General features: G+C 47.2%; 45 protein-coding genes, 1 tRNA gene and 2 pseudogenes (2 of these 48 cut by a window edge). 26 read left to right on the top strand and 22 right to left on the bottom strand.

What is annotated here, in order from left to right; genetic code table 11:
* A protein-coding gene (locus tag ACO0LE_RS06415; RefSeq protein WP_422959587.1) for a pectate lyase family protein crosses the window boundary here: on the top strand, positions 1-447 show its end. It extends 912 nt beyond the left edge of the window; 447 of the gene's 1,359 nt are visible here — the last part of the coding sequence; its start codon lies off the left edge, out of view; the stop codon is at positions 445-447.
* A gap of 142 nt (positions 448-589) precedes the next feature.
* Here the strand turns inward: ACO0LE_RS06415 and ACO0LE_RS06410 are convergent, their stop codons facing one another.
* From ACO0LE_RS06410 to ACO0LE_RS06375, 8 genes are all read right to left on the bottom strand, one after another.
* Positions 590-1,105 carry a hypothetical protein gene (locus tag ACO0LE_RS06410; protein ID WP_422959586.1) on the bottom strand — a complete coding sequence of 172 codons (516 nt, stop codon included), beginning with the start codon at positions 1,103-1,105 and terminating at the stop codon, positions 590-592.
* A 244-nt stretch (positions 1,106-1,349) separates the two neighbouring features.
* The gene (locus ACO0LE_RS06405; protein ID WP_422959585.1) at positions 1,350-2,774 is read right to left on the bottom strand and encodes a M64 family metallopeptidase; all 1,425 of its coding nucleotides are present in this window, start codon (positions 2,772-2,774) and stop codon (positions 1,350-1,352) included.
* A 206-nt stretch (positions 2,775-2,980) separates the two neighbouring features.
* Positions 2,981-3,514, bottom strand: a complete 534-nt coding sequence (locus ACO0LE_RS06400; RefSeq protein WP_422959584.1) for a PRC-barrel domain-containing protein — start codon at positions 3,512-3,514, stop codon at positions 2,981-2,983.
* 215 nt (positions 3,515-3,729) lie between these two features.
* Entirely contained in the window at positions 3,730-4,281 is a 552-nt protein-coding gene (locus ACO0LE_RS06395; RefSeq protein ID WP_422959583.1) for an NADPH-dependent FMN reductase, read from the bottom strand.
* 101 nt (positions 4,282-4,382) lie between these two features.
* A complete protein-coding gene (locus ACO0LE_RS06390; protein ID WP_422959582.1) occupies positions 4,383-5,420 on the bottom strand; it encodes a zinc-dependent alcohol dehydrogenase family protein in 1,038 nt (345 codons plus the stop codon).
* 343 nt (positions 5,421-5,763) lie between these two features.
* Positions 5,764-6,090, bottom strand: a complete 327-nt coding sequence (locus tag ACO0LE_RS06385; protein WP_422959581.1) for a chaperone modulator CbpM — start codon at positions 6,088-6,090, stop codon at positions 5,764-5,766.
* A complete protein-coding gene (locus ACO0LE_RS06380) occupies positions 6,087-7,055 on the bottom strand; it encodes a DnaJ C-terminal domain-containing protein (protein WP_422959580.1) in 969 nt (322 codons plus the stop codon). Before ACO0LE_RS06380 ends, ACO0LE_RS06385 begins: the two co-directional genes overlap by 4 nt.
* Positions 7,056-7,124: 69 nt before the next feature.
* Entirely contained in the window at positions 7,125-7,820 is a 696-nt protein-coding gene (locus ACO0LE_RS06375) for a VIT1/CCC1 transporter family protein (protein ID WP_422959579.1), read from the bottom strand.
* Positions 7,821-8,198: 378 nt separating this feature from the next.
* Between ACO0LE_RS06375 and ACO0LE_RS06370 the strand changes: the two genes are divergently transcribed.
* The 5 genes from ACO0LE_RS06370 to ACO0LE_RS06350 are packed head-to-tail and all read left to right on the top strand — an operon-like array spanning position 8,199 to position 13,382.
* Complete coding sequence (locus ACO0LE_RS06370) at positions 8,199-9,683, top strand: efflux transporter outer membrane subunit (protein ID WP_422959578.1); 1,485 nt, start codon at positions 8,199-8,201, stop codon at positions 9,681-9,683.
* On the top strand, positions 9,680-11,053 hold the full coding sequence (locus tag ACO0LE_RS06365) for an efflux RND transporter periplasmic adaptor subunit (RefSeq protein ID WP_422959577.1): 1,374 nt from the start codon (positions 9,680-9,682) through the stop codon (positions 11,051-11,053). The genes ACO0LE_RS06370 and ACO0LE_RS06365 overlap by 4 nt, the downstream gene beginning before the upstream one ends.
* Positions 11,050-11,862: an ABC transporter ATP-binding protein gene (locus tag ACO0LE_RS06360; protein ID WP_422959576.1), complete on the top strand. Its 813-nt coding sequence runs from the start codon at positions 11,050-11,052 to the stop codon at positions 11,860-11,862. The genes ACO0LE_RS06365 and ACO0LE_RS06360 overlap by 4 nt, the downstream gene beginning before the upstream one ends.
* The gene (locus ACO0LE_RS06355) at positions 11,862-13,073 is read left to right on the top strand and encodes an ABC transporter permease (RefSeq protein ID WP_422959575.1); all 1,212 of its coding nucleotides are present in this window, start codon (positions 11,862-11,864) and stop codon (positions 13,071-13,073) included. Before ACO0LE_RS06360 ends, ACO0LE_RS06355 begins: the two co-directional genes overlap by 1 nt.
* A 15-nt stretch (positions 13,074-13,088) precedes the next feature.
* Entirely contained in the window at positions 13,089-13,382 is a 294-nt protein-coding gene (locus ACO0LE_RS06350) for a hypothetical protein (RefSeq protein WP_422959574.1), read from the top strand.
* A gap of 62 nt (positions 13,383-13,444) precedes the next feature.
* On the opposite strand, the gene ACO0LE_RS06345 is transcribed toward ACO0LE_RS06350, so the two are convergent.
* Together ACO0LE_RS06345 and dnaK are read right to left on the bottom strand one after the other, a co-directional pair.
* Positions 13,445-14,407, bottom strand: a complete 963-nt coding sequence (locus ACO0LE_RS06345; RefSeq protein WP_422959573.1) for a cation diffusion facilitator family transporter — start codon at positions 14,405-14,407, stop codon at positions 13,445-13,447.
* Between the two features lie 27 nt (positions 14,408-14,434).
* Complete coding sequence (gene dnaK / locus ACO0LE_RS06340; protein WP_422959572.1) at positions 14,435-16,363, bottom strand: molecular chaperone DnaK; 1,929 nt, start codon at positions 16,361-16,363, stop codon at positions 14,435-14,437.
* Between the two features lie 716 nt (positions 16,364-17,079).
* Here dnaK and ACO0LE_RS06335 point away from each other — a divergent pair.
* The 4 genes from ACO0LE_RS06335 to ACO0LE_RS06320 all read left to right on the top strand — a co-directional run bounded on the left by ACO0LE_RS06335 (position 17,080) and on the right by ACO0LE_RS06320 (position 22,117).
* Positions 17,080-17,430: a DUF6544 family protein gene (locus tag ACO0LE_RS06335; RefSeq protein ID WP_422959752.1), complete on the top strand. Its 351-nt coding sequence runs from the start codon at positions 17,080-17,082 to the stop codon at positions 17,428-17,430.
* Positions 17,431-17,622: 192 nt separating this feature from the next.
* Complete coding sequence (locus ACO0LE_RS06330; RefSeq protein ID WP_422959571.1) at positions 17,623-18,063, top strand: c-type cytochrome; 441 nt, start codon at positions 17,623-17,625, stop codon at positions 18,061-18,063.
* 140 nt (positions 18,064-18,203) lie between these two features.
* Positions 18,204-19,853 (top strand): VRR-NUC domain-containing protein, encoded by a 1,650-nt coding sequence (locus ACO0LE_RS06325; RefSeq protein WP_422959570.1) that lies wholly within the window; start codon positions 18,204-18,206, stop codon positions 19,851-19,853.
* Positions 19,850-22,117, top strand: coding sequence for an ATP-dependent DNA helicase (locus tag ACO0LE_RS06320; protein ID WP_422959569.1), 2,268 nt, complete (start codon positions 19,850-19,852; stop codon positions 22,115-22,117). Before ACO0LE_RS06325 ends, ACO0LE_RS06320 begins: the two co-directional genes overlap by 4 nt.
* A gap of 105 nt (positions 22,118-22,222) precedes the next feature.
* Here the strand turns inward: ACO0LE_RS06320 and ACO0LE_RS06315 are convergent, their stop codons facing one another.
* Together ACO0LE_RS06315 and ACO0LE_RS06310 are read right to left on the bottom strand one after the other, a co-directional pair.
* Positions 22,223-23,254, bottom strand: a complete 1,032-nt coding sequence (locus tag ACO0LE_RS06315; RefSeq protein WP_422959568.1) for a Stealth CR1 domain-containing protein — start codon at positions 23,252-23,254, stop codon at positions 22,223-22,225.
* A gap of 474 nt (positions 23,255-23,728) precedes the next feature.
* Positions 23,729-24,001: a DUF6538 domain-containing protein gene (locus ACO0LE_RS06310; RefSeq protein WP_422959567.1), complete on the bottom strand. Its 273-nt coding sequence runs from the start codon at positions 23,999-24,001 to the stop codon at positions 23,729-23,731.
* Positions 24,002-24,790: 789 nt separating this feature from the next.
* Between ACO0LE_RS06310 and ACO0LE_RS06305 the strand changes: the two are divergent.
* Positions 24,791-25,465 (top strand): annotated as a pseudogene (locus ACO0LE_RS06305) (cupin domain-containing protein); the annotation flags it as partial.
* A 94-nt stretch (positions 25,466-25,559) separates the two neighbouring features.
* On the opposite strand, the gene ACO0LE_RS06300 reads toward ACO0LE_RS06305, so the two are convergent.
* Entirely contained in the window at positions 25,560-26,216 is a 657-nt protein-coding gene (locus ACO0LE_RS06300) for a PEP-CTERM sorting domain-containing protein (protein ID WP_422959566.1), read from the bottom strand.
* A 240-nt stretch (positions 26,217-26,456) separates the two neighbouring features.
* On the opposite strand from ACO0LE_RS06300, the gene ACO0LE_RS06295 reads away from it, so the two are divergent.
* The gene (locus ACO0LE_RS06295; RefSeq protein ID WP_422959565.1) at positions 26,457-27,689 is read left to right on the top strand and encodes a cyanophycinase; all 1,233 of its coding nucleotides are present in this window, start codon (positions 26,457-26,459) and stop codon (positions 27,687-27,689) included.
* A 126-nt stretch (positions 27,690-27,815) separates the two neighbouring features.
* On the opposite strand, the gene ACO0LE_RS06290 is transcribed toward ACO0LE_RS06295, so the two are convergent.
* The 5 genes and pseudogenes from ACO0LE_RS06290 to ACO0LE_RS06270 all read right to left on the bottom strand — a co-directional run bounded on the left by ACO0LE_RS06290 (position 27,816) and on the right by ACO0LE_RS06270 (position 32,108).
* The gene (locus ACO0LE_RS06290) at positions 27,816-28,094 is read right to left on the bottom strand and encodes a DUF6538 domain-containing protein (protein ID WP_422959564.1); all 279 of its coding nucleotides are present in this window, start codon (positions 28,092-28,094) and stop codon (positions 27,816-27,818) included.
* 93 nt (positions 28,095-28,187) lie between these two features.
* A tRNA-Leu gene (locus tag ACO0LE_RS06285) sits at positions 28,188-28,274 on the bottom strand.
* Positions 28,275-28,566: 292 nt separating this feature from the next.
* Positions 28,567-28,887, bottom strand: a pseudogene (locus ACO0LE_RS06280) (EAL domain-containing protein).
* 931 nt (positions 28,888-29,818) lie between these two features.
* Complete coding sequence (locus tag ACO0LE_RS06275) at positions 29,819-31,534, bottom strand: ArnT family glycosyltransferase (RefSeq protein ID WP_422959563.1); 1,716 nt, start codon at positions 31,532-31,534, stop codon at positions 29,819-29,821.
* 307 nt (positions 31,535-31,841) lie between these two features.
* The gene (locus ACO0LE_RS06270; protein WP_262835590.1) at positions 31,842-32,108 is read right to left on the bottom strand and encodes a type B 50S ribosomal protein L31; all 267 of its coding nucleotides are present in this window, start codon (positions 32,106-32,108) and stop codon (positions 31,842-31,844) included.
* A 215-nt stretch (positions 32,109-32,323) separates the two neighbouring features.
* Between ACO0LE_RS06270 and ACO0LE_RS06265 the strand changes: the two genes are divergently transcribed.
* On the top strand, positions 32,324-32,932 hold the full coding sequence (locus ACO0LE_RS06265; RefSeq protein ID WP_422959751.1) for a trimeric intracellular cation channel family protein: 609 nt from the start codon (positions 32,324-32,326) through the stop codon (positions 32,930-32,932).
* Between the two features lie 30 nt (positions 32,933-32,962).
* Here the strand turns inward: ACO0LE_RS06265 and ACO0LE_RS06260 are convergent, their stop codons facing one another.
* Positions 32,963-33,598, bottom strand: a complete 636-nt coding sequence (locus ACO0LE_RS06260) for a TetR family transcriptional regulator (protein WP_422959562.1) — start codon at positions 33,596-33,598, stop codon at positions 32,963-32,965.
* Positions 33,599-33,757: 159 nt separating this feature from the next.
* Here ACO0LE_RS06260 and ACO0LE_RS06255 point away from each other — a divergent pair, with 159 nt between their 5' ends.
* The 10 genes from ACO0LE_RS06255 to ACO0LE_RS06210 all read left to right on the top strand — a co-directional run bounded on the left by ACO0LE_RS06255 (position 33,758) and on the right by ACO0LE_RS06210 (position 48,152).
* A complete protein-coding gene (locus ACO0LE_RS06255; RefSeq protein ID WP_422959561.1) occupies positions 33,758-35,104 on the top strand; it encodes an efflux RND transporter periplasmic adaptor subunit in 1,347 nt (448 codons plus the stop codon).
* A 77-nt stretch (positions 35,105-35,181) separates the two neighbouring features.
* Positions 35,182-38,337, top strand: a complete 3,156-nt coding sequence (locus ACO0LE_RS06250; RefSeq protein ID WP_422959560.1) for an efflux RND transporter permease subunit — start codon at positions 35,182-35,184, stop codon at positions 38,335-38,337.
* A gap of 3 nt (positions 38,338-38,340) precedes the next feature.
* Positions 38,341-39,810, top strand: a complete 1,470-nt coding sequence (locus tag ACO0LE_RS06245; protein ID WP_422959559.1) for an efflux transporter outer membrane subunit — start codon at positions 38,341-38,343, stop codon at positions 39,808-39,810.
* Between the two features lie 349 nt (positions 39,811-40,159).
* Entirely contained in the window at positions 40,160-40,546 is a 387-nt protein-coding gene (locus ACO0LE_RS06240; RefSeq protein ID WP_422959558.1) for an OsmC family protein, read from the top strand.
* Between the two features lie 347 nt (positions 40,547-40,893).
* Positions 40,894-41,184: a hypothetical protein gene (locus ACO0LE_RS06235; protein WP_422959557.1), complete on the top strand. Its 291-nt coding sequence runs from the start codon at positions 40,894-40,896 to the stop codon at positions 41,182-41,184.
* A complete protein-coding gene (locus ACO0LE_RS06230) occupies positions 41,181-41,405 on the top strand; it encodes a hypothetical protein (protein WP_422959556.1) in 225 nt (74 codons plus the stop codon). Before ACO0LE_RS06235 ends, ACO0LE_RS06230 begins: the two co-directional genes overlap by 4 nt.
* 865 nt (positions 41,406-42,270) lie before the next feature.
* Positions 42,271-43,185, top strand: a complete 915-nt coding sequence (locus ACO0LE_RS06225; protein ID WP_422959555.1) for a GGDEF domain-containing response regulator — start codon at positions 42,271-42,273, stop codon at positions 43,183-43,185.
* 25 nt (positions 43,186-43,210) lie between these two features.
* Positions 43,211-43,747, top strand: coding sequence for a transporter substrate-binding domain-containing protein (locus ACO0LE_RS06220; protein WP_422959554.1), 537 nt, complete (start codon positions 43,211-43,213; stop codon positions 43,745-43,747).
* Positions 43,748-43,822: 75 nt separating this feature from the next.
* Positions 43,823-44,146, top strand: coding sequence for a hypothetical protein (locus ACO0LE_RS06215; protein WP_422959553.1), 324 nt, complete (start codon positions 43,823-43,825; stop codon positions 44,144-44,146).
* Positions 44,147-44,198: 52 nt separating this feature from the next.
* Positions 44,199-48,152, top strand: a complete 3,954-nt coding sequence (locus ACO0LE_RS06210; RefSeq protein WP_422959552.1) for a response regulator — start codon at positions 44,199-44,201, stop codon at positions 48,150-48,152.
* A gap of 50 nt (positions 48,153-48,202) precedes the next feature.
* Here ACO0LE_RS06210 and ACO0LE_RS06205 read toward each other — a convergent pair whose 3' ends face one another.
* Positions 48,203-48,907 carry a pirin family protein gene (locus ACO0LE_RS06205; protein ID WP_422959551.1) on the bottom strand — a complete coding sequence of 235 codons (705 nt, stop codon included), beginning with the start codon at positions 48,905-48,907 and terminating at the stop codon, positions 48,203-48,205.
* A 205-nt stretch (positions 48,908-49,112) separates the two neighbouring features.
* Here ACO0LE_RS06205 and ACO0LE_RS06200 point away from each other — a divergent pair, with 205 nt between their 5' ends.
* The gene (locus ACO0LE_RS06200; protein WP_422959550.1) at positions 49,113-50,033 is read left to right on the top strand and encodes a LysR family transcriptional regulator; all 921 of its coding nucleotides are present in this window, start codon (positions 49,113-49,115) and stop codon (positions 50,031-50,033) included.
* 170 nt (positions 50,034-50,203) lie between these two features.
* On the opposite strand, the gene rho is transcribed toward ACO0LE_RS06200, so the two are convergent.
* Together rho and trxA are read right to left on the bottom strand one after the other, a co-directional pair.
* Complete coding sequence (gene rho / locus ACO0LE_RS06195) at positions 50,204-51,466, bottom strand: transcription termination factor Rho (protein ID WP_422957053.1); 1,263 nt, start codon at positions 51,464-51,466, stop codon at positions 50,204-50,206.
* A gap of 219 nt (positions 51,467-51,685) precedes the next feature.
* A complete protein-coding gene (trxA, locus tag ACO0LE_RS06190; protein WP_422959549.1) occupies positions 51,686-52,012 on the bottom strand; it encodes a thioredoxin TrxA in 327 nt (108 codons plus the stop codon).
* 379 nt (positions 52,013-52,391) lie between these two features.
* On the opposite strand from trxA, the gene ACO0LE_RS06185 reads away from it, so the two are divergent.
* Both ACO0LE_RS06185 and ACO0LE_RS06180 read left to right on the top strand, forming a co-directional pair.
* On the top strand, positions 52,392-55,109 hold the full coding sequence (locus ACO0LE_RS06185; protein ID WP_422959548.1) for a PD-(D/E)XK nuclease family protein: 2,718 nt from the start codon (positions 52,392-52,394) through the stop codon (positions 55,107-55,109).
* A protein-coding gene (locus ACO0LE_RS06180) for a UvrD-helicase domain-containing protein (protein ID WP_422959547.1) crosses the window boundary here: on the top strand, positions 55,109-57,671 show its 5' portion. The gene runs 833 nt beyond the window's last position; the window shows 2,563 of its 3,396 coding nt (coding positions 1-2,563); the start codon lies at positions 55,109-55,111; the stop codon falls past the right edge of the window. Before ACO0LE_RS06185 ends, ACO0LE_RS06180 begins: the two co-directional genes overlap by 1 nt.

Below are 57,671 nucleotides of genomic sequence, written 5' to 3'. Positions count from 1 at the left end.
TATATCACCTTCCATCACAATTACTACAAAGACGTCGGCTCACGTGTACCTTTGCAGCGCGGTGGCTACACCCACATGTATAACAATCTGTATAGCGGTCTCAAGACCTCTGGTATCAATGTGCGTATGAGCGGTTATGCTTTGATCGAAAACAACTACTTCGAGAATTCACAAAACCCGGTGACTTCCCGCGATAGTTCCGTGATCGGCAATTGGGAGTTGCGCAACAATAACATTAAGACGCCTGCTGATTTCAGTACCTATGGAATCAAGTGGGTTGCCAGCGATTCCAAGCCTACCCGCGATGCGACGGACTGGGTTACTACAGCGCATTTGCCGATTGGTATCTCGTACAGCTACACGCCAGATGAACCCGCCTGTGTGAAACAAAAATTACCAGCAGTTGCCGGGGCAGGTACATCCCTCGCTAAGCTGAGCTGCAAGTAATCCATAGTTGGTAATCCATTCATACTGGCAGTGATTTGTCTGCGATTTACCCGTAATTGTTTGTACACGCAGGCGTAAAAAAAGCCCTCAGAGATGAGGGCTTTTTTACTTACCGACGGTTATTCATACTAGGTTAGTAATTTCAATCAGGCTTGCGAAAATCATTTTCAATCCAAGCGTTGGCATTACTCATCGAGAGTTTATAGTTCGCGGCGACTTTGACTTTGGCTAACTCATTACGGTCTGCATCATGCGCAGACAGGATGGCATAAGGATCATCGTCATCCGGCACGATATCCAGGCTGATTTTGTAGTCTGCAGTTGCGGTGCTGACCATTAAACTCTTATGCAAAATGGCATGCAGTTGTTGTTCGTGACGACGGATGACTTCAGATGCTGTTTTGACCAGCGTGCCAAATGCGTTTGCATCTAACGGTTTCGGATTTTTTTTGTCGCGCCCCATGGTCCACGGACCAACTAGTGCTGGCTCAGGTTCACCATCCTTGATCATGGCAACCGCCCAGCCCTCATCGTCGTCATTTTTGATAACGCGTGCAGTCCAGCCCTTGTCCTTCCACAGACGTGGTTCTTGAATTTTTTCGTCTGAGTCCTGCTCACTATCTTCAGGTAAATCAACGGGGTCGGTAAAATCGTTCATGCGCTACTTTCTGTCAATGCATTTAAATCAATCCTCGCCGGAGGATTGATTGATGGAGTCGGGTCAATCTAAAAATAAAAAACCTCTTGGATTTTCAAGAGGTTAATGTTGAACGCGTCTTATGTTAAAGCCTTAGCACGTCATCAGATTAAGTGCGACGATTGTAATGCATTTCTCACTTGTCCGATCGCATCAGAATAGCCAACCCTAGCTTGATATAGTTGCTTATTGCTTACTTCATCGCTTACTTCATCGCCTTGGCTGGCGTGGTGTAGAGATCAATGATCGCGCTGATAGCATCGCTGCATACATGGCAAAAGCTGTCGCTACGATCAAACATGATGCATTGCATCTCAGGGCGATAATAGCCTTTCGCTTCATAATTAGCGCCTTCAAAGGCACCTACGACATGCTGATGTGGCGCTTTTGAAAACAAGGCGTTGTTATATCGCAGATCCTCTTTAAATAGTGTGCTCATTTCGGATTCTGGTCTGTTCGCTGCACGCAGGGCAGAGCGCTTCTTCTGATACTCGCGGGAATGTTCCTCGTACACCTCTTTTGGCCACGGGCTAGGCAAAGGTGTACCGGCTTTTACTTTATTTTTCCATTTTAATTGTGCCGGATCTGATAGCGCGGTGACATTCGGCTCCCACGGTTCCTGGCGATTCGCACTGGACTGATAGGCGACAGGGGATGTGTAATATTCATCGGCTAAACCAGCGAAGTGATGACCAAATTCATGAACAAACAAATAATTTGCCCAATCGTTGCCGGCTGCAGCCGTACTGAATTGGCCAAAAATACCACCGCCACCGTAAGTGTCGTTATTCACTAAAATCTCGATGAATTCGTAGGGTGCATATTGCGCAATATCACGTAAGGCACGGTTGTCAGTGGTCAGTACATAACGCTCACTGCCAAAGATGTCGTAACGGGTTCCCAGCGATGATGAGTGATATACCCCGGTCGACGGGCGCGACACGCCAGATTCCTGCGTTGGTACGGCCATCGCCCAGACATTAAAATCTTTTGCTCGCTCACGGAAGGGTGATACCTGAAATAAATGATCCGACAACTTACGCGCATCGTTTTCAAACTTTGTCATATCTGCTGCCGTGTAGCCGTCACCTAAAATCAGCAGATCGACCTTTTGTTCAGATGGACCGCTCACTCGAACTGGGATGACCTTTGCCGGAGCCGTGCCTTGACGGCGAATCACATCCTGTGCATCGGTATCGATGTCGATGCTCCAGGCGACGACGAAGTTATTTTTTTCATCGCGCTTGAGGATGCGAACGCGCACTGGTTTTTCTGGTTTAGGAAAACGAACGGACTCTTGAAATGCACGTTGTACTTTATTCGCTTCTTCCGTACTGCTCCACTCACCAAAAATTGTCGAGAAACCTCGTGAGTACAGTAACTCGCCAGTTTTTAAATCCGCTATCTCGACCTTGTTGACGCCACGGTTGCTATCGTCTATCGGTCGTGCTGGATTGCCTGCCCAAGGCAATGGTTCAATCAGAACTCGCTCAATCGCATAGTTCTCGATGCTGGCATTCCCCGTGTGGACATAGTCAACCCGGACCGTTGCTGGTACCCCGGCATTTGCGGTGATTGATGCGGTGAATAACAAATGCAATGCAGAAAAAAATAGAATCACGGCTTTCATATACACGATCGCTCCGTAGAATTGAGATAGCCGATATTGTATGCTGTCGAGGGAGATTGTGATTCCCGATGATGGCAAAAATTCAGATGCATTCCGATGTGCAGAAAAAGATCGGAGCTTTTAAATGAAAAATCTCTGATAATTTTTCTTATCAGAGATTTAATTTATATTAATGAACTTTGGCTTTTTGAAGCATTCAAAGCGATTTAATTTACTAGCGTTTCAAACCATTTTTGTAACCGAGCTGTTGCAGCGTTTACATTCACTTCAAATTCTTTCCATTTTTTTGCGCTGGCCTTTTTCATTGCGGCTAACTTGTCTTCCGCGCTAGCGACATCTAATTTCATGGCAACGATTTGTTGATCGAGTTTTTGTTTTGTTTCGGCATTCGCCGTCGCCGCTTTTTTCTCAAGTTCGGCTATTTTTGTTTTTGCCTTGGCAATATCTTGTTCTGCGAACGCAATAAATTGATCCCGTTTCGCAGTCTCTGTCGCATAGTCAAAGCGTGGCATCGATTTAACCATGTCTTTCGTTGCTCCGGGCATGACTAGGCGACCGTTTTGATCCATAATTTGCGTGATAGGGATCGCTACATCATGGCGACCAATCCCAACAAATCCACCCGCACCAATGATCAGATAGGACACGCTTTTATCTGGTGCAATGATTACATCTTCTACGATACCAATTTTTTCCTTTTGTTCGTTGTAAATTGCTTTGCCCATAATGTTCTTTTTCACGCTCCATCCTAGGGCGAGTCGACTTGATTCTGTCACTGACACACTGACCGTGCTAGAGCCAGCTACTTGCGCACTTGCGCCATTGGCGAGTGATATCAGGACTGTCATGCAGATTGCGGGTAGTAGATAGCTCGTATTCATGTCGTTCTCTTTTTAGTTGGTTCTTCTTGAAATAGTGGAATGAAGTTATTGGGGAAGATAATGAATTGAATGACTTAAGCCTGAGCGATATGCAGTTTCACCCAAGCTTCAAATGCTTGCATCCACGACTGTAAAAATTGTTTACTATGTTCTCCGATATCACCTTCGGTTGTGAACAGTACATCTGTCGCCTGGATAAAGCCTTCCGGTTGGCCTAAGGTCGGTGCGTTGAGATAGCTAAGAACATTTCTTAGATGTTGTTGTGCCATTGCCGTTCCTGTGCTACCAGGCGACACACCAAGAATGCCAGCGGGTTTGCCGGACCATGCACTTTGACCATAAGGCCGGGAAGCGTGATCCAGCGCATTTTTTAGTACACCGGGAATAGATCGGTTGTATTCCGCGGTAACGAAAATTAAACCTTGAGATGCCTTAATATCGCTCTTTAATTGGCGAACGGACTCTGCCTGATTTGCATCATGGTCCTGGTTGTATAGCGGTAGATTCCCAATATGGAGTTGCTTAAACGAAAAATCGTGAGATCCCATTTTTGTCAACGCATTGGCAAGTTTCTGGTTGAATGAATCTTGGCGCAGACTGCCTACAACGATACCGATTTGATACATATTGCCTCCGGGGAGATTAATTGAAAAAGCCATCTTTACAAATTCGAATAGGACATTTTTAATGAAAGGCACGTCGGCACGGAAATACTCCTGTTACCGAATTAAATTTCGATCATGACTTTTAACGCATGCGTATCACTTGCATGAGAAAAGGTCTCATAGGCATCCATAATTTGGTCGAAACTGAAGCGGTGAGTGATAAGCAATTGAGGGTCAATTTTTTTCGATTGAAGTGACTTCAGTAACATGGGCGTAGTTACCGCATCGACCAGACGAGTTGTGATGGTGATGTTTCTGTCCCAGAGATTTTCTAGATGGAGGTCAACTTTCGTGCCATGTACACCAATGTTGGCGATGGTACCTCCGGGAGCGATAATTTTTTCACAAAGCTCAAACGTAGCGGGTATGCCGACAGCTTCTATGGCGGTGTCGACGCCACGACCATTTGTTAATTTCATGACCGTCTCTGCTGCGTTGCCATTACTGCTATCTACGATTGAGGTGGCGCCGAATCGTATTGCTACTTCGAGCCTATTTACGTTTAGATCTATCATCATGATCTCAGCAGGTGAATAGAATTGTGCAGTAAGCAGTGCAGCTAAGCCAATTGGGCCGGCACCAATAATGGCGACGACACTACCCGGTTGTACTTTTCCATTTAAAACCCCGCACTCAAATCCAGTTGGTAAGATATCACTCAGCATAACTAATGCTTCTTCATCTGATCCGGCAGGGATAGGATAGAGACTGGTATCTGCGTAGGGGATGCGCACAAATTCTGCCTGGGTGCCATCAATCTTATTTCCTAATATCCACCCACCGGTTGTGCAATGCGAGTACATAAGTTTGCGGCAGTATTCACATTTTCCGCAGGAACTGATACAGGAAATGAGTACATGGTCGCCTACTTTGAATGCACTGACTGACGGACCTACCGCCTCAACAATCCCTACACCTTCATGACCTAAAATTCTTCCAGGGACACAGCTTGGAACATCGCCTTTCAATATGTGCAGGTCAGTACCGCATATCGTTGTTTTTGTGACTCTGACTATCGCGTCTGTCGCTTCGATTATTCCGGGTTTGGGTCTCATCTCAACGATGCTTTTTCCAGGTCCTTGGTAGATAAAAGCTTTCATATAATGAATCCCTATTTCAATGGTCTTACTAGAATAATGGCTATACGTTCTTGAACAGATTCCGTCGCTAGTGTTTCAGCTGACGTATCCCCCCCCAAAAACACTACTTGGGCATATCTTGAAGTGGTTTGTTACGATGAATTATTCTCTTACTGCAGCTATTTATCCGTACGTTGCACCACAGAGGAGTTAGTTATTTTTAGATTAATTTTGATTTCATCCGCTTAACTCGTTCTTTAAAAAACGAAAAAAATAGCTGAATGACCTTTATTATTTGAAGAGCGTTTAATCGACGGGGAGTCGATTTTTAAGATGTGATCTTTTGAATTAAATAAATTGATCGCTACAGGCAATGCCATCCGGACTTAGCCTGAAGCGATATGATTTCATTTTCAAGTTCAGCTATACGTCGCATCAATGCGACGGCTAGTACCATGCCGTTTTGATCTAGCTCAAAGTCGTCACGAATTCTGCGCGCATTGCTTGCAGTAATTAATGCTTGCATCGGGAAAGTTTTTTCACTCTGTTCGTTAATTAAGAGCTTGATGAGTTCATTTTCAATGAGATCCTGAATCTCATTTTCCGATAAACCGGACACTTCGATCAAATCACTTTCGGAATAGGCTGATGTATCATCAATCCATGTACGTTCAGAAATAGAAGTAATCATGCCGGTCCTTTGTTGAAATTTGTTCTTGGAAGGAAATCTGATGTGTTTGCCAGCTGTTGATATAGATCGTGGTCTGATTGAGAAATAGTTTTAGGCATCACAATCTGAATCACGGCATATAGATTTCCCATTGATCCATCGGATGAAGGTAAACCTCGTTGCGCTAACCGTAATCGTTGCCCCGATGACGTTCCTGCTCGGACATTTAGTTCTACGTTTCCTGTTATGGTAGGTATTTCAACCTTTGCGCCCAATGCAACCTCCCAGGCTGCAACTGGTACATCAAGATACAGGTCGCGTCCATCTACACGGAAAATGGGATGTGCTGCAATTTCGATTGCCACATAGAGGTCACCCGGTTTACCACCCTGTTGACCAGGGCCGCCTTTTCCTTTTAATCGGAGTCGTTGTCCGCTGACAGCACCCTTGGGAACGTTAATGCGAAATGTACGTGGAACCCGATGTAGCAAGCCTTGTTCGTCGTGCTCCGGAAGTGAAACAGTGAGCTCAGTCTCGCCACCAGCGTATATTTTTTCTAGCGATACTGAAATCGACACGGAATAGTCTTCGCCAGAAACAGGGAAGTTTCTATGCTTCCGCTCAGTGCCTTTGTTCCCTTGTGATCGTGAATCAAAACCGTTCGATCTGAAAGCGCTAAAGATATCTGCCAAGTCGACGTCATCGAAGGTAGATGCTCCGGAAGCATAGTGTTGTTGCCAATCTGGCGGAGGCGTAAAGTTTTCACCGTTAGTATGTTTTCCAAGTTGGTCGTACTCAGTACGTTTTTCCGGATTTTTTAGAGTCGCATATGCTTCCGCTGCTTCTTTAAATTTTTCTTCGCCTTGAGGATCTTTCGACACATCTGGATGGTATTGGTGAGCAAGCTTACGATAGGCTTTTTTAATATCACTTGTGCTAGCAGTTCGTGGAACTCCAAGGATCTCGTAATAGTCTTTGTATTTCATTGCAGTCCTTGGTAACGAATGCGGTGACGTTGTCTTTCTAAGTGCACATAGCGTGAAATTTGCCGCTGGTCAGACGGTAGTGCCAATGAAGCTGCCTATTCCCGCAGTAACGCCCATAGCAAGGGCACTCCAAAAGCTGACCCGTAACACACCGTTGAAAATAGATGCACCACCGACGTAGGCGGCTAATCCGCCAAGAATTGCGAGAAATAATAATGAGGCTGAGCTAATCGCGATAATTAAGTAGCCTGGTGCGGTCAGCAAAATAACGATTAGTGGAAGCAACGCGCCTAAGGCAAAACTTGCTGCCGATGCCATTGCTGCATAAAGTGGTTTTGCACTCAGCGTATCGGTAATACCCAATTCGTCTCTCGTATGTGCCCCTAACGCATCATGAGCCATCAGCTGAGCTGCAACCTGAGCCGCTAATGACGGATCGAGACCCCTAGCCATATAAATATTGGCAAGTTCACTTTGTTCGTCGCTGGGATTGTCACGTAGTTCAACTTTTTCTTTTTCTAAAGCCGCTTGTTCAGTATCTGCCTGAGACTGCACAGATACATACTCACCTGTTGCCATTGACATAGCGCCAGCCACCAGACTGGCAATGCCTGTAATTAACATGGTGTGATGAGTGGAATGTGCTGCCGCAACGCCCAGTAATAAACTGGATGTCGATACGATCCCGTCATTGGCACCAAGCACTGCCGCTCTCAACCAATTGACGTTCTCAAGTTTGTGCCGCTCTAAGTGTTGACGACGCATTAACGATTCCTCAAAAAAAAAACAAGTTATTTTTTATCTAAGAATAATTTGTTACTTCAAAATTCACTGTGCGATAGCGCACTGAACAGAGCAGATTCTCTCAATTTTCCAGTATTCATCTCAAACCGATAACGTTTGCTACCGAACAGACTTTTTATAGCGTTGACGCGTATCGTTCACGTCAGCAAAGTGATTTTCGTTGGAATCATTTCTTGGAAAATTATCTGTTTTTCACTGCTAATCCGGTTGTGCATCGTTGGATGATTTGACAGGTTGACTTATTTTTCAGGATTTTCTCTTTTGGGCTATATGAACGTTATCACCATACAATCGTCCTTGAGATTTTTAGAAAATATACGTGTTCATGCCATTTTCAGCATGATCGTATTTCTCAGCGGGTGTGCACCTATGGTCGTGACCAGGACTGGCAATGATGCGTCGCTTATTCCTGCGCAGTGGTCTGTACAAGCACCGAACGGCGCAAATACTGCATTGATCCCAGTATCAACAAACATGAGTCCATATGGCGGTGGCTTATTGAAATGGTGGCAGCGATTCAACGATCCAATATTAAGCAGCCTAGTAGAGCAATCAATGAAGTCAAACCTGACCATCATCGGGGCACAGGCAAGTTTGAGACAAGCACGCGCACTCAGAGATCAAGCGGAGGCCGGACTGCTGCCATTGGTATCAAGCTCCGCGTCAGCGCAACACAATACATTGGGCCGGCATACGAGCACAAATACGTATTCGGCTGGATTTGATGCCAGCTGGGAGCTTGATGTCTTTGGCGGCAATCGGCAGGCACTCAACGCAAGTGAGGCCGTCGTCGCTGCAAGCATTGCAAACTTAGGCGATATACAGATATCTATCACAGCAGAAGTGGCAATCGATTACATTGTTTTACGAAGCACGCAGGCCAGACTACTGATCGCCCGAGAAAATCTAAAGAGTCAGGAGACAACGCAACAGCTCACACAATGGCGTTTGCAGGCTGGCTTGGTCACTGAGCTTGAAGTGGATCAGGCGATCGCTGCAGTGGAACAGACTCGTGCGCAATTACCTGTTTTACAAACCAGTTTGGATCAAACGCGACATGCGATTTCTGTCTTGTCCGGCCAGGCGCCTGCTGCGTTATCGGTATTGTTGAATACAACGGTAATTGTGCCGCAAGCAGGGAACGATCTTATCTTGGATGTTCCGGCTGAAACATTGCGTCAGCGCCCTGACGTGCGTGCTGCTGAATACCAGATAAGTGCTGCCATGTCGCGTGTTGCGCAAGCCGATGCCGCCCGTTTTCCGAATTTTAGGATCGGTGGTTCACTTGGCTTGAACGCAGCGAGGTTAAGTGCACTGGGTGACAGCAGCTCCATAATCTCCTCTTTATTGGCTGGAGTTACCCTGCCAATCTTTAACGGTGGCGCACTCCGTGCGCAAGTTCGGATTGAGCAAGCCTTGTTTGACCAATCCACCGCGACCTACAGAGCGACGGTGTTAGCAGCACTCGCCGGAGTTGAGGATGTCTTGGTTGCCTTGCGTGACGACCGTGACCGGCTGATATCGCTACGGCGTGCGGCGGACGCCGCAGCGAACGCGGCTGGACTGGCGCGTCAGCGCTTTAGTAGCGGCCTGATTGATTTCCAGGTGGTAATGGATACTCAACGAACCCAACTGCTTACTCAGGATGCTGTTGCCATTGCGTACGCCAATATCAGCACGGATCAGGTTCGTCTCTATAAAGCACTTGGTGGAGGTTGGAGTTCCGCATTGTCTGGGCTACCGGGTTTAAGCAGTGCCAAAGAGGCCGCTGAAAATGATCAACAAATGCCGATTGACGTTAACCTACCATTACATCACTTATGAGCCTCACAACGCCACCAGAGCCACCAGTTATTGCGCCCGCAGGGTCACTAGGTACTCAAGGAACTCCAAAGGGCAAAGATATCAGTTTGCTTCTAAATGAGCCATTGGTACGCCCCTGGTATCGTCGACCAGTTGTTTGGATTTTGTTTGTGTCGGTGGTATTAGTCGCTATAGGGATCTGGTATTGGCAGGCAAAAAAAGCAGCGAATGCATTGCCAGCCTATACAACTCAGGCTGTTGCCCGTGGCAATTTGACGCTTACTGTCACCGCAAACGGAACAATACAACCGACACGCTCGATCAATATTGGCAGTGAGCTGTCCGGCTCAGTACTTAAAGTGAATGTCGATGTCAACGACCGCATAAAAAAAGGACAGGTGTTGGTCGAACTCGATCCGGCCAAACTCCGCGATCAAATATTGCGATCAGAGGCCACACTCATGTCGGCGAACGCAAAGGTCGCACAAACAGGTGCGACCGTGAAAGAGGCGAAGACAACCATGGCCAGGCTTCTGGAGGTTTCTCGATTGTCTGGCGGTAAAGTTCCGGCTAAAACTGAGCTGGATACTGGGCAAGCGACAGTTGACAGAGCCGTGGCCGATGATATTAGTGCCCGCGCGGGCGTTGATGATGCAAAGGCTGCGTTATCTACTGATCAGATCAATTTGTCAAAGTTATCAATCCGGGCTCCCGCTGATGGCGTTGTATTGACTCGCAACGTTGACCCCGGGAATGCCGTTGCAGCGTCCTTGCAGGCAGTGACTTTGTTCATCGTGGCAGAGGATTTAGCAAAGTTGAGACTATGGGTTTATGTAGATGAAGCGGATGTAGGGGCGGTGAAGATGGGACAGGATGCAACATTCACAGTAAGTGCTTATCCTGCCAGAAAATTCCCTGCTCGAATCACTCGTGTAGGTTTTGGCTCGACGATTACCGATAACGTGGTCACTTATCTGACGTATCTGGATGTCGGAAATGAGGACCTGAGTTTACGTCCCGGTATGACGGCAACGGCAACGATTACTGCAACACAGCGCACCAATGTCTTACTAGTACCTAATACGGCGCTGCGTTTTGCGCCGATTGTTGCAATAGCTGGCACGCCATCAGGTAAGGGAGTGGCAACTAGTCTTATCCCTCGTATGCCAAGTACTAATACCCGTAAGTCTGCTGCACAGAACGCGAGCACGGCAACTGCAAAACAAGTCTGGGTCCAATCGAAAGATAGTAAAGGCGTCGCTACCGGCCCCGCAGCGGCAGTGGCCGTCATACCTGGTATTAGTGATGGTCATATGACCGAGATTATTGGTGGAGATCTGCAAGCGGGGATGCTGGTAGTGACAGGCCAGAAGTCGGTGATCTCGAAATGACAGAATCTCAGAATCCGGTCCTCGCCCTCCCGACACATCTTCAAAACACCGATGCGGGTAGTGAGCAGCATGGGGATCCAATTATCCGCTTGCGAGGTGTGACTAAAGTCTATGGCAGCGGACAGTCGCGGTTAATTGCTCTTAAGGGAATTGACCTCGATATCAAACAAGGAGAATTTGTCGCGATCATGGGCCCAAGCGGTTCTGGTAAATCGACTGCAATGAATATACTTGGTTGTCTCGATACGCCGACCGCTGGCCAGTACTTGTTTCAAGGTGCGCACGTGGAGGCGCTGTCACGTGATCAGAGGGCGCGTTTACGTCGTCAGTATTTGGGCTTTGTATTCCAGGGATTCAATTTGCTTGCTCGTACTTCCGCGCAGGAGAATGTTGAGCTACCTCTTCTCTATCGTGGCGATAGTCCTAGTGTGCGACGTGATGCCGCATCGAAGGCATTGCAATCAGTTGGCTTAGGCGGCTGGGAGCAGCATACACCTTCAGAATTATCGGGCGGCCAACAGCAGCGCGTTGCGATCGCCCGTGCTATTGTCACCGCGCCAGCGGTAGTGCTCGCCGATGAGCCAACGGGCAATCTAGATACTCAACGTAGCCACGAGATTATGGGACTGCTTCTTGCATTAAACCGTGATCATGGCATTACGGTTTTGATGGTAACCCATGAACCGGATATGGCTGCTTATGCACGTCGCATGGTTCACTTCATTGATGGTGGTATCTCCAAAGATGTCATCAACCCAAACCCGGTTACTGCGGCACCGTCTGACCTCAGCATCGAAGAAAGTACCTGATGCTATTCAGTGTATTCATGCTTGCATTGCATTCTGTTCAGCGCAATATGCTGCGATCATTCTTAACCATATTGGGTATCGTGATTGGAGTAAGTGCAGTGATCACGATGGTGACTCTTGGTAACGGTGCGACCCAGGCAATAAAAACACAAATTTCTAGTCTTGGAACCAACCTGCTGATGGTCCGTCCAGGTCAGCGCGGCTTTGGCGGCGGCGGTGGTGGCGTTCCTCAGTTCACTGAAGCAGATGCCGCTGCCATTGCTGCGCAAATAGGTGGCGTGGCTGCCGTCGCTCCTCAGGGAAATGCGAACGTCACCGTTGTCGCAAATGGCCGAAACTGGGCAAGCGGAGTGACCGGTAGTACGAATGAGTGGTTCAACACAGGCAATTGGCGGTTAGCTAGTGGCCGACTTTTTGGTACAGATGAACAGACCGCTGGAGCAGCTGTTTGTATTATTGGTGAGACGGTCAGGCGCGAGCTATATGGTGGAACGGTCGGCCAAAGCGGCTTGGGAGAACAACTACGGATAAAGCAGTTTTCTTGTGACGTAGTCGGTATTCTGATAGCGAAGGGGCAGGGTGGTATGGGTGATCAGGATGACGTTGTCGTCGTGCCCCTTCATACCCTGCAACGGCGCGTTACCGGGAGTCGTAAGGTGAGCACGTTATTGGTATCAATGGAGGATGGCGCAGACAGTGTGCCACTTAAGGCAAGTCTGAGACAGTTACTACGTGAGCGTCGCAAACTTGCTGAAAATGACGATGATAATTTTAATATTTTTGATACCCAACAATTAGCTGAAACACTGTCGAGCACAACACAGGTGTTAACAACGCTATTAGGCGCGGTAGCGGCTGTGAGTTTATTAGTTGGTGGTATTGGGATCATGAATATCATGCTGGTCAGTGTCACAGAGCGTACGAGGGAAATTGGTTTGCGTCTAGCTGTAGGAGCTCTTGAGAGTGAAGTATTGCTGCAATTCCTGATTGAGGCGGTAGTGCTATCCGCACTCGGAGGTCTGATTGGTATTGTGATTGCGACTGCAGCATCGTATGGGCTCTCCAGTGTAATGGCTGTTCCCTATCGTTTTGATCCATTCATCAACCTTCTTTCGCTCGTTTTTTCCGCTGCCATCGGTATGGTTTTCGGGTACTTTCCTGCGATACGAGCAGCCCAAATGGATCCAATTGAGGCTCTACGTCATGAATAAGAGATTCAAAAAATCATGTTGTCCCACCAAGAAAGTAGGTGTTTTGTGAATATAAAGGCTGACGAAAAAAATCTTCAATTAAAGAATGGGTATGAAGTTTCCCAATCTGGCAGGTCGATTACAAGTGCAAGTGCAAATGCGGACGGAAAAAATAAGGGCGCTACAGAAAAGGTCATCAAGAAAAAAGTAGTGATTAAAAAAAGTACGACACGCTCTCCAATTGATCTCGCATTGGACGAATCATTAACGGAGACTTTTCCTGCCAGTGACCCCATCGCTATTGATGCCGAATATTATGAAAAAGAATGATGACTTTCTGAGGTACTCCTTTAGTTTATTAGTTTTATAGAAAGCTAAACTCACGACAGTTTTTATTTGTCCGCTTTGCCGTAGCGCAGTGCAATCGTCTCCCTGTAAGCGGCTTGGCTTTGTGGTTTGATAAAAAGAATAACCACTGATGGAAAAGTTAATTTCACTAGTCGCTCTAACTCCGTAACTTTCGTCTCGATCTCAGGCGTGTGTAAATGGTCTGCAAATTCCATACTAAGCGCGACCAAAATTTGATTAGGTGCCAGATGAATGGCAAGCGCACCGTTTGCATGGGATATGCCATCGATTGTCCCAGCCGCGTGGAGGATCGCGTCGATGATTTCTTGATCCGCTCTTTCTCCTATTAGGAGACTTTTTGTCTCACGTGCGAGTAATAGGGCCGTTGCCGCCAACACCAGACCTAGCATTATGGAGGCGACCCCATCAAGCACCGGAAGGTCTAATTCAACTGAGAGATAAATGGCGATAAACGCGATGAGAAGCCCAATCAAGGCGGCGCTGTCTTCAAACAAGACAATGAAAGATGGAGGGTCCTTGCTGCGGTGAATTTCGCTAAAGATATTTTGGTACGGCGTCGTACCTTTGAAGGTCTTTAAGGTAATCCACCAGGAACTACCGTCGATCACCGCAGATATTCCCAACACAATATAGTTGGCCGACGCATTTTCAATCGGTGTTGGATTGCTCACGTGACTGATACCCTCGTATAAAGCTATGCCTGCGCCGAGAGCAAAAACTAGTAGTGCGACAGCAAAGCTCCAGAAGTAGACTTCTCTACCGTAACCCAACGGATGGTCTTGATCTGGGCGAGCTGCTGACTGATGCATCCCATATAGCAATAGAAACTCGTTTCCCATATCAGCGAGGGAGTGAATCCCCTCGCTAAACATGGCAGAGCTACCGGTCCAGGCCGCAGCGCCAAACTTTGTCGCTGCAACTAATAAATTAGCACCAAGTGCAATATAGATTATCGCTTTAGAAGAGTAGGGGGCGGACCGGTGCAAAGTAGGTTTTCTTGTGAATAGGTATTTTTACTTTGCTTCTTTGACTTCCTCAAACTCAGCATCGACGAATTGCTCTGTGTTCTGTTTATCCTTCGCTTCTTTGCTGTCATTGGCAGAGGATGGCTGCTGTTGATTGGTTTCGGCATTTACCTTAGCGCTGATTTTTTGAATTGCATCAGATAAAACATCGCGTCTGCTGTCAATATCAAGCTTGTCGTTATTACTAATTGATGTCTCTAGTTCTTTAATTAAAGAATCAATTTTTTCTTTTTCTTTGGAGTCCACTTTACTTCCGTATTCCATCATCGTTCTGTTGGTGGTGTGGATGAGACCATCAGCATGGTTGCGAGACTCTGCCAGGTCTTTTAGTTTCATATCTTCCACAGCATTCAATTCCGCATCTTTGACCATTTTTTGAATTTCCGCCTCCGTTAATCCAGAGTTGGCTTTGATGGTGATTTTGTTTTCTTTTCCGGTTGCCTTGTCCTTCGCGCCCACATGCAGAATGCCATTTGCGTCGATATCAAATGTGACCTCAATCTGTGGTATCCCCCGATTGGATGGCGGAATTCCTTCAAGATTGAATTCGCCCAGTGCTTTATTGCCAGCGGCAATTTCACGCTCGCCTTGAAATACCTTTACGGTAACAGCTGCCTGGTTGTCATCGGCAGTAGAAAATATCTGACTGAATTTTGTCGGAATTGTTGTATTTTTAGGGATCATCTTGGACATTACTCCACCCATCGTTTCTATGCCCAGTGAAAGCGGCGTGACGTCGAGCAGTAGCAAATCTTTTTGGTCTCCAGATAATACGGCTCCTTGTATTGCCGCACCCACCGCTACTGCCTCGTCCGGATTGACATCCTTACGAGCCTCTTTGCCAAAAAATTCTTTTACCTTTTCCTGAACTTTTGGCATTCGGGTCATGCCACCAACTAAAATGATATCGTCTATATCGCCGACGCTGATACCCGCGTCTTTTACAGCGATACGACAGGGCTCAATCGTTGCATTGATCAATTCTTCTACCAAAGACTCTAGCTTTGCCCTGCTTATTTTTTGGTTTAAGTGGATAGGGGCGCCATTCGCCATGGCGATATAGGGCTCGTTAATTTCTGTTTGTTGGGTAGATGACAATTCAATTTTGGCGCGTTCTGCGGATGCTTTAATTCGCTGTAATGCGATTGGATCTTTTTTTAGATCAATGCCACTGAGTTTTTTGAAGTCATCAATGATGTAGTCAATAATCCTTTGATCAAAATCCTCACCACCAAGAAAGGTATCGCCGTTTGTCGACAACACTTCAAACTGACGCTCACCCTCGACCTCGGCGATTTCAATAATTGACACGTCAAATGTGCCCCCACCTAAGTCATACACCGCTATTTTTCTATCACCACTTTCTTTTTTATCCATACCAAAGGCAAGCGCTGCGGCCGTGGGTTCGTTGATAATCCGCTTGACGTTTAGGCCAGCGATACGACCCGCATCTTTGGTTGCCTGACGTTGGGCGTCATTAAAATAAGCTGGTACGGTGATGACTGCTTCAGTAACTTCTTCTCCCAGATAGTCTTCTGCAGTCTTCTTCATTTTGCGGAGAACTTCTGCAGAAATTTGAGGCGGAGCCAACTTTTTATCTCGAACCGAGATCCATGCATCGCCGTTCTCTGCTTTCATAATTTTGAATGGCATTAGGGCTATGTCTTTCTGAACCTCTTTTTCCTCGAATTTTCGACCAATAAGACGTTTCACTGCAAATAAGGTGTTCTGTGGATTCGTCACCGCCTGCCTTTTTGCAGGAGCACCGACCAAAATTTCACCATCCTCTTGATAGGCAATGATCGATGGCGTTGTGCGGACACCCTCAGCATTTTCAATGACTTTCGGTTGCCCATTTTCAATAATGGCGACACATGAATTGGTTGTGCCAAGATCGATTCCGATAATTTTACTCATGATGATTTCCCAGGTTGGTCGCGTTCAACTGCGCTATATGAATGAATTGGCAGGTCAGTGGTAATTAGAAAATTAAGCGTGAACGAGAAAGGTTGGTCGGTCTGTGCGTTACCAATCATAGGGAAAAAATTAGGTTTATTTTGTATGAATCGGATGTGTAACATATTTAATCAGCCACCTTGACCATATTGATACTTAGAATGAATTGTTGTGGGTTGTTGGAGAATTGGTTTTCATGACGTGAAATATGGGGCAGCCAAAACAGATAAATATTTTTTTGGACATTGCAGCCGAACCAATGATGGCTATTGCATTAGCGCTTGCACAATTGAAATAGCGGATATGAAATATTGATGCTACGTAACAAGATGGAATCTGTTTAAGTGACTTTCGCCAGGCAATTCTAGGATCCTCGCAAGATCAAAGACCTATCTCTGCCCGTTAGGCGCTATTTTTAAAATACATTGCAAGAGGGACAGTCCATGATTTCCAACGTTCGCTTTAAACAGCTTGTGGAGTCTCGACAGTATGAAAAGTGCGCTTCTTAGCAGCTGTTCCGTGCGACACAGGGTGTGACAACGAATCCACGGAATTCGGCTGGGATGAACGTATCAGGATGACTCTCTGTAATGTAGTTTGGGTGCAGAGTGCTCATGTCTTTGGTGGAGGTTCCTTGCGTGCAGTGATATTAGGAGGCATCGTCTCGATGCAAACTAATACGTTACCTTACCCAGGCGGCATGGTGTTCAGCCTTGTTACTTCCAATTCAAGGTATAAGGTGGAATGGCATTAACGATAATTCTGCAAGAGTAACCATCAGCGACGGCACAAGATCGATCTCGCTGATTTTTAGTTTTGGTGTGGATGGCTTGATTACTTCAGTACGGACTGAGCCCGCCCATGAATGTCAACTTATTCTGCGTCTTGATCGCGTCGGTATCGTGGTTACGAAAAACGAGCCGTTATACGTGTCCCGATGTTTAGCTAAGTCGAATGGGAGTTGTCAGGAGAGCCGTTCCCGACTTGAATGTATGCATAGAGTATGCGACCGAGGACGTCCTAAATAAAGAACTGAGAGCCAACTCCGTGAACATTGTGGTCAGTGACATGCAAAAACGCCGGAACGTGCCGTTACAGAATAAGTCGGAGAAATAGGCGATGAAATAGAATGAGACGCCGTTGGCTTTTCTCTTATTTGTTGGTACACAGTCGATGATATCTAGGTAGCATAAGGGTCTTCTGTTCAAGGAAAGTGACGTATGAAGACAAGTGAAAAAAAGTCATTTCGCGTACCGGTCGCCATAAGAAAATTTGGTCGATTCTTGGTGGTATTGTCTATTACGTGTCAGATGCAATTGTCCCACGCGGCGGACTCAGTTTCTTCTGGAAAAGCGCTTTATGTGAGTTTGGCATGCGCATCTTGCCACGCGGTTGGTCCAGGCGCGAGAGCTGGATTTGGACCGCAGCTAAATGGCGTTTTCGGAAGGGTAGCAGGCAGTACGATTGATTACAAAGAGCGATATTCGGTTGCAATGAAACAATCTGGTATCGTCTGGTCCGAACAGACTTTAACGAAATTCATTAACTCACCTAGCGATTTGGTTCCCGGTACAAAAATGAGATTTTGGGGTCTCAGCGATAAAAAGAAAGTCGCCGATTTACTGGCTTATTTGCGTAGCTTTCCGGTAGACCCCAAATAAAGTTATTCTGCACATCTAGGACACGCCAACAAGAAGTGGAGATAGGTAGTACGCTTCTGATGTTACTAGAGCCTTGATCTGTGTCGCCTTGACTGGTGGCTAGGGGAGTAAGCGAACTGTTAAACATAAAACCCGTCACAATGAAGCAAACGCTGCCGAACCCACTGTACTACCTGAGTAACTTCCAAACAGTGCTAGATTGGGTCAGCGAGCGATACGATGACATACTGATTCCAGAAGAGCGTTGTTTCATTGCCGACTTTGGTAACTTGCCGCAAGCCTCCCAAGCCTTGTACGTCCGCATGGTCATGCGTAAAGGCGACTATTTCCGTCAAAGCAAACTCAGCTATCCTGAGATAGGTGACATACATCAAGCCATGTTGCCCTTACTAAAAACAGGATGGATTAACCCAGATCCGATATTGACGTTAGACCAGCTTTTTGAGCTTCTGCAAAAGCCAGAAATCGTCGCTGCATTCTCGCTCACCGGGCCACATAAACAACTCCGCAAGGCCGAACAGTTAGACTACCTGCGTAGCATCAGCAACGAACCAAAGTTATTCTCCGCTTGGTATCCACTCTCAACCGAGTCAGTCGTACATATCAAGAATAAAGCCCTCTGTGATCGCTTGCGGCTCATCTTCTTTGGTAACTGGCATCAGGATTGGTCAGAATTCGTCTTATCTGATCTCGGTATTTATCGCTATGAGGCGATCTCATTCTCGATGGAGTCGCGAGGCTTTCAGACGCGCCGCGATGTTGAGGATTACATTGACTTACAGGTTTGCCGTGAGCTGTTTCATGCTGAGGAACCCATTGCGTTAGTGTTAGAAAGACTCGCCAAGGTTCATATTGAAAACGACTGGATTAACCGACGACGCGATAAGCTCCTGTTCCAGCTAGGACAACAAGCAGAAAAACAAAAAGACTGGGACCAGGCACTGGCGGTTTATGTGATGAGTCGTTATCCAGGAGCCAGGCTACGTATCATCCGCGTATTAGAAAAGGCCGGACAGAGCGCCGCTGCATTACAGCGTCTCAACGAGGCCTTGAACGCCCCAGAGAGCGATGCCGAACTTCAGCAGCTACAGCTTAGTGCGCCACGCCTTAACCGTAAGCTAGGGCATCAGAAACCAGTCACGCCACCTATTGCCAAGCTCGACATCATTGAGCTTAGATTGCCCTATCCAGAAGTCCCATTTTATGTAGAAGGTGTCGTCAAAAACCAGCTGACGCAAGAAAATGCGCCCGTTTACTATGTCGAAAACACGCTGATCAATTCGCTATTTGGCTTGCTGTGCTGGTCAGCTATTTTTAAGCCTATCCCTGGTGCATTCTTTCATCCTTTCCACCGTGGACCGGTTGATTTAACCAGTGCCGATTTCCATTCGCGACGACTGAACGACTTTGCGGCATGTCTCGCACAGCTGGATTCAGACGACTACCTCATCACCATACGTCACACCTATCAAGCCAAACTAGGTATCCAGTCTCCATTTGTCTTTTGGGGAGCCTTAGACGAGGACTTGCTCAATCTTGCCTTGACCTGCATTCCTGCGCAGCATCTACGTCATTGGTTTCAACGCATCCTGTCTGACATTAAGGCAAATAGAAATGGCTTTCCTGATTTGATCCAGTTTTGGCCAAACGACCGCCGCTACAACATGATTGAAGTCAAAGGCCCTGGTGATCGGCTACAAGATAATCAACAACGCCTCATCGATTATTGTGCACTACATCAGATGCCAATTTCGGTCTGCTATCTCGACTGGCTTGAGGATAGTCCGTGAAGTTAGACCGCTATACTATTGCTGTCCGTGCCTTATGTAAATTTACTGCAAAACAAGGTGATCTTGATCTCAGATTCACACCATCCCCCTCGTCACAAGAGGGGATTGAAGGACATACGCAAGTCACGTCTCGCAGATCTGCTAGCTATCAACGTGAAGTCCGGATCGAAGGGTGGTATGCAGAGTTGCATGTTAAAGGACGAGCCGACGGTTATGACCCGGACCAGCAACAGTTAGAAGAAATTAAGACCTATCGGGGTGACTTGAGTGCGATGCCTGAAAATCACAGGCAACTGCATTGGGCGCAAGCCAAAGTTTATGGTCATTTACTTTGCCAAAAGTTGGCTCTGTCAAAGCTTGATGTCGCACTGGTCTACTTCAATGTCGATTCGCAACAAGAAACAATGTTGGTCGAAACCTATACTGCACAGACGCTATCGTTCTACTTTGATGATCTTTGTGAGCAATTTCTTATCTGGGCTAAGCAGGAGCTGGCACATCGGGATCAACGTGATGGGGCCATAAAAGAGATGCGTTTCCCCCACCCACATTTCAGAGTTGGGCAACGTGAGCTGGCAGAGGCAATTTATAAAGCCAGCAACCGCGCCTGCTGCTTACTGGCACAAGCGCCGACCGGTATTGGCAAAACGATAGGCAGCTTGTTTCCCATGCTCAAAGCTAGCGCTGAACACCAGCTCGATAAAATCTTCTTCCTTGCTGCAAAAACGTCAGGCCGCCAATTAGCTTTGCATGCAATTCAGACACTGCAAGAACATCTGCCACATACGTCCTTACGAACCCTGGAACTCGTGGCTAAAAGCAATGCCTGTGAGTTCCCTGAAAATGCCTGTCATGGAGACTCCTGTCCTTTGGCAAAAGGATTTTATGACCGTCTGCCTTCAGCACGCACGGCAGCTTTACAAGTGTCGATACTGGATCAACACAACTTACGTACGATAGCGTTAGCACATCAGGTCTGTCCCTATTACCTCAGCACAGAAATGGCGAAGTGGTGCGATGTGATTGTCGGTGACTATAACTATTACTTTGATTTGAATAGAATGTTATATGGACTGACGATAAGTCATGCTTGGAAGGTTGGTGTACTCGTTGATGAGGCACACAACATGGTTGCCAGAGTGCGTTCCATGTACACCGCAACACTGAGTCATAGCTACTTGAAGATGGTGCGTAAGACTGCACCTGTTAATCTGAAAAAGTCGCTAGATCGGGTGCATCGTCAATGGCTTCAATTGGAAAACTCTCTTGGAAGTCAAGGAAGTGGCTATGCCGCTCATACCGAACTTCCAGAGAAATTCGGTAAAGTCCTGGCCACCCTTTGTTCTGAGATAGGTGAATACTTTGCCGACAATCCGACTACCATCAGTCCAGAACTACAGCAGTTGTACTTCGATGCGTTACTCTTTAATCGGCTAGGTGAGAGCTTTGGTGATCACTCCATTTTTGACGTGACAGAGCAGAATAGCGATACGTTACTTTGCATCAGAAACATCGTTCCGGCCTCGTTTCTCAAACCTCGTTTTACAGCAACCCACACCAGCACCTTATTCTCTGCCACCTTAAGCCCATGGAATTACTATGGCGACTTACTTGGTATGCCGGACAATACCGCATGGGTCGATGTGGAATCTCCCTTCAGTGCAGACCAAGTGGTGGTAAAGGTCGTTGATTCTATTTCCACTCGCTATTCAGATCGAGCGCAATCATTGATACCTATTACGGAACTGATCGCAACGCAATTCAAGGAAACGCCCGGAAATTATCTTGCCTTCTTCAGCAGCTTTGACTATATGGATCAGGTTGCACGTCTGTTTCAAGAGCGTTTTCCATCGATCACAATATGGACTCAAACAAGACGTATGGACGAGGGGGCGCGGAAACAATTTTTAGAGAACTTCACCGAGTCCAGTCAAGGAATAGGATTTGCCGTATTAGGTGGCGTTTTTGGCGAGGGAATTGATTTACCTGGAGCGCGCCTGATTGGTGCTTTCATCGCAACCTTGGGCTTACCTCAACTGAATCCGGTCAATGAACAGATCAAACAACGTATGCAACAGTTATTCGGCGCAGGATATGACTACACCTATCTTTATCCAGGCCTGCAGAAGGTTGTGCAGGCAGCGGGACGTGTTATCCGCACTACGACAGATCAAGGCGTGATTTACTTGATGGATGACCGGTTTGCACAGCCTGAGGTTCGGTCGTTAATGCCGGGGTGGTGGGACATAGCCGGTAAGCAATGACGGCAAAAAGACAAAGCCTTACCAATTAGTCCAGTTTATCAAAGTGAACCATAGAAAAATAAGGTATTGAAGATAGCTCAAATTCGTCATTATGAAGAAACAAAATCAAGAAAACCTGGCAGCATGACGTGCTCCTGATGGTGAAGTCATCGAATCACGGAACAACAATTCAAACTTCGACGGTTTGGGCAATAATTTTTTTAGAGTCAGGGCGACTCTGAGCAACCGGAAGTCGTTTTCTGACGCATCATCACAGGTATCGTTGATACAAAAAAAAGGTAGCTCGCCAAATTGAGCAAGCAGAGAGTCGAACTGTAGTTTGGCATCACTAGCGCCCGTATTTATATGTAAAGGATCTAATGCGATTTGTTGGGCGACCCCGATGTGTGCCATCCAGCGTGGAACCAGATCGGGGACGATCGCTGGCGAACGCCATGTACGGAATGTCGTAGAACGCACCTGCTCGAACAATTTTGGTGCAATTTGTTCAAGCTCAAACATCGCGCTCCTGAGCATAGGACGGGGGGAATGCGAATACACGCGGGGATCATGACGATAGCTCGGATAGCGCTGCGATAGCCAAGTCTTCGATAGTATCGACGCATTAACCAAAGCAGACTCCTTCGGTTGCAACACTTCAAAGTCTGGTATTGAATTTATCTCAGAAAAGATTCTGAGACAGTCACCAAACCACCAATCGGGATCAACGTTTGCACCGAAAAAAACATCGTCGTTGAGGTAAATGAATTTTTCCGACAGGCCGGGGATATGGTGTAGGTAAGACTCGATATGACCTGAGTCAAACACCGATCCTCGCGTATTCCGAATCAAATCTCTATGGTCAATGATAGTAATGTCGTCCGACGCGCGTAGCCAAGATGGAGTCTGATTGTCGCTAACGATATAGACGTGTCCATGGTCAGGAAAAAACTTTTCCAATGCTCTTAGGTTAAAGAGCAGTTCTCCATTGTCGCGATATCTGCCGGCCGTGTTTCCGTGCGCGGCCAACTCATCCGGATTTTCGATTATCCATTGAGCATATTCTTTCTCACGTTTTATTTGCCACATCGGATCGGTACCATCTACCCATAGATAGACAATATCAATTTTTTCCGAAACCTTACGTGCGTTGTTCATTGGGCCAGCCATCTTTCTATCAGAATTGTTTTGAGCGGTGCACGTGTTACGCGAGTTTTTGCAGAGCTTGTCAGACTAGCTGCGTCGAAACGATCATTCGTCCACACCTGAATGACTTAGTCTCGGATTTCTCCTAAGTCAAAAAACGCATAGTTCAGTATAAAATTCGAATGAAGTTGACATGTGCATCGCTTTTCCAGATTCGGAAGACGCGTTATGAACGTGATTCATTGCGATGTAATGATTTGTTAGTACTGGAGACACTGACAAATGAAGTGCGACTGATAAAGTCCAAAAGGAAAGGGGCTGCAAATAACTGCAACCCCTTGTATCTTATGTCTATTCTTACCTGATATTAACCAAGTAGTTGCAGGATAGCATTCAAATCAAGCAGGCGAAGGCTAACAGCGATTGTTGTGTTTTACAAGAATTTTCGCACCAAATTAGCTGGCTATAACTGCTTCACTAGCTTAGTTAATTTAAAATCAAAATATAAATTAAATTATTTATCAGAAACCCTCCTCTGGGCCGCACTACTCGCACAATTACATCACCAATCCCGTAAATGATGGTATCTCTCCGACAAGCAATGTCTGTTGAAGAAGCGAGCCGGATGCTGGAGGTCAGTAAGCTGCGGTAGATTACTTTGGTCTCAAAGAAGTCATGTAGGTCTTCGGGGATATTGAGACGAAAGTACAAAACACCATGTCTGGTGCGGTGTAAATTGGAAGGTAATCTGATGCCCATTTTGTGCGATATGTGACACTCATATGTGACACTAGACAAAAACAGAGCATAAAAACAAAAAAGCCCTTGAAAAATCAAGAGCTTAGTGTCTTTTGGTGCGAGAGCCGGAATCGAACAATTGCATTAAGTATTTGAATTTAAAGAATTAAATTTTCCGGTTTAGCGCCTATGGATAAACGCATGGATAATAAAAAAAACGTCTAAATTGTTGCTTAAATAATAATTTATATTGGAGTTTTCTGTTGATAAATATTATATCAAATCAATTTTATATTTCAATAATGTATAGGTTTTTGCCTATCACTACGATCCAAAGATATTAATACCTTTGCAGGAGATTTCTAAATTTCCGGATTTCTAATAATAATCTAGGCATACAAATAACCTGACAAAACGAGAGTGACCCTAAAAAATGCGGCATAGAATAGCAGTCACTCTGCATAAACGAGCGATATCAATCGCGCTTGGGTGATGAGCTTCTCGCTTCAATTGATCCGCGCTATCTAGGTTAATTATCTGACGATGTCTATGTGCTCGGCGTTATAGCCTAGCAGGTACTTGGCTCCACCTGAACGATTGATGCAATACTTTGATTTCGTCGACATGGCTGACTACTGGGTCAATTGTATTTGCGGTGGCACATGATCTATTGTTTAAGCCTAATAAGACTACAATCTCGGGAATTGACTCCACTCTGGTGAAGTAGTGAACTTATCAATTGGTTGTATTTTTTTAGAGTTCATTTACGGTTCTTCAGTTGACCAGGCACCTAATAGGTATTCAAAAGCTATGAGACTTAATTCAGATTTATCTAAACGTATTGTGGTCGACCCTTCAACGTTAGATTGGGTCGATTCGCCAATTATTGGTATTCAACGCAAATTACTAGAACGTGATGGAGAAGAAGTCGCAAGAGCGACATCGATCGTACGCTATCAACCAGGTTCTGTTTTTAAAACGCATAGACATGATTTGGGCGAAGAAATCATGGTTCTGGATGGCATATTTTGTGATGAGTCAGGAAGCTACGGCCCAGGGACTTACATTAAAAATCCCCCAGGATCATCGCATGCGCCAAGCTCTGCGACTGGATGTACATTGTTCGTTAAACTGCGCCATCTTGATCCACATGATAGCCATCGTACGATAGTCGACACGGCGAGTGAAGCATGGTTTCCAGGACTTGTACCGGGTTTGTCGGTGATGCCACTTTCCGAGTTCAGCACTCAACATACAGCCCTAGTACGCTGGGCACCTGGGACGCGTTTCAATCCGCATCGACATTATGGCGGTGAGGAAATCTATGTGTTGGCAGGTACCTTTGAGGACGAGTTTGGGAGATATCCGGTCGGTACATGGATACGTAGTCCGCATTTGAGTATGCACCGTCCTTGCAGTCTGGAAGGATGCAAAATCTTGGTCAAAACTGGCCATTTATCTGTCGCCAGTTCAACTGAGAGTGTTGGCGCGCACTCAATATTGACCAGCTGGGGGGGGCGGACGCTAACTTGGCCCATCTGCCAATTTTGTCTGACCCAACAAAATTGCGCCGGCCGCTTCAACCAAGGCCAGCGAGGCGAGCATGGTGGCCGTGACGCCGCCGGACAACACCGGCCAGCAATAGCAAACCGACCGCTATCATGGCATAGGTCGGCGGCTCAGGCACTTCAGCGATACCAAAGGTCAGCTTACCGAAATTCCAAATTCCTTCGGGCTCATCAAAGGCAAGGTCCTTATAACCATCATGAAATTCAAGGCGCAAAATGCCATCTATACCCAACTGGAACTGTTGTCCCAGATCGCTTAAATCCTGAAATCGAGCGTAGTCTGCCGTGCCCGCAAAATCATCGCCATTGCCAGGTGTAAAAGTTACGCCGTTCCCTAGCGTATCGCCAAACGTAACTTTCATCTCGGACACATAGCTTCCATCGTAGCTTGTCACATTAACGTCCCACTTGAGGCTGGTAATGAATGCGCTGGCGCCGACGTAAAAATCCAGAAGGATGTTGCTAGCCGCGCCTCTTTCGTCGTTGTCAAGAATACCCGTCACATCTACTTGTAACTCACTCTGAGCAGAAGCCTGACGGGTGATCATCCCAATCGGACTACCCGTGCTTATAATGTTTGCCTGCGCCACACCAAACTCCATTGCCATAGCGGCGACAACGATCATTAATAAGCGCCGTATATCCATTACATTCATCATCGTTTTCATTCTTCATCCTTCATCCGTCAGTAAAAAACCCGGCATGCGGGCGAACTCTGCCGCAAAACTGGGCTGCGCAGCACTTCTGCAGAGATTAGGGTAGATCAGCAAAGTAAAACAATTTCAGTGAAACCAGTTTATTATATAGTTAACAATGTTGATAGAAAATATTTCAACAAAATTATTTTACCAATTGATTGTTCGTCCAAAATTGATTATCTACCCATGGATCATTACCGGAGTTGCACAATGTCAACACGCACTTTCTTCCACTCATTCTCACGTTGTTTTCAGCAAGGCATGTTCGTACTTATCCTAGCGCCGTTTGTGTCCTCTACTTCAGCATTTGCAGACGCAACATTTGAGACCGCAAAACCGATCCCGCTGTACTCCTATTTCGCAACAGGCGACATCAATGCTGTGGTCACTGCGCCATCGTCCCTCCCTACGCCGTCATTTGTGCTGATGGGCGGCGGTCCTGACGTTGACCCGGCTTTTCGCTGGTTGATCAAGCGTGCCGGCATTGCGCCGGGCACCGGCGGACGAGTTGTCGTGATACGGGCAACTGGCACAGATGCCTATAACCCCTATATCTACTATAGCGATGACGCCTTGACGACGTCGACTACGGTCTCCGACTTGTGGGTTGGTGGCGCGTCTCTTGGTGTGACATCGGTTGAGACGCTGGTTGTTCCCAGTGTAAAAGCGGCCAACAGTCCCGCCGTCAATGCCATCCTTTCCAGGGCTAATGTTGTCTTTATTGCGGGCGGCGACCAGAGTCATTACATCCGCTTCTGGAAAGGTACAGCACTCGAACAAACCTTAAAAACGCTGATGAATAAAAATGTTCCGTTAGGTGGTACAAGCGCCGGTCTTGCTGTGCTCGGACAATTCGATTATTCGGCGCTGTATAACTCTGCCACGTCGGAACAATCGATGCTTGACCCTTACTACAAGGACATTACATTCGACCCAAATCCTTTGAGTTTGCAGGGCGGCTTTTTGGCACCACCAACACTGGCAAATCTGATTTTTGATTCTCACTTCGACAGTCGAGATCGCATGGGCCGCTTTATTACTTTCATTTCCAGGATCGTTGCACCGACGACAAAACCAAGCGGCACGCTAGGCTGTAATGGTGGGGTGCTCCCTGCGGCCTCCAGCGGCAACATAACCGCGCGCGGTATTGGTATCAGTGTCGAAACGGCCTTGCTGGTTCAGGGAAATGGCAACGGACATCCAGTCACCGCGACACGCGTGAGCAATGTGTCGACGACGACGGAAAGCGCAGTCTATTTTGTTCGCCCATCGGTAGCGCCAAGCGTATGCGCGCCAAAAACACCACTGAGCATCTTCGCAGTCGAGGTCAGAAAACTGAGTGACTCCAATACTGTTTTCAATCTTACCGATTGGAGTGGCGTCCCAGTATATAAATATCTGGACGTCACCTCCGGTCAGTTATCTCCTGTAAACTGGTATTAAAAGCTGGTTTCAACAGCAGTCTGTTGGTGCAGACTGCTGGAGGACTTTTCGCCCTGCCAGTCAATCGATGAAATCGCTATGCTGAAGGGTACAAGCCTCCCGAAGCAAAAAATTCCGATTTTTACATTAGCAATAGATTAGAAATTGAATGAAATCGTTCAGTGCATCTGTGGTTGTTTTTATTGGTTCACTCATAGATTGGCTCCGTAATTCTCTAAACAAATGCTTAAATTTGAGAGCCATCGTTTGTGCAGCGCAAGAAGCGAGCCGGATGCTGGAGGTCAGTAAGCTGCGGTAGATTACTTTGGTCTCAAAGAAGTCATGTAGGTCTTCGGGGATATTGAGACGAAAGTACAAAACACCATGTCTGGTGCGGTGTAAATTGGAAGGTAATCTGATGCCCATTTTGTGCGATATGTGACACTCATATGTGACACTAGACAAAAACAGAGCATAAAAACAAAAAAGCCCTTGAAAAATCAAGAGCTTAGTGTCTTTTGGTGCCGAGAGCCGGAATCGAACCGGCACGCTCTTTCAAGCGCGGGATTTTGAGTCCCGTGCGTCTACCTATTCCGCCATCTCGGCAACGCAAGCCAAGATTATGACAGAAGCAATTTCAGATTGCAAGGGAGAACCAGGGATCTTCTCTGTTTTCTTGTGTGTTCGGGTGTTTTACAGGCATCCAGCGTCATGTTTGTTGTTGATGTGGGCGGTGTGTAATGTGTCGCTTATTTATGCTCTTTGCGTTTTTTGAATTTATATTATTTACGTGAGTGCGGGATTTATTCTATCGCGACGCTTAATGCAGGGGCCGCGTCGCTATCACTATAGTTTGCTGGTCTATCGGATTCAATTGGGGTGGCAGGCTTTGGATGGCTCATGCTGGCAAAGCGGTTGAGCGCAGCCAGCCTTGATATAAATCGCAGCCTATATTTTCAAGCGAAATGAGTTGCAATTCGGTCTCGACGCCTTCTGCGATTACTTCCATGCCTTAGTCGTGACCTAGTGTGGAAATAGCTTTGACGATTGCCATGTCCTTTTGATTTTTAGTGTCTCCCTCTACGAAACCCCGGTCGATTTTGATGCGTCGTACCGGAAATTCTCGTAAGTAGTTGAGGGGTGCGCAACCTGTGCCAAAGTCGTCAATACTCACGCCGACGCCCAAAGCATGTAATTGTTCCGGACAGGTTTTAGCGATGTTGATGTCTTACATAATCATGGTCTCTGTGACCTCGATTTCTAAGTGTGAGGGAGGTATGCCTGCATCGGTACTAGACCTGATTGCAAAATCAACAAAGCCTGGAGTGTGACGCTATTCATCTTCACATTGGCAGAATCAAACAGATGATGAATTAACTTATCAATTGAAATAACGGTAGAAAACGCACCTTGAAACGCAGGTTTTCTTTATGTTTGTTTTGTTAGCGGCAAGCTGGTTTTGTACACCGGTATAGAAATAACGATGTTATTCCCTTTTAAAATCGGATGCTGATTATTTAGCATGAAGGACAGAGGCTGCGCACTCTCTCGCATGCGCTTACTCCCTGAGGTAAACCATTTTCCAGATTCAGACCAAGTGCATCGCGTAGCTCTTGTCTCGGCTCCATGTAAAGGGCAACCAGTGCATCCTGATGCGGAATTTATCGCTAATGGAAAAATCAGGGTAACCCTGAGTATCAACACTGGTGTCGAATTTGACCGCTTGTTCAAAGCGATTAAATTCGTCAGAACGGACTCGTTTAGAAAATAATTTGGTAACGTGCCAAGGCTGATTTTCTACTTTCGCAAAGGAGCGGAATGCAAAGCGATTGAAGTTTGGCGAGATGTAATACAGGCTGACGAGGGATTCCAGTTGCGACTCTTCATGCTCAAGTTCGTTTTGCAGGCTGGCATGGTGTTGACGGACAGTATCTTACAAACGTCTTTTAAGCTTCTCTTTTGATACCTGTAACGACCGCCAGCATAACCCTGTCGTGACAGAAGTATAGATGAGGGCAGTGAGGAGTTCTGCGGGAACTGCTTTGATCTTCAGGAAGCGCGCTGTGACTTGCGAATTCATTGAACTTAAATAAAGCGGGAGCGCCCGGTAAGCGCATTCCCTGACTACAAAAAAACTGCGTGGTTATGAATTACTTTTTTAAATATAAAGAAAAAAGCTCATCATTGTCGGCGGTGCGGTGACCGTCCCACACCCGTTCCCATTTACCTGGATAGGCATTGGCATTGACCTCGCTGGTCTGGTGCAGTCTCTGGCTTGATTGTAAAAGTAGTACATCGCATGAACGTTCATTAAAGCCAGCAAAATGCAGGTGACCAAAATACGCAAACGAGGCACGTTGTGAAGGGCCGATATTGCTATCAATGCAGCGATAAGTCTGAGGCATTTTTGTTTGCAATTCCATCGTCAGGCCAGCATAGCTGATACGGTGATTGATCAGTGGTAATGCCAGCGTGAGCAGCAACAGCCAGCAAAGAATGACGCCGCCGCTGGATAAGACAACGGCGCGCCACAGGACGGATGGCTGTCGTGAAATACGCCAATACACCAGAGCAAACCAGGCGATCGTCGCAATCAAGGCAATCAGAAAGGTAAAGGGATTAAAGTGTGCCTCATAGCCAGGTGCCCAGCGTGTGACGGCCTTCGCTGCACTGGCAGGCCAGCCGGTTTGTAAGGCAATCCAATACAGCCAGAACAGAGCGGCGACGCCAGTCAATACCATCACGGCGAACCAGTCAACGGCATTGATTGCGCTGCGCTTCATCGTCGGCAAGCCAAAAGCTGCCAAAATCGCCAGCGGTGGCAAGATGGGTAGCAAGATACCTTCTTCCGAAAATGGATTAATCAGTGCGAGCAGGATAAAGCAGGCTAAAAATGTGACAGGTAGAGAGATGTGCAGAGCTTTTTCCTGTTTGCGCCAGGCATAAATTGCCCATGCGGCAAATGGCCATGCCGGCCAGGCAAACCAGATGCCGTATTTGAGCAAATAAGTAATGCTGGCGAAGGAGGGAAGGTCGATCTGACGCGTATTCCACAGCATCCAGGCTGGATAGGGTGAGCTGTCAAAAGGATTTACCATCGCAATTGCTAGTAGCCATGATCCCGCAATAATCAGCGTTGCGGGAATTGTCAGCTTCAGCAGTAATTGGTACTGAGTTTGCTGACGATAAAAACATAATCCGATTAAACATACGCTTAAGGTCGCGGGTAACACCCAGCCACGCGTCAGAACCAGTAGTCCCAGAGTAAAACCTAGCTTGAGTGCGCTGATTTTGCTGCTGCTATCGAGTAATCTGGCGCAGCCATATAAGGCATAGGCGACCAGAGATATTTGCAGAGCTTCGGCGCTGGTTTCGTGACTGCGCACCAGCAGACCCAGACAGCCCAGATAAATCAATAAAGCACCATCAGCCAGAGTGCGCCCAAAATCTTTGGCATCAGGTTGTCCGCCAAACGCCAGTTTCAATGGCTGCGCTTCGGTACGACGACCGAGTAAATACGTGGTGTACCAGACTGACACCGATCCCAGCATAAAGAACATACCGGTTGCGAGCCGGGCGGCCATTGGGTCACCTACCAGCCAGCCAAATAATTTAATGCAAATCGCGCCCAGCCAGAAGGCTAACGGTCCTTCTTCCGGCATGGGCAAGCCGACGATGTGTGGCCATAGCCAATCATTTATTGTGCCGTGTGCCATGGTCCACATCACACCAAAACTGGCAGCGTCATCTCCTTTCCACGGGTCGCGACCTATCAATCCGGGCAAAATATAGAGCAGACATAAAGCTAAAATGCCCCAGCGTGGCAGGGCGATAGTGGCAGCGGCAGGAAGGCGTACAGGCTTCATATGTCTCTATAAGATGAGCTATGACGAAAAATAACGGAGTGTAACGTGACTTATGCTGACTTAAAGGTTTGAGGCTGACCTTCAGTGCCTGGCAAATTGCAGTCCAGATTGTAGTGCAGCGCCAGAAGAATCATTAACACTATTCTTTGCGGGTACTCGCAGATTGTTGCAAATTTGGCTTGAAGTAAAACCCGGTAGCTTGGTGCTGATCTGGCTGATCCAGATCATTTCCGGATCATTTATAAAAAAAGGCAGCTTGAGCTGCCTTTTTTGTTCAACACATTCTTTACAAACTTTAAGAAGAATCTTAGTTCGCAACAGAAGTTTTGGAACCAACAGTACCGAATTTTTTACGGAATTTATCAACACGGCCAGCGGTATCAACAATTTTGTGTTTGCCAGTGTAGAAAGGATGGGATTCTGCAGAAACCTCAATCTTTACCAGTGGGTATTCTTTGCCTTCAAATTCCATTTTGTCACGTGTCTGGATAGTAGAACGTGTAACGAATTTGAAATCATTAGAAACATCGTGGAACAAAACTTCACGATAATTTGGGTGGATGCCGTCTTTCATGCTTGCCTCAAAAAGTTTTGGTAGCCAATCATCACTTCGTCGGTCGCCTTGCTTCTTGACCCGATTGTCGATCACTTGCCGGAATTAAAAATATACTCTTGGCAGAATTGCCAGCCAGTGATTATACAATAAAATCATGGGTTTGCACTATTCTGCATAAAGACAAAAGCCTGAGAACGATAGGAGATACGGTGGCGGCATCCATACATTTAGGCATGAGCACCCTGATTCATGCAGTCGAAGTGGCAGGTATTATTGCTTTTGCCAGTTCGGGTTTTATCGAAGCCCGGCGCAAGAAGATGGATCTGGTCGGCGTATTTACGGTCGCCTTTATTACTGCGTTTGGCGGTGGCACTTTGCGCGATCTTTTACTGGACAGACGGCCGTTATTTTGGGTTGAGCACCAGGAATATCCTTTGATGATCTTTGTTCTTGCGTTGATTACGACACCGTTTCTCCGTCATTTACGTCATGTCGTGACGGAAAAAATGATTTTGTACGCGGATGCGCTGGGTCTGGGTTTATTTAGTGTGGTCGGCGCGTCTCTGGCGCAAGAGGCGCAAATGCCGATTTTCGTCTGCGTCATGATGGGGGTGATTACCGGCATCTTTGGCGGTGTATTGCGTGACATGATTTGTAATGAAATCCCCATGGTGTTCCGGCGCGGTCAGCTTTATGCGACCTGTTCATTTGCCGGGTGCTGGGCTTATCTCGTGTTGAACTTGCTGGGTGCGTCCGAGAGCGTGGCGGTATTTTCGGGAATTCTTCTGACGTCGGCAATGCGACTGCTGGCAGTTCGTTTTGACTGGAAACTACCAGGTTAGTCTAATCCAACAGGGGGGCGGCTAATTCGCTCAGGTGCTTACTTTGAGCGGAGGGCGTGCAACCAGTCCTGCCATGAACATATCAATCATCGCCTCTGAGTGTTGTATCAGGCAGTAGGCTGACGTGTCTTCCAGCCATTCATGAACGATGCCCATCGCATAAGCATGTATGGCTTGCATGACGATCCAGGTATCGGTATTTGGCGGAAGATTGCCCTGTTCAACAGCCTGCGTCACGATGGCCTGAACTTTGTGAAGGCACTCAACACGCTTTTCGTCCTCCGCGTCGAAAAAAACCAGATCGCTGTTTTTTTCGCAACGATGAAAAATAATATCGAACACTTTGCGCTGGCGCTCGTCACCTGTGACTTGTCTTAAAAAGTGCAGATATAGCTGCTTGATACTTGCCAGCGGATCTTTGCTTGGTGTGGAGACAATTTCATTGAGCAAGGCTTCCATCGGCAAGAAGGCGCGATCGCACATGGCTTGAAAGAGCGCGCCTTTATCCTTGAAGTGCCAATAAATCGCGCCGCGCGTCATACCTGCTGCGTTGGCCACATCATTTAATGTCGTACTGGTCACGCCTTTTTCGGCAAATACTTTTTCAGCTGCATCCAGCAGCGCGCTATAGGTTTCCTGAGCTTCTTCTTTAGTTTTTCTGACCACAATATCTCTCCTGACGACGCAGATTCAGGTGGTCTTGCACCTGTTCTTGTATTTTTTGTTATCTTGTGATGCCAAGAATATTTTTTGTTTCAAACATTTACAAACATTCGTGAATGTATATAATAGCACACCGAGCTCCCCATCGAAAGAGAAAATTTCATGAGTCCACCTAATTCCGCCCTCTCTAAAGCGATCCAAAAAATGTTCCCAACTTCCGCTGATTCAGTTACTTCTATGCAAGCTAATTCTTCCATTCGCCTCTGGCACATTGCCGCGCTGAGCCTGCCGTTACTGACATTGTCAGCCTGTGGCAAGCAAGATGCGGGTGCCGCAGGGCACGGTGGCATGCCGCCACCAGAAGTCAATGTCGTCACCGTCCAGCCAAGAAATCTGGCAATGGATTTTGAATATGTCGGTCAGACTGCCGGCTCACGCGAGACCGAAGTGCGTGCGCGTATTTCCGGTATTTTGGAAAATCGCGTGTATGAGGAAGGATCGCGCGTAAAAGCCGGCTCCGTATTGTTCCAGATCGACCCGGGCACATATCAGACCCAACTTGCGTCGGCAGAAGCAGCGGCTGGTGTGACAGAAGCCAAGTTGAACCAGGCAAAACGTGAGTTTGCCCGCCTGACACCATTGGCGGCTGAAAAAGCGATCAGTCAAAAAGAATTTGACGATGCAAAATCAAGCCTGGAAACTGCAGAGGCAACTTACAAGCAATCCCGTGCTCAAGTGAATGAAGCCAAATTGAATCTTGGTTATACCAAAGTAGTTGCACCGATCAGCGGTGTAACAGGTGTCGCGAATAAGTCAAATGGCAGCCTGGTAACGCAAAGCGATAGTTTATTGACCACGATCGTGCAGACCGATCCGATTTATGTGAACTTCAGCGTTACCGAAGCGGATTATCTCAAGCTCAGCAAGGACGTGAGTAGCGGCAAGATCGCTCTGCCTGGCAAGCGTGCGACGAACGGTAGTCTGGCATTTGATATCAAACTGAAGCTGGCTGACGGCACTATTTATCCAACGACGGGCAAGATGAATTTTGCCAGCGAAAAGATCAACCCGGCGACTGGCGGTTTTGATGCACGTGCACAAATACCTAATCCAGAGGGTAATTTGCGTCCTGGTCAATTCGTTCGTGTAATTATGAATGGCGCAAGCCGCAGTGCAGCAATCGCTGTGCCACAACGTGCAATTATCGACAGTCCGATGGGGAAAATCGTTTTCACGGTTTCGCCTGATAACAAGCTTGCACCGCGTCCTGTTGGGTTGGATGGCTGGTCTAATGGCGAATGGATTGTGACCAAAGGCTTGCAAGCAGGTGATCGTGTCCTGGTCGATGGTTTCATCAAGGCCCATGATCCTGGCATGACCGTTACACCAGTTGCATTGACTGCACAGGCTGCCGTAACACCGGCGCCAGCGATGCCTCAGGCTGCGCCAGGTGCAAAGCCAGTTGCCGAATCTGCGAGTGCTAAAGCTGCTTCCGCTGCAAGCAAGTAAATACAGAACTCAGCACAAAACTAAGCGCCCCCATTCAGCCCCCAAACATTATGTAATACGAGGCACAAGGACTATTCATGTTTTCAAAATTCTTTATTAATCGGCCGATTTTCGCGACAGTCCTGTCGCTGATTATCGTGCTGGCTGGCCTGGCCGCTTTGCGGATCTTGCCAATTTCGCGCTACCCGGAGATTTCTCCTCCGGTCGTCAATGTCACCGCGGTTTATCCGGGCGCTTCTGCCGAAGTGGTCGAGCGTACCGTTGCCGCACCGATTGAAGAGCAGATCAATGGCGTCGAACACATGTTGTACATGGATTCGACCTCATCTGCCGATGGTCGTGTATCGATCAACGTTACCTTTGAAGTTGGCACTGACCTCGACATCGCTGCCGTCAACGTCAACAACCGCGTACGTCAGGCGGATGCCAAGTTACCGCAAGAAGTCCGTCGTCAGGGTGTGACCGTCTCCAAGAGTTCATCGAACTTTCTGGTGGTGGCTGCGCTGTATTCGCCGGATAACCGTTATGACTCTTTATACCTGTCTAACTATGCAACGCAAAACGTACTGGATGCCTTAAAACGTATTCCAGGCACGACCAATATTCAGATTTTCGGTGCGAAAGATTATGCAATGCGTATCTGGATGCGTCCTGATCGTATGGCGCAATTAGGTATTACCGTCGCCGATATTTCCAATGCCATTACCGAACAGAATGCCCAATACGCAGCAGGTAAAGTAGGCGCACCGCCAAACAATACCGAAGAGCTGACAATGACGGTCACTGCCAAAGGTCGTCTGCTAGAACCATCTGAGTTTGCCAATATCATTGTTAAAACAGATAAGAGCGGTGCCACTATTCGTGTTAAAGATGTTGCCCGTATCGAGCTTGGCTCCAAAGACTACAACCTGAACGGTCGGGTGAATGGTCATCCATCAGCGAATATCGGTGTCTTCTTGCAGACCGGCGCGAATGCACTGGATACCCGCAAAGCCTTAGAAAAAACTTTGCAGGAACTGAAGGCTAAATTCCCGGAAGGTATGGAATATGCGACGCCGTACGACACGACACCGTTTGTGACCGAGTCGATTGCAGAGGTACTAAAAACTCTGGGCGAAGCGATGGTGCTGGTATTCATCGTGGTGTATTTATTCCTGCAAAGCTGGCGCGCAACTATTATCCCGACGCTCGCTGTTCCTGTTTCTCTGATCGGTACGATGGCTGGTTTGCATTTGCTGGGGTACAGCATTAATACACTGACCTTATTCGGAATGGTACTGGCGATCGGTATCGTGGTCGATGATGCGATTGTTGTGTTGGAAAACGTCGAACGTCTGATGAATGAAGAAGGTATGACGCCAAAAGATGCGGCGATTGAGGCGATGCACGAAGTGACTGGCCCGGTTATTGCGATTGTCCTGGTGCTGGTTGCTGCGTTTGGTCCGATTGCTTTCCTCGGTGGTTTAGCGGGTGAGTTGTATCGTCAGTTTTCCGTGACGATTTCGATCGCGGTCGTTCTGTCCGGTATCGTTGCCTTGACCTTGACACCGGCACTGTGCGCGATTTTGCTCAAGCCGGGTGCCGAGCAGCACAATCGTTTCTTCACTTGGTTTAACGGCGCATTCTTGCGTCTGACCAAACATTATACAAATGGCGTGACCTTCTTCCTGCGCCGTGCTGTCTTGGGCGTGCTGGTGTTCGGTGGCATGCTGGTCGTCACCGGTGTGTTGTGGAAAACGGTACCAGGTGGTTTGGTGCCGGATGAAGATCAGGGTTACTTCATTGGTGCTGCCATCATGCCAGAAGGTACGTCATTGGCTCGTACCGATGCGATGGTCAAGCAGGTTGAAGAAATCATGAAAACCAATAAGGACATTGATACAACGTTCGCGCTGGTTGGTCTGGATTTCCTCGGCGGTGGTGGCTTGAAATCCTCTGCAGCAACCATGTTTTTCCCGCTCAAACCTTGGGAAGAGCGCACTCACTCAGCGCAACAATTGGTTGGTGAAGCGTATATGAAAACCGGTCGTATCAAAGAAGGTCTGCCATTGTTCTTCGCACCTCCTGCGATTCAAGGTTTGGGACAAACCGGTGGTTTTGAATTCTATTTACAAAACAAAGGCGAGGGCGGCGTAAAACGCTTAGCTGAGCTGTTACCTGCATTACTCGCAGAGGCGAATAAACAACCAGAGTTGGCAGGTGTACAGACTTTGTGGCAAGCGAATTCACCGCAGTTGTATGTCGATGTCGATAACGATAAAGCGCGTGCGATGGGAGTGGCTTTGTCTGATATTTACAATACGCTGGCTGCGACTATGGGTAGTTACTATGTGAATGACTTCAACAAAAACGGTCGTATCTATACCGTGCAGTTGCAGGCAGAAGGCCAGTTCCGCGCTAAGCCAGATGACATCGGTGGTATGTATGTGCGCTCCGCATCTGGTCAGATGATACCGGTACGTGCTTTCACAACGATCCGCTTTATCACTGGTCCGGATTCTGTCCAGCATTTCAACGCTTTGCCATCGATCAAAATTCTGGGCGGTGCTAAACCAGGTTACAGCTCAGGTCAGGCAATTGCAGCGATGGAACGTGCAGCGAAGAATGTCTTGCCGACGGATATGGGTTACGACTGGGGCGGTGCATCATTCCAGGAAAAACGTACCAGCAATGCCGCAGGTATCGCCATCGGCGCAGGTGTTCTGATGATCTTCCTGATTCTGGCCGCACAGTATGAGAAATGGTCTTTGCCGTTCTCCGTTTTGCTGGCAATGCCTTTCGGTATCTTTGGTGCTCTGCTGGCGGTGTATTTGCGTCACTTTAATAATGACGTCTACTTCCAGATTGGCCTTGTAACCCTGCTTGGTTTGTCTGCGAAAAATGCGATTTTGATCGTGGAATTTGCGGTAATGAAAGTTCATGAAGGCTATGCGCCGGTGGCGGCGGTATTGGAATCGGCACGCTTGCGTTTCCGCCCGATTCTGATGACCTCGCTTGCGTTTATCCTGGGCGTAGTTCCGCTGGCGTTCTCGCACGGTGCTGGCGCTGCGGCACGGATGTCGCTTGGTACTGGTGTGCTGGGGGGTATGCTGGCAGCAACTTTCCTTGCGATTTTCTTCGTCCCCCTGTTCTTTAAACTGATTAACGATAAACGGTTTAAAACTACTGAAGCCGACTTCGAGCATCCCGTGCATATTTTGCACAATGCACCAGTTGCAGAAGTGAAGGAATAAGTAATGACTACATCGATGACTACAAACATTTCTACATCCAAGCTGGTATTGACTGCGATTGCAGCAGGCTTGCTGCTCGCTGGCTGTGGCGCTGTCGGGCCTGACTATCAGCGTCCTACATTTGATACGCCAGCAACGCTGAATACGGCAGCAAATGCCTCCAAATCCGTTGCGGCAGTCGATTGGCTGTCCTGGTGGAAATCATTTCAGGATCCAGTTCTGAACAGCCTGCTGGATGAGGCGGTCGCACATAATCAGGATCTGGTATTGGCAGCGGGACGTGTAGAAGAGGCACGTGCTACAGCAACCGCCGCCAACTCCAGTCGCTATCCCACCGTCGACGCCAATTTGGTTGCCTCGAAATCTCGTACGAGCCAGAATTCCGGCAAATTGCCGGCAGGCTCACCGCTGATCGCCAAGGATTACCAGGCCACCTTAAGCGCGTCTTATGAGCTTGATTTCTGGGGCAAACTCAGCCGCGCTGACGAAGCGGCACGCGCCAGATTGCTGTCCCAGGAAGCGAATCGCGGTATCGTGATCAGCAGCTTGTATTCCAACCTGTCGCAAAATTATTTTGCATTGCGTGCCTATGATGCCCAGGTCGCCTTGGCGGACTCCGCATTAAAAACGCGCCAGGAAAATCTGCGTCTGCAACAGAAGCGTTTTTCTGCCGGATCCATTGGTGAACTGGACTTGCATCAGGCAGAAGCCGAAGCAGCAGCAACCGAGATCACTCTGGCGCAAGCAAAGCAGGCGCTGGCAAATACGGAATCAGCGATCGCTGTGTTGCTCGGTCGTTCACCGGCAGCGATTGCCAATCCGGACATCCCGCGCGGCAACAGCATTGACCGTATTTACCAGCAACTCAGCGTTCCTGCTGATTTACCTTCGGACTTGCTGAATCGTCGTCCCGACATTATTGCGGCAGAACAGACCTTGGTTGCGGCAAATGCCGATATCGGTCAGGCGAAGGCGCAGTATTTCCCTAGCCTGAAATTGACCACGACTTACGGAGACGAGTCCAAAGTATTTCAAGACCTGTTTAACCCGGCATCGTTGCTATGGAATCTCGGTGCGAACTTAGCGCAACCGGTATTCCGCGCTGGTGCCATCGGTGCGGTTGTCTCAGGTGCTGAAGCCCGCAAAACGCAAGCCTTGGCGCAGTATGTCCAAAGCGTGCAGGGGGCGTTCCGCGATGTGCACGATGCCTTGATTAATACCAGCGCCAATGAGCAAATGTATGCTGCGGGCAATCGCCGTGTTGTCGCCTTGAAAGATTCGTTGCGTCTCGCGGAGTTACGTTACAAGAACGGGTACAGCGGCTATCTCGACGTACTGAGTGCGCAGCGGGATCTGTTGCAGGCTGAGTCTGGCCTGATCGATACCAAACGCGCCCATCTGGCCGCCGTCGTCAGTATTTACAAGGCGGTCGGTGGCGGTTGGGATAAACCACAAAGCCTGGCGACGAAGTAAATTAAGAAATAGGGGAGTATGTCCTTAAATTGGCATGAATCCGCAATGTTTGTATAGGGTAAAAAAATATACTGCTGTGAGTATGATTAATGAAAGCGACATGCGACTCTAGAAATACCGGCGTCACGCATTAAAAAGGATAGGGAGCGAATCTGTACGTCAGTTTCGCTCCTCTTTTTTTGTGCGTGTATTTTTAATTGCGACATCAGTTTTCAATGGTGAACTATCTGGATAAGGCGGATTATTCCTTCTGGCTGCAAATAACGATTGCTTGTTACTAACGGCGAGTCTTTCTACAATCCTTCAACTGTCTGTATCAGACTACACACATCAACTTCATGGAGAGCAAATGGCAACCGTCCATCTACACAACACATCAGGTTACGCTCAAGAGATACGCGCGCGCACTCACCGGCTGACGTCGGATGAACCTGAGAATAACGGCGGTAAAGACACCGGTCCCGCACCCTATGAGCTACTGCTAGCTGCGCTGGCATCCTGCACTTCGCTGACCCTGCGTATGTATGCAGACAAAAAGGGATGGCAACTCGGCAGCATTAAAGTAGATGCCCGCTTTTCCCGCGATGATCAAGGCGTAGAAACCATTGAACGCACCATCGCTTTTGGCGAAACGCTCTCCTCGGAGCAACGCACTCGCTTAGCCGAGATCTGCGAAAAAACACCGGTTACCAAAACCATTCGACAAGGCACAGCAATCCAGACGCAACTACAGTAACTCCGCCAAACGTTTGTGTTCCTGGTTAATGCCCGCTATTTCGCGGGCATTTTTGCGTGCCTCTGAGGCGGGGGGGGGGCGAATTAAATGGTCAATTTTTAGACAAAATGTCCAAATCGATTCGTGACATTTTTGATAACTAAGACTACACTGATTTGAGGGCTGAGCAGCTTGGCTCTCGTAAGGCAACGTGGTGCTGCTAGCCATCACAGATAGGGGCTCGCGTTGTCTTTATGTCGCTGCATTAAGCACTATGTCAGATTGAGTCTGCGCTGCTATCGCATCCTGATTGCTCTGTGGACCTGAACCCGTCGTATGTAAAACTACTTCAATCGAGGAGAACACTCATGGCAATGTTTCGCGCAGTAGGGGGACTTTTTTGGGTCAACGCAGGGCAAACGGTTAAGTTTGGTTATGCTTGGCCCACCACTGGTATTACCGACATCGGTCCAGCCATCGCCACCGCCAATCCCCAAGATACTTTTCACGGTGAACTGATCGTTAAAGGCAATGGGCGCTTTTATCGTACTGTTGGTGCAGGCGACAACGCTATTGATGCCGCTGTCTATACCGCAGATATTTTTAATAACAGCAATGTCGCCGCCAGTTTCGTCGTCGACGTGGGGACATGGCAATGATCCACTCAGATAAACTCATGGTACTTAGCGAAAACGGCGTCATCGTTGCAATGCATATCCCTACCGCCGCAACCCCGGGCGCGCCACATGCAGAACTAATGCCCTCGGCAACACAAAAAATGCACCACCTGAATGTACGGGATTTGCCGCATGGGGTAGATATGAAACCAGAGCTATTGCATGAACATGTTTGTTCTGCGCTGGGTTTGCGGTTGAAGTAAGCCTCGCTGAGAGTAGTCGCGTTTAGGCAAGGAGAAATCATTCAAACGCCAGATGGTTTTTTTGTTTTCTCCCGATGAATACACTTGTCTTTCTCAAAAAACGACGATTCTCCAGATCAGGTGCATTTATCTAGGCTTCCTCAGCCTGTAGTTAATTTTTTCAGTCTTCAAACAAACGTCTCATTATCTTCGCGCTGATTTAATCTACAAATAGCGACTCAGGCCGCAAGACGATTCCAACATCTTTTCGGGCTGCCTCGCCCAAGGTGTCTAAGCTGTTTGCGAGCACGCGTACTTTGATTTCCACCTCTACTTTGCGCGTTTTTTTTGGAAGTTCCAATATTGCCATTGTCGTAGTTAAAGCGCACACCTTCGTTGGATGCTAACTCGTTGGGATGGCGTGGTATCCCGTTGCGGTCGCCTGAAGGTAATTTATATGGCCAGTTTCCTTGCCGTTGGCGTTCTAGACTCAAGTATTACCGGAATTCTTCATTCCAATTGGGGGATGGGAGTAGATTGCGATCACCTGAGGTATGTTTCCATTTTTGGCACTAATCCACTATTTGACCAAAGAATAATCACGGTATTCCATGCCCTGAAGGGTACGCATGTTACCGCACAAGTGGTCAAGGTAACTCCATGGTTTCGGGACTGCTCACCCGACCAAATAAACGTAACAGGTCAGGCAAGCTTCATCAATTCGTCTCGGGGAAAAGCGACCGTAAATTAAAAAATTCAATAAAGATTTACATTTAAATTGAAGTTTATAAAGTTGCATAACCAAAAACGATAGATGAAACAATGTTAATGGATTATATTAAGTACATTGTTTACAAATCGTAATAATTGAGACACCAAAATAGTCATGCCAGCATACTCTCCTGATAAAACTGTGATCTTGATTGTCGACGATGACATAGCCGCAATCCGATTCCTTAGCAATATTTTGAAAGACCTAGGTAGCGTTCTCTTTGCGACTAACGGCAGGGATGGAATTGAGATGGCGAAGTTGCATCATCCTCATCTCATTCTGCTCGATATTCAAATGTCAGAAATGGGTGGATTTGATGTTTGTCGTTATCTGAAAAATGACTTTGATACGAGAGATTGTGCCGTCATGTTTGCGACTGCTTCAGTCAGTACAGAAATTGAAATTGCTTGCTTAGATGCCGGTGCTGTTGATTTTGTTACAAAGCCGTTTAATCCGCCATTGGTCAGAGCTCGCGTTCGTACGCATTTACGCTTACAACATGATGCCCAGATTCTAGAACATCAAAGTAAGGAAGATTTTTTAACAGGTTTATATAACCGCCGCTATTTTGAGCAACTCGTTGAAAACGAGTTTAAGAGGGGGCAACGTCAAAAGACCTCTTTAGGACTCGCACTTATCGATATTGATTTTTTTAAAAATTACAATGGTGCATATGGTCACCCGGCAGGAGATGCTGCACTAAAACAAGTAGCAAACGCTATTAAAAATGCAACAAAACGGCCAGGTGAGACGGTAGTACGTTGGGGTGGCGAAGAGTTTGCAGTGCTATTGCCATTTTTGGACAACAGCGAGTTAGAGCAGTATGGCGCAATGCTATGCGAGGAAATTCGTTGTCTTCAAATAACGCATGATCATTCCAAATGCTCTCAATGGGTTACTGTGAGTATTGGACTTGCGTTAATTATTCCATCAGAAACCAACTCCATTAAATATTTAGTCGATCAAGCCGATCTCGCTTTATATAAAGCAAAAGACTCAGGGCGAAATCAAGTAGTGCTTGGCGTTTAGCAGTACTTCTTAAGGGGTAAGAGAAATGACTATTCCTACATTTTTTAACCCGTATCAAATTTTTTTACGGCACCATTTTGTTGGATTCTTACTCTTAATTTGCTGCGTTACAGCTAATGCTGCGATTGCTAAATCAGGATTGAGTGAATCTCAACAAACTTGGATAAAAGCGCACCCAGTTATTCAATATGCGCCAGAAGTTGATTATGGCCCCTTTATTTATGTTAACAAGCAAAAAAAAGTCGATGGTCTGTCTGTCGATTTTTTAAAACTGCTCGAACAAAAGACTGGTCTCCAGTTCATTCCGACAGATCCCCTCTCTCTAAACGACAATTTAACAAAGGCAAAATTGCATCAGGTCGATATGCTGACCTCATTACGTCCGAACCCTCAGAGAGCGGAGTATTTGGGCTTCACGCAGGCGTACGTTTCTATTCCCGCAATCTTGGTACTTTCAAAAGAAGAAAAAAATAAAAAATCGCTGGGAGACATGGCAGCGATGCGCGTCGCAGTAGGAAAAGGGTATGCGGTCGAAGCATATGTTCGTGAAAAGTTTCCTTAGGTCGATTGGGTTGCTGTAGCTAGTGATTCTGTTGGGATTGATCTGCTTGTACGCCATGAAATTTCGGCGGTGGTGATGGATGAAGCGAGCCTGGCGTTTATCAAAGCGCAGCAGCATGATGCCAGCGTGACAAAGGGTGATCCAATTGGCTTTGAATATCAATTGAGCTTTGCTTACCGTCAGGACTGGCCTGAACTGGGCACAATTCTTGACTATGGTCTCATGTCTATTTCCACCAAGGAACGTCAGCTAGTGATGTCAAAATGGCTGAGCCAAGAGGACAGTTCATTTTTTGAAAAATATCCAGTCTTTTTTGCAGCAATGTGCATGGCATGTACCGCTATGTTTATTTTCTTGTGGGTTGCTTATAAAAAATGGCGATCCACAACAGCACTTTGACTTTTTTATGTAACTCGTCTTGTGCACAGATAAAATTATTAGGTGATTTTTTATGCGACAAAATTATATTTCTTTACCGGATAAAAAAACCTTTCTGCTTTTAGTTGGACTTGGTTACTTCTTGCTTGCATCGCTTTCCATCCGATATTTAAAAAATGGTGATCCTGTATCGGCTTTTTGGTTCCCAAACGCGCTTGCAGTTGCAAGTTTGCTGTATAAACGAGAGCTGAAATTTTTTGTTGTCTTATCCGTTTTGGGTGCGTCCAATTTTTTTGCAAACTTTCTTTTTGGCTCATCCTCTATTCTTGCCGTATTATTTGTTGTCCCTAATCTGATAGAAATCAGTATTGCCTACTGGCTTTGTAAGAAAACCAATTACGCGGATAATTTTGAGTCGAGTCCGGCGCGTCTGCTCGGGTTTGTCGCGATAATTTGTTGTATTCCACCGGTTTTTAGTGCGGTCATCGGCGGTGGATTGTTCAGTTATTTTCACATCAGTGAATTTACGAGAGTTGCGCCTTTATGGTTTGCTCGCTCTTGTATTGGCATGGTTTCTTTGTTGCCAGTATTACTGCTCTATTTTTCACCTCACGACTCTAACGGTAGAAAAATATTTCCATCGATATTATTTTTTGCGTTTGGTCTTTTGAGTATGTCGGTCACGACAATCGCACTCGCTTACCTCCCTTACCCTCACATTTATACGGCAATCCCCATCATAGGCGCAGCGTTAGTACTCAGTTTTAGAGAAACTGCTTTACTTGTATTTGTTCATACTTGCGTCGTTTGTCTACTAATGAATTTAGGCTATTTCATTCCTATACCAATAATGAGTAATTGGCAGTCGTTATTGATCTATATTCCTATTCTGTTGGCTGAAATCCCTGCCGTTGTGGTTGCGGCGGCCATGAATGAGGTCAACACAAGAGAAAAGCAAAGACGAGGTTTTGAAGAGGAATTAATAATAAAAAATCGCGATCTGAATACGGTCATTAATAGCTTTCCATCGATGATTGGCTATTGGAATACAGATCTAAAAAATATTTTTGCTAATAACGCGTATCTTGATTTTTTTGGATTCGTACCAGATCAAATTAAAACTCGCCATATCCGTGAGGTGATCGGTGAAGAGCGATATCAACTGAACAAACCCCATATTGATGCGGCTTTACGTGGCGAAGAGCAGATGTTCGAGCGCACTTTTATTACACCTAGCGGTGAAGTAAAAGATAGCATTGCCTCTTATATTCCTACGGTGCGTGATGGTGTAGTTAACGGTTTCTACGCGTTTGTTACTGATGTTACTCCAATCAAACGAGCGCAAAGAGCGCAGTTTGAAGCTCAGTATCAGCTACAGGTAATTTTTGATTCGGCAACAGAATTCTCAATTATTGCAACAAGCACAGACGGTGTTATTACGCTTTTTAGTCGAGGCGCTGAAAAAATGCTTGGTTATAGTTCGGAGGAAGTCGTCGGTCAAACGAGTCCAGCGATATTTCATCTGGCGAACGAAGTGGTGGCAAGAGGGGCTGAACTTTCGCGCGAATTAGGTCGAACTGTAGAAGGTTTTGAGGCGTTCGTCGCGTTAGCTAAAATGGGGATCGCCGAGCAGCGTGAATGGACTTATATCCGCAAAGATAAATCAACTTTGCCAGTGAAGCTCGTTGTGACGGCCATTCGGGATAGTAAGGATCAGGTGTCAGGATTTCTTGGAATCGCGAGTGATATTTCTCAACAAAAAGAGTTGGACTTGTTGATGCTCAATGCCAAAGAAGCAGCAGAAAAAGCAAATCGTGCCAAAAGTAATTTTGTTGCGAATATGAGCCATGAAATCCGTACACCAATGAACGCCGTGCTTGGGATTACGCAACTATTATCGAATACCCGTCTGGAAGCAGGACAACGGAAATACCTAGAGATGATTCGGGTATCCGGTCAAGCGTTGATGCAAATTTTAAATGATATTTTAGATTTTTCAAAAATTGAAGCGGATAAGCTGGAGTTGTCATCAACGGAATTTATTTTAGATGATGTTCTTGGCGCACTCGCTAGCTTAATGTCGGTAAATGCGGGTGATAAAGATCTTGAACTTGCCATCGGCGTTGATCCCAGTGTTCCTCAGAAGCTAGTTGGAGATCAGCTGAGATTGCAGCAAATATTAATTAATTTAGTTGGTAATTCGATTAAATTTACCGCAAAAGGTGAAGTCTCGGTCTTTGTTGATACCGTACTTGTAGATTTTGGGGCTAGTCCGGATTCCGTTCATCTTCGGTTCTCTATTAAAGATACGGGTATTGGGATGGATGATCGTCAGATCAGTCAATTGTTTATCCCATTTTCTCAGGCGGATGCCTCCATCACCCGAAAGTTTGGTGGTACTGGTTTAGGGCTCACTATTGTGCAGAGAATTGTCCAGCTAATGGGGGGGAAAATCAAAGTCCGCAGTCAACTAGGCAAAGGAAGTGAGTTTCAATTAATTATTCCAATGAAACTCGGAGGAGTTGTTGGCGCAGTTCAAATACAACCAGACGCTGCTAAATTAAACCTGCTTGTGGTTGATGATAATCACACCAGCAGAGACTATATATGCAGGACAATTCGCGGTTGGAATTGGCATGCTGAAAGTGCTTCGTCGGGAATGCAAGCAATTGAGTATGTACGGTCTAACATGCGCAAATCCGAAGCGCGCATCGATGCAATTTTGGTTGACTGGCAAATGCCGATGATGGATGGGCTAGTAACAATCAAAACCTTGCGAGAACTGATGCCGGATGATCAAATTCCGCTGATAATTATGGTGAATGCCTACTCCAGAGATCGGCTAATTCAGGAGCAAGCCGCGCTGTATGCCGATGCTATTCTGATGAAGCCACTCACGGGATCAAGTCTATTTGATACGCTGCATGAGGCAATTGCAACCCGATCAGGCGAGAACATCAGCTCCCCATTTTTAAATCTAAAAATCGCAAATTATCATCGTTTAGATAATATAAGAATATTAGTCGTTGAGGATAATTCGTTGAATCAAATAGTCGCTAGAGGACTTTTAGAGCAGGGTGGCGCTAGTGTCGAGGTTGTTGACAATGGGCATTTGGCAGTCGAACGGTTGAGAGGAAGGCTGGATGACTTCGATATTATTTTAATGGATGTTCAGATGCCAGTTATGGACGGTATTACTGCTACGCGGATTATTCGTAATGACCTAAATTGTAAGTTGCCGATCCTAGCGTTGACTGCAGGGGTCATGCTCTCGGAGAGAAACCGGTGTGCTCAGGCGGGAATGAATGGTTTCATCACAAAGCCTATTGATGTTGACGGGATGTTTTCGACGATAGCAAACTATCTGCCAATGTTAGTGAAAGACTTGGAAAAAGCAGAGTTATCTCAACCAGGTGACATATCACCGCCGCACATTGAATTGGCGACTTTTAACCCCGCAACTCTTTTGGCACTTGTAAAAAATAACCCGCAAGATATTCAAAAAATAGTTCCATTGATTCGTGATATCGCGAGCAAAATACCTTCTCAAATCATACTTCTAGAACAAGCGTTGCAGGATGGGCAACTTACAGATATCGCGACTTTAGTTCATACGATGAGAGGTTCTATTGGAACCTTAGGTGCTAAAAAATTCGTTAATATTTCACTCGAAATTGAAAGCGCTGTAAAAGTGAAAGACACGGACGCTATTGCGGCCTTACTCCAGGATGCGTCGATTGAATTACGCAAAATTATTGATCAGTCTGGAGAATGGTTATCTGCACAGAACTATGCTGAGGTCGAAAGAAGCTACGTCGATATTACTGGAGGCGAAACTCTGGAAAAAATGAAGCACCTTAAAGCACTTCTAAGCCAAAACAATTTGGCTGCATGCGATCTGTATTTTGAACTAAGGGAATTTATTTCTAAAAAACTATCGCCACAAGGTTTTGAAGAAATAAATACCGCGATGGACAACTTACAGTTCGATCATGTAATAAAAAAATTAAATGAGTCTAATTTTTAGAGAGCTTTTTACTAAATTTTTTGCAGAACATGAATTTTCTGACCTGATAGTTAACGTGCCGGCAGGTCAAATAACAGCACCTCCGCCTGTGCTGCCTCACGCAATGTGATGGCGGTCTCATCGTTGATTTTTAAGGCGTCACCAGTTTCTAGCAACAAACCATTTACCAGCAACTGACCTTTTGCAACGTACACGTAGCCAAGTCGTCCCACAGCCAGCGGCTGTGTGACTTGTTCATCACCATTAAGAATCGCCGCAAAAATAGAAGCATCCTGATGAATTAAAACAGAGTTGTCGCGGCCATCGGGTGAGGCGATTACACGCAATGCGCCTTGCTTTGATGCGGTGTCAAAGTGTTTTTCTTCATAGCTTGGCGAGATGCCTTTCACGTTCGGCTCTATCCAGATTTGTAAAAAGTGAACTGGATTCGATGCTGAATGATTGAACTCGCTATGGCGCACGCCACTGCCTGCACTCATACGTTGTACATCGCCGTAACGGATCACCGAGCCCGTACCCATGCTGTCTTTGTGAGCGAGCTCGCCATCCAGGACGTACGAAATGATTTCCATATCACGATGGCCATGTGTGCCAAAACCACGACCAGCTTCAACGCGGTCTTCATTAATCACGCGCAATGGTCCGAACCCCATGTGTTGTTCATCAAAATACTCAGCAAACGAAAATGAGTGTTTGGATTTTAACCAGCCGTGGTTGGCATCGCCGCGATCAGCACTTTTACGAATAGTTAACATGATAGTTCCTTGATTAAGTTGTATGGTCGATTTAATCGAAGTTAAGAATTGCCTTTATTTACTGATTTTCCTTCGATGTCTTGCAGTATAGTGTTGTATTATTTAAATGAAAAACGGAAAATTTACATTCATATAATCGAAAAAATCGATGATTAAATTATATGCAAAAAATAATCAAAAATCGAATCCATAACAAGGCGTGCGTATGTTAAAAATCAGCCTGGATGCCTTGCAAATTATGGATGCGATTGACCGTCGGGGATCGTTCGCAGCAGCAGGCAAGGAGATGTTTCGCGTACCATCGACGATTTCCTACACCGTTGCCAAGCTGGAGGAGGAGTTAGGGGTGCAGATGTTTGAGCGGCTTGGACCGAAAGTCACACTGACTCTGGCTGGGAAAGAGTTGCTTAAAGAAGGACGATATTTGCTCAAGGCGGCCAGTGATCTGGAGCGTAGAGTGCAGCGTGTTGCAACTGGCTGGGAGACCGAATTAACGATTGGTATGGACTCTTTGTTTTCTCCCATCGTCTTGAAGGATGACATCCTGGCGTTCTGTGATGTAGCGAATCAGACGCGTCTACGTATCGTGCAAGAAGCGTTATCCGGAACCTGGGAGGCATTGCTGGATGGTCGGGTCGATATCCTGTTGGGAGCTGCTGGCGAGGGGCCTTCTGGTGGCGGTTATTCTGCTAAAGCGATTGGTAAAATCCCGTTTGTATTTGCGGTCTCGCCTGATCATCCATTTGCGGATAAAGCATCGGTATTAAGCAAGTCAGACCTCCAGCAATATCGCGCGGTGACCGTGGCAGATTCTGCCCATTTATTACCTGCGCGGACGGTCGGTGTGTTGTTTGGTCAGGACGCGATTACCGTGCCTACCATGCGTGCCAAACTGGATTTTCAGCTGGCGGGGATAGGCTTTGGATTTTTGCCAGAATTTTGCGCCCGCGAGGCGATTCAGGCCGGACGCTTGATTGAGAAGAAAGTCGAGGAGCCAAAGGCAGAGGAAACGATTTATCTTGCCTGGCGTAGTGGTGAGTCGGGCGCGGCGCTAAACTGGTGGATCCGGCGGGCTGAACAGGTCGGCTGGTTTGAACAGCTATGTCGTCATTTGCCATCGGCATAAAATCACGGCATAAATAATCGCGACAAAAATAATTACGGTAGAAATAATCACGGCATAAATAATCGCGACGCAAATAAAAAGAGCCATCTGTACAGATGGCTCATCAGGCTAGTGGTAGCGATAAAGAGTAACTTTGCTTCGCTCATCCACCTCGCAGCAGTTACGCTGTTTTAACCGCCACGACGCATCATTTCAAAAAACTCTGCGTTGTTTTTGGTCGCCTTCATTTTATCGAGGATGAATTCCATCGCTTCGATCTCATCCATGCTATACAGCAGCTTGCGCAGGATCCAGATTTTTTGCAATTGATCTGGCTTGATCAGCAACTCTTCGCGGCGTGTGCCGGATTTGTTCAGATTAATTGCTGGGTAGGTGCGTTTCTCGGCCAAACGGCGCTCGAGATGGACTTCCATATTGCCCGTGCCTTTGAATTCCTCATAAATCACATCATCCATGCGGCTGCCGGTTTCGATCAGCGCAGTAGCGATAATCGTCAGGGATCCGCCTTCTTCTACGTTACGTGCGGCGCCGAAGAAGCGTTTTGGACGTTGCAGCGCATTCGCATCAACGCCACCGGTCAATACCTTGCCGGAGGCTGGGATGACCGTGTTGTAGGCGCGTGCGAGACGGGTGATCGAGTCGAGCAAAATGACCACATCTTTTTTCATTTCGACCAGGCGTTTTGCTTTTTCCAGCACCATCTCGGCGACCTGTACGTGACGTGTTGCAGGTTCGTCAAAAGTAGAGGCGACGACTTCACCACGCACACTGCGTTGCATTTCGGTGACTTCTTCAGGGCGTTCGTCGATCAGCAAAACGATCAGCGTGATATCGGGATGATTGGTGGTAATTGCATGAGCAATATGTTGCAGCATCACGGACTTACCGGATTTTGGCGAGGCGACCAATAAGCCGCGCTGGCCTTTACCGATTGGCGCAATCATATCAATGATGCGGCCAGTCGTATTTTCTTCACCGCGCATCTCGCGCTCAAGCTGCAAAGGCTTGTTCGGGTGCAGCGGTGTTAAGTTTTCAAACAGGATACGATGTTTCGAGGCTTCTGGCGATTCGCCATTGACCTTGTCGACTTTCACCAGAGCGAAATAACGTTCTCCGTCTTTTGGTGTCCGGACTTCACCTTCGATCGAATCCCCTGTGTGCAGGTTGAAGCGACGGATTTGCGAGGGTGAAATATAGATATCGTCAGTGGACGCCATATAGCTGGCATCGGGCGAGCGCAGGAAGCCAAAGCCGTCAGGCAATACTTCGAGAGCGCCATCGCCAAAAATTTGTTCGCCGGATTTGGCGCGTTTTTTAAGAATGGCGAACATGAGTTCTTGTTTGCGCATCCGTGCTGCGTTGTCAATGTCTAGACCAATGGCCATTTCTAGCAAGGCTGAGACGTGTAACGCCTTTAATTCTGATAAGTGCATGTTGAGTGTCCCGGGATGGGATAGGTAGGTGGGGGAGTGAACAGAGGTGAACTACAGGATGATATTTTGGATGTTTCTGCTGATATGCAGAGTCAAATTTTAATTTTTTTAGATTGCTAACTGCGTGTACAACAGCAGTTCAATTCAATGCGGCTAATTTTGCTAATTGGACGGTACCGTAGCACCGCCCTTGATTCGCCGTATTCTACCTTGAATATATTAGATATTGCTATCAATAAAAGAGGTAAGTTGACCTTTTGCCAGCGCGCCGACTTTTTGTGCCGCTGCCGCGCCGTTTTTGAACAGGATCAGTGTAGGAATGCCACGGATACCGAATTTGGCAGGAATAGCCTGGTTCGCATCGACGTCCATCTTCGCAATTACGATCTTGCCGTCATATTCTTTCGCTACTTCTTCGAGTATCGGGGCGATCATTTTGCAAGGACCACACCACTCTGCCCAGAAGTCAACCAAGACTGGTTTGTCGGAATTCAGTACGTCTGCTTCGAAAGAAGCATCGCTTACATATTTGATGTTTTCGCTCATGGAATCCTCATTCGAGGGAAAAATTAAGGGGGTACAGCGCCACAGGAGTTTAATCTGAAATCGGTTTGTAGGATATGTGATCTACATTGCGACGATGACGCATCCGGTATAACAATGTGAATCTGGAGGCGATCTGTGCAAATTCAATGGTGCTCATCGTTTTTGAATGATGCAGCAATGGATTCAGTGGTGTCTAGTAGCAAACTATGCGTCAAATAATAACCTATTTTTTAGAAAAGTGTCATCCAGCCCTCAAATTGTATTCGCTCTCGCATAAAATGCTTGTCCATCAGGCAAATTTTCTGACAACACATGGATCTCTCATTGTGCTCTTTTAATCTATGTTCAATGCCTTACTCTCAACCTCAGCCTTGGTGCCATGCGTAATATCCACGAATTGATTCCTGCATCAGCTGACTTCTGGCAGCAGGCTGCCACTACGTTCTTGCAAGAGTTGCGTTCACCAGATTGGGCTATTGTATTGCCGCTTGATTTTTCATCGGTACGGGTCGTGGTACCGACCTTTGAACATGCGCAGTTATTTTTGAAAGCGCTGAGCCAGGAATTGCGTACTAATTTTATCCCGCCGCGCATTAATACCATGTTCGCCTGGGTCGAAATGCTACCCCCTCAAGAAGTACCGAAAGTCAGCGCGTCGAGTGAGCGTTTGATGGGTTTGTATGCCGAGTTGCGACAGCATGCCTGGCTGAAAAAATTATTTACCGCCCGGCGTAATACGGATTTGCTGCCACTGGCGCAAACTTTACTTAATCTCTCTGATGAATTGACACAGGCGTTGTTGCCTGCGGTGCAATCAGACAAAGACGGTGCGATGCAGCGCTGGCATACGGCGTTGGCACAGCTACCGCAACCCAGCCAAAAAATCTTGTCTGAAGAAGCGCAGCTGGTGTGGACAATCTGGCAGAGTCAGCTAGATGAGCGCGATGCGATCGTGCACGGACATCATCATTGGATGCATATCGCACAACATGCGCAAGAGCCGTTGGTATGGATTAGCCCAACCGCACCGAATGCGATGGAAAAGGCATTTCTTTATGCCTATGCAAAAAAGAAAAAACTCATGACGATTTTGCTGGACTGGCGCTCTGTAAGCCTGCCAGCAATTTACGCTACTGCCTGGCCGAATTTGTTAGATGAAACTCATCGGGGGCAGCAGCAATTTTTATTAGAACCAGCGGCAATGTCGCATATTCGTTTATGTGAGGCCGCCTCACTCGAAGACGAGGCGCAGCAAGGCGCACAAACTATTGTGGACTGGCTGCTTGCAGGACATCAGAGCATTGCTGTCATCGCGCAGGACAGGGCGGTTGCTCGTCGTATCAGGGCATTGCTGGAACGTGCAAAAGTATTCGTTGCCGATGAAACCGGGTGGAAATTATCGACGACCAGGGCAGCTGCTGCGATGGCGGCCTGGTTTGAAGTCGTTGTGACCAAAGCCGATACGATGGCCTTAATCGACTTACTGAAGTCCCCTTATCTGCCAATTCCGGCTTCTCTCGGCACTGCAAACGACAAGTCGGATATGGTCATGCAAATTGAGCTGAGCTTGCGCCGGGCAAATGTTTTGGGCGGTTGGGACTCGATGTTGTCCTTACTTGAATCTAAGCCAGATGCGCGCCAATGGATTGCGATTCTGGCTCGTCAGGCAAATCAGTTTAGCGGACGAAAAAACTTATCCGAGTGGAGTAAGAGCACGCTGCAAATGCTATATGAGCTTGGTATTCATGCGAATCTGGCAGTTGATGCTGCCGGCTCGCAGATTATTAACTTGTTGCAGGCCTTAGTCGAAGATTGTCAGCATATGGCGGCGCCGTTTTCTTTTTCTGAATGGCGGGCTTTCGTCAATCTGCAATTTGAGAATGCACCTTACATCCATAGCCGGAACGATAAGCGTGTTTTTATGCTGCCGCTGAATGGCGCACGCTTACGTCGATTCGACGCGGTGTTACTAGTCGGTGCAGATGCTGCGCATTTGCCTTCTCAAGCCCAGGAGGTTTTGTTTTTTACCAATGCGGTACGGCGTGAATGTGGTCTGATTACCCGAGAGCAAAGGCAGCAACAGCAGTTGCGCGATTTTACCGAGCTGCTGTTATCGAATTCTGAGATCGTGTTGTCTTGGCAGGGTCAATTACAAGGAGAGCATAACCCGGTTAGTCCGTGGCTGGCGCAACTCGACCTCGCACTTGAGCGAAGCGGACAAGCAAGGCTTGGTGTACATCACCCGGTTTTGCCAGTGCAGACGCTGAATACGCTGAATGTATTGCAGCCCGCACCTGCTGCCGCAGTGCTGGCGCCGGCGACTTTATCATCAAGCGCATACAGTAGTCTGATTGCGTGTCCATATCAATTTTTTGCGCGCCGTATGTTGAAACTGGATGCGATCGACGAATTATCTGATATGCCGGAAAAACGCGATTATGGCGATTGGCTGCATGCGATTTTAAAAACCTATCATGACCGCCTCGCTGCAGAGAAGGTGACTGACCGGTTGCAGTTACTCAATGATATTTCAACTGAGCGGTTTGCTCAGATTTTGCAGCATAGCCCAGCTGCGCTGGGTTATAGCGTGCGATGGAGTAAGGTCATTCCTTCATATGTCGCATGGGCAGACCAGCGCGAAGCCGATGGATGGCGCTTTGAACTTGGTGAAGAGTGGCGAGAGCACAGCTTGAGCTGGGATATAAATGGTCAGGAAGAAAGCGTAATGCTACGTGGACGCATCGACCGGATCGATATCAATGCCAATGGCGAACGTGCGGTACTCGATTACAAAACAAAAACCTTATCTTCTTTAAACATACGCTTGAAAGAGGGTGAGGATCAGCAATTGCCATTTTATGGACTGCTAGCCAATCAGGATGTAGCGGCGGCCAGTTATGTCGGGCTGGAATTAGAACGTGGCAAAATTGGCGATGCTGCCAGTCAGGATTTTCACCACTGGACGCAATCGCTGGAAAACGCAATTAAGGGCAATATGCAGGCGATCAGAAACGGAGCCGCACTCACCGCACAAGGAACAGAGTCGGTGTGCCAATATTGTGAAATGCGCGGACTTTGTCGCAAGGGGGCATGGTGATGACCCTGCAAAGCGCGCAAGCGTATGAAATTAATGGTCAGCCAGCGGACGCACTGAGTTTTACTTCTGCCGCCTGTCAGCCAAAATCATCCGTTGTTGTCGAAGCCTGTGCCGGTAGCGGCAAGACTTGGCTGCTGGTCGCACGTATGCTGCGCTTATTGCTGGCGGGCGCAGAACCCGGCGAGCTGCTGGCAATTACGTTTACCCGTAAAGCGGCTCAGGAGATGCGTGAGCGTTTGGTGGATTTGTTGCGCCAACTCGCGCTGGCAGAGGAGCCGGAGGCGACGGCTTTGTTGCTGGAGCGCGGTGTAGCACAAGCAGATGTGATGAAAAATTTGCCTGTCGCCCGCCGATTGTATGAAAAGGTCTTGTCCAGTCCGCAATCTTTGGCGATGGATACATTTCATAGCTGGTTCGGGCGGCTGATACAGCTCGCACCGCTGGCATCGGGTGTGCCGCATGGCTTTAGTTTGCTAGAGGCGACAGCGGATTTGCAACGCGAAGCTTATGCGCGATTAATGCAATCCCTGAAAGATACCGAGCATCAGCAGACACGTACCGCGCTGCTTTTGCTATATGAAGAATTAGGTGATTTTAATACCAGGAAGATGCTCGATGCCTTCCTTGATAAGCGGGCGGAATGGTGGGCATCGAATCAGGACGATGCTGATGGCAACCCGCTTGACTGGTTGCGCGATATGTGTGGTATCGATGCAGAGTACGACCCACGGTTAGCCTTATGGAATGATCTGGAATTATGTCAGCGCATCAGTGCAATTGCTGTTTGCCTCGGGCAAGGTACAGCAACTAATCAGAAACGTGCAACAGCCATGGAGACGGCGCTCTCCGGTAATGCCAGTCTCGACAATTTTGATGCCTTATGTAACGAATTTTTTGGTGCAGATGGTAAAAATAGATCAAATCTGAAAACCAAAAATTTGTTGCTGGCGATTGAAAAATGGTTGGGGCCAGACAGTGTGGCGAGTTTTGATGATGAATGTATCGTCATCGCCGATACGCTGAAACTATTGAGACGACGCAGTGCCGAAAAAATGGTACTGACAATCAATGAGGCACTTTTTCAAGTTGGCGCCGCTTATCTGGAACAGTATCAAACTCTGAAAGCAGATCAGAGGGTATTCGATTTTGCCGACCTGGAATGGCAGGCTTACCGCCTGATCAGCAATGAAGAATATGCTGCCTATCTGCATAGCAGACTGGATGCGCGCTACAAGCATATTTTGCTCGACGAATTTCAGGATACCAATCCTTTGCAATGGAATATCGTACAGGCATGGCTGGATGCCTACGGCAGTGATGCCGAACGTCCGACGGTATTTATTGTGGGCGATCCCAAGCAATCTATTTATCGCTTCCGCCGTGCGGAGCCACGTGTATTTTCTGCTGCACGTCAATTGCTGGCGCAACAAGGAGCTGTGCTTTTACGTACAAATCAAACCCGTAGGAATGCACCGGAAATCGTCGCTATATTGAACGATAGCATGCGTGAAAATCCGATTTATGTTCCGCAGACCAGTGCTTCGACGGCACATGGCGAGGTGTGGCGCTTGCCTTTGATTGAGATCGATTCTGAAGTAGCCAGCAATGATGTGAATTCTGGAGACAATTCTCCTGAAACCTCAGATGCGTCGCAGATGTCACCTATGTTACATACGTTACGCAACCCTTTTACCACGGCATTAGTCGAAGATGAAGATCGCCGTCGTCTGGAAGAAGGGCATCAGATCGCGCAAGCTTTGTTAATGGCGCGCCGGCAGATAGGCGACCTAGCCTGGTCGCAGGTGATGTTGCTGGTGCGGCGTCGTACGCATTTGTCATCGTATGAAAATGCCTTGCGTGCAGCGGGGATTCCCTTTGTATCCAGCCGTCGCGGAGGATTGCTGGATGCTTTGGAGGTCGCTGATTTACTGGCATTGCTGGGATTCTTGATGACGCCTGGCGATAACCGTGCTTTAGCGCATATTCTTAAATCGCCGATTTTTTCCGCAGGCGACAATGATCTGATTACGCTTGCGCGGCGTACGGAGACGTCCTGGTGGAAGCGCTTGCAAGCCTTGCATAGCGAAGGCGGTGTGACGATCTTTGTCCGCGCCTATGCTCTGTTGAGCAACTGGATGCAGGCCGCACATGATCTTCCTGTGCATGATCTGCTGGATAAAATTTTACACGAAGGCGCATTGCTGGCGCGCTATGCTCAGTATGCCAATCCGGCTGAGCGAAACCAGATCATCGGCAATATCGAAGCATTTATCGAGCTTGCGCTGAATATGGATGCAGGGCGCTATCCTAGTTTGCCGAAGTTTGTTGCAGCGCTGGCCGTGTTTCAGAAAGGCGGCGAAGACGACGCGCCCGATGAATCGTCGATTGATGGCGCCACTGATGCGGTCCGCATTCTTACTATCCACAGCGCCAAGGGACTGGAGGCCACGGTTGTAGTGATGGTCGATGCGAATCATAGTGAATCTGCGAAGGATCAGACTGGCATATTGTGTCAGTGGCCTTTACAGCAAGGAGAGGCGCGGCATTTTTCTGTTTTCGGGC

Source organism: Undibacterium sp. Xuan67W, from assembly GCF_049340165.1.
Lineage (GTDB): Bacteria > Pseudomonadota > Gammaproteobacteria > Burkholderiales > Burkholderiaceae_D > Undibacterium.
This window is presented reverse-complemented; position numbering and strand designations above follow the sequence as displayed.

Coding starts and splice junctions, on each gene's coding strand:
- ACO0LE_RS06330 (WP_422959571.1), top strand. CDS start 17,623: ATGAAGACAAGTGAAAAAAAGTCATTTCGCGTACCGGTCGCCATAAGA.
- ACO0LE_RS06350 (WP_422959574.1), top strand. CDS start 13,089: ATGTTGTCCCACCAAGAAAGTAGGTGTTTTGTGAATATAAAGGCTGAC.
- ACO0LE_RS06370 (WP_422959578.1), top strand. CDS start 8,199: ATGATCGTATTTCTCAGCGGGTGTGCACCTATGGTCGTGACCAGGACT.
- trxA (WP_422959549.1), bottom strand. CDS start 52,012: ATGAGCGAAAACATCAAATATGTAAGCGATGCTTCTTTCGAAGCAGAC.
- ACO0LE_RS06405 (WP_422959585.1), bottom strand. CDS start 2,774: ATGAAAGCCGTGATTCTATTTTTTTCTGCATTGCATTTGTTATTCACC.
- ACO0LE_RS06220 (WP_422959554.1), top strand. CDS start 43,211: ATGACTATTCCTACATTTTTTAACCCGTATCAAATTTTTTTACGGCAC.
- ACO0LE_RS06205 (WP_422959551.1), bottom strand. CDS start 48,907: ATGTTAACTATTCGTAAAAGTGCTGATCGCGGCGATGCCAACCACGGC.
- ACO0LE_RS06295 (WP_422959565.1), top strand. CDS start 26,457: ATGTCAACACGCACTTTCTTCCACTCATTCTCACGTTGTTTTCAGCAA.
- ACO0LE_RS06235 (WP_422959557.1), top strand. CDS start 40,894: ATGGCAATGTTTCGCGCAGTAGGGGGACTTTTTTGGGTCAACGCAGGG.
- ACO0LE_RS06355 (WP_422959575.1), top strand. CDS start 11,862: ATGCTATTCAGTGTATTCATGCTTGCATTGCATTCTGTTCAGCGCAAT.
- ACO0LE_RS06210 (WP_422959552.1), top strand. CDS start 44,199: ATGCGACAAAATTATATTTCTTTACCGGATAAAAAAACCTTTCTGCTT.
- ACO0LE_RS06215 (WP_422959553.1), top strand. CDS start 43,823: ATGGATGAAGCGAGCCTGGCGTTTATCAAAGCGCAGCAGCATGATGCC.
- ACO0LE_RS06410 (WP_422959586.1), bottom strand. CDS start 1,105: ATGAACGATTTTACCGACCCCGTTGATTTACCTGAAGATAGTGAGCAG.
- ACO0LE_RS06365 (WP_422959577.1), top strand. CDS start 9,680: ATGAGCCTCACAACGCCACCAGAGCCACCAGTTATTGCGCCCGCAGGG.
- ACO0LE_RS06395 (WP_422959583.1), bottom strand. CDS start 4,281: ATGTATCAAATCGGTATCGTTGTAGGCAGTCTGCGCCAAGATTCATTC.
- ACO0LE_RS06250 (WP_422959560.1), top strand. CDS start 35,182: ATGTTTTCAAAATTCTTTATTAATCGGCCGATTTTCGCGACAGTCCTG.
- ACO0LE_RS06225 (WP_422959555.1), top strand. CDS start 42,271: ATGCCAGCATACTCTCCTGATAAAACTGTGATCTTGATTGTCGACGAT.
- ACO0LE_RS06185 (WP_422959548.1), top strand. CDS start 52,392: ATGCGTAATATCCACGAATTGATTCCTGCATCAGCTGACTTCTGGCAG.
- ACO0LE_RS06375 (WP_422959579.1), bottom strand. CDS start 7,820: ATGCGTCGTCAACACTTAGAGCGGCACAAACTTGAGAACGTCAATTGG.
- ACO0LE_RS06310 (WP_422959567.1), bottom strand. CDS start 24,001: ATGGGCATCAGATTACCTTCCAATTTACACCGCACCAGACATGGTGTT.
- ACO0LE_RS06275 (WP_422959563.1), bottom strand. CDS start 31,534: ATGAAGCCTGTACGCCTTCCTGCCGCTGCCACTATCGCCCTGCCACGC.
- ACO0LE_RS06265 (WP_422959751.1), top strand. CDS start 32,324: ATGAGCACCCTGATTCATGCAGTCGAAGTGGCAGGTATTATTGCTTTT.
- rho (WP_422957053.1), bottom strand. CDS start 51,466: ATGCACTTATCAGAATTAAAGGCGTTACACGTCTCAGCCTTGCTAGAA.
- ACO0LE_RS06385 (WP_422959581.1), bottom strand. CDS start 6,090: ATGATTACTTCTATTTCTGAACGTACATGGATTGATGATACATCAGCC.
- ACO0LE_RS06230 (WP_422959556.1), top strand. CDS start 41,181: ATGATCCACTCAGATAAACTCATGGTACTTAGCGAAAACGGCGTCATC.
- ACO0LE_RS06245 (WP_422959559.1), top strand. CDS start 38,341: ATGACTACATCGATGACTACAAACATTTCTACATCCAAGCTGGTATTG.
- dnaK (WP_422959572.1), bottom strand. CDS start 16,363: ATGAGTAAAATTATCGGAATCGATCTTGGCACAACCAATTCATGTGTC.
- ACO0LE_RS06300 (WP_422959566.1), bottom strand. CDS start 26,216: ATGAAAACGATGATGAATGTAATGGATATACGGCGCTTATTAATGATC.
- ACO0LE_RS06200 (WP_422959550.1), top strand. CDS start 49,113: ATGTTAAAAATCAGCCTGGATGCCTTGCAAATTATGGATGCGATTGAC.
- ACO0LE_RS06270 (WP_262835590.1), bottom strand. CDS start 32,108: ATGAAAGACGGCATCCACCCAAATTATCGTGAAGTTTTGTTCCACGAT.
- ACO0LE_RS06315 (WP_422959568.1), bottom strand. CDS start 23,254: ATGAACAACGCACGTAAGGTTTCGGAAAAAATTGATATTGTCTATCTA.
- ACO0LE_RS06390 (WP_422959582.1), bottom strand. CDS start 5,420: ATGAAAGCTTTTATCTACCAAGGACCTGGAAAAAGCATCGTTGAGATG.
- ACO0LE_RS06380 (WP_422959580.1), bottom strand. CDS start 7,055: ATGAAATACAAAGACTATTACGAGATCCTTGGAGTTCCACGAACTGCT.
- ACO0LE_RS06255 (WP_422959561.1), top strand. CDS start 33,758: ATGAGTCCACCTAATTCCGCCCTCTCTAAAGCGATCCAAAAAATGTTC.
- ACO0LE_RS06290 (WP_422959564.1), bottom strand. CDS start 28,094: ATGGGCATCAGATTACCTTCCAATTTACACCGCACCAGACATGGTGTT.
- ACO0LE_RS06360 (WP_422959576.1), top strand. CDS start 11,050: ATGACAGAATCTCAGAATCCGGTCCTCGCCCTCCCGACACATCTTCAA.
- ACO0LE_RS06240 (WP_422959558.1), top strand. CDS start 40,160: ATGGCAACCGTCCATCTACACAACACATCAGGTTACGCTCAAGAGATA.
- ACO0LE_RS06325 (WP_422959570.1), top strand. CDS start 18,204: ATGAAGCAAACGCTGCCGAACCCACTGTACTACCTGAGTAACTTCCAA.